Raw genomic sequence first — 41,463 nt, forward strand, 5'->3', positions numbered from 1 at the left:
CACCGGCCGCCTGCAGGCACAAAGCGGCCCGTCGTCGGCCGCGCAGCCGGCCTGAGGCCGGCAGGGGCCGCCGTCGGCGCGAGTCGCACCCGATTCGCGCCCGGCGCGCGGCACCGTGTTGCGTTCATCGCATGAAGCCCGCCCGGCCGGTCCGGCGGGCTTTTTATCGGGTGCCGCCGTCGCGCGAGCCGTTGTCCATTCCGTCCGCTCTTCATCATGTCCGCCACTTTCGAACGCAAGCTGATCACCCGTGATGCCCTCGTCGCGCTGCGCGCGTCGCTGCCGTCGCCCGTCGTGTTCACCAACGGCGTATTCGACATCCTGCACCGTGGCCACGTCACGTATCTCGCCGATGCGAAAGCGCTCGGCGCCTGTCTGATCGTCGGCGTGAACAGCGATGCGTCGGTGCGCATGCTCGGCAAGGGCGACGACCGGCCGATCAACCGCGAAGAGGATCGCGCGGCATTGCTGGCGGCGCTGGAAAGCGTCGACTGGGTCGTGACGTTCGCGGAAAAGACGCCGGTGTCGCTGATCGAGGCCGTCCGTCCGGACATCCTCGTGAAGGGCGGCGATTACGACATGGATGCGCTGCCGGAATCGGCGCTCGTGCGCGGCTGGGGCGGCCGTGCGCTGGCGATCCCGTTCGAGCACGATCGCTCGACCACCGCGTTGCTGAAGAAGGTGCGCGCGCAACAGCCCTGAGCGCGACGCGGCGTCGTCACGGGGCGGACGCCGCGAGCGGTGCGGTCGTGACGGCTGGCGCCGCGATCGGGCCGCCGACGACGGGCTGATCGGTCGCCCGCAGGAGCGGCGTCACATGCAGCGCGTCGGGCCGTACCTGCCGCGACAGCACGCCGGGTTCGCGCGGGCCGGCCGCCGGCAGCGGCCCGAACACGCCGCGCGCCACCACGAACGCGAGCATGTTGGCGAGAAAGAGAACAGCGATCAGCCAGCGCAGCATCGTCGAAACTCCTTGTCGTCATTGACGTGGTTTACGTCGTTCAGTCGAGCCGGCCGCAGGGCCGGCTTTTTTCATGGCTTTCGTGGATCGTCCGTGCGGGCCGCTGGCGCGGCACCGCGCGGATGGCATCGTCGGCGTGAAGCCGGCCCGTTTGGGCTTGCGTCGCCACGCGCCGACGCGATGCCGGCGCCTTTGCGTCAATCCGGCGCCGTTGCCGGGTCGGCCGCGTCCGCGGCGATCAGCGCGAGCCCGGACAGGATCAGCGTGTCGTGCCGGGTATGCGCGATCGTCAGCGCACGCGCGACGTCGTCCGCCGCGCCGCCTGCCAGCACGAGCCGCACGGGCGCCTGCCACGCCGCGACGAGATCGCGCCACGCGCGTTCGATCAGACCGGCTTGCGCGTACAGGCACCCGGCCGACAGCGAGCGCGGCGTATCGACCTGGAACGGTTCGGCCTGCGCGCCCGCGAGCAGGCCGCTGGCGATGTCGGTGGTCAGCGTCGGCAACTGCGCGGTGTGCGTGCCGAGCGCGCGCATCATCAGCGCCCAGCCCGGCGCGATCAGTCCGCCCGTGAAGCAGCCGTCCGCGCGCAGTGCCTCGAGCGTCGTCGCGGTGCCGAACGTCGCGATCAGCAGATGCTCGCCCGGAAACGCCGCGTGCGCGCCGATCAGGCCGGCCCACCGGTCGCTGCCGAGCTGCTCGGGTGTCGTATAGCCGTTCGTCACGCCGCATTGCGCGGGCCGCGAGCGGATCGTCGTGCGCGGCAGGCCCGGCCAGCGCGCGTCGAGCAGCGCATCGATCCGCGCGGCCACGTCGGCGCCCGCGACGTTCGAGATCCATGCGCCGCGCGGCCGCGGCAGGCGCGACCAATCGGGATCGGCGCCGCCGTCGCGCGTGTGGCCGAACGCGCCCGTGTCGACGAGCGTGCGCCGCGCGTCGGCGAGCGCCCACTTGATCCGGCTGTTGCCGGCGTCGATCAGCAGGTGCGGTTCGCTCATTGCGCTTCGCGCAGCGACACGTCGCCGGCCGCGATCGTCTGTACGCCGTTCGGCGTGTCGAGCAGCAACTGGCCGGTCGCGTCGATGCCCGTCGCGATGCCGCGCGCCCGTTCGACGCCCTGTTCGAGCAGCACGACTTCGCGGCCGGCGTACGCGTGCAGCGCGTGCCAGCGCGGCAGGAACGGCGCGAGGCCGTCGGTGCCGAACTGTGCGAGCGCGGGCGTGAGCGCGTTCAGCGACGCGGCGAGCGTATCGGTGAGGTTCGCCGACGCGCACGCGATCGACAGCGCGGCGGGCGGCAGCCCGCTCGCGAGCGTCGCTTCGCGCGCGCGCAGCGCGTCGACCTGCGCGGCCACGGCTTCCGCGCCGCGCACGTTGATGCCGAAGCCGATCACGACCGCGGTGGCGTCGGCGGTGGTCCAGACGGTTTCGATCAGGATCCCGGCGAGCTTGCCGACGATACGCGGCGTGCCGTCGTCGTCGGTCGTCAGCAGCAGGTCGTTCGGCCATTTGAGCGCGACCCGCATGCGGGCGTCGAGCGGCAGCGTGGCCAGCCCTTCGGCGAGCGCGACGCCGATCGCGATGCTGAGGCCGCCGAGCGCATCGATGGCGCGCGGCACGATGCAGCCGACCGAGCACAGCAGCGCATTGCCGGGCTGCGCGAACCACGGGCGGCCCTGCCGGCCGCGGCCGGCCGTCTGCTCGAACGCGACGCGCACGAGCGGCGCGGGCAACGCGCTCGCGGTGCGCGGCAGCGCCTTGAGCCGGGTCGCGACGTCGGCGTTGGTCGAGCCGGTGGCGGCGACGATGTCGAGCGGCCACGCGCGCGGCGTGGCGTCCAGGTGCGCCTCGAGCCGGTTGCGCGCGATGTGCGCGTCGCCGGATTCGGGCGTGTCGGAGGAGGTGGGGGCGTTCATGGCGCCTATTGTAGCGACAGGGGGCGTTGGCGCGCGCCGGACGGCGCACGCAACCTGCGGGACGACACGGCGTGGCTTGGCGCGGCATCGCTATCCGCTCCAGCGCCTCGATGCCCGCTTCCGACGTCATCTCGCAAGCGAGCAGCGTCTTGCCCTTCAGCGCCGGGCCTTGGCGGGTCGAAACGAGGATCGGTGCGCCGCCGACGCCGCGCGGCCGACGCATGCGAAGCAACCACCGTTCGGCCAGGTCACGCTCGCGCGTCCCCTGGCCGAACGGCCATCACGGCGCGACGACCGGGTGCTTCAGCGCATGCGCGGTCTCGATCCACTGCGCGTGGAACTCGTCCGCGTCGGGCCGAAGCCCGAGTTCGCCGTTGCGATAAGCCATCGCAAGCGTCTGCACGGCTTCGGGCAACTCGTGTTCGGCGGCCCGGCGATACAGCGCGAGCGCGCGCGCTTCGTCGCGCGGCACGCCGCTGCCGTCGCGGTACGCGTTCGCGAGCATGAAGTCGGCGGCCGGGATGTCCGCGCGCGACGCGATGTCGAACCAGTGCACGGCCTGGACGGGGTCGGCCGCGATGCCGTAGCCGCTGCGGTAGATCAGCCCGAGGTAATACGCGGCGGCCGGGTCGCCCTGTTCGGCGGCTGCGCCGAGCAGCGCGCGGGCGCGTGCATAGTCTTTCGGGAGGTCGCCGCTGCCGAGCAGCAACGCCTTGCCGAGCGCGAGCTGCGCGCGCCGCGCAGCCGGCGCGTCGGCCTTGCCGGCGGCCGCCGCGGCGGTTTCCAGCCAGCCGCGCCCCTCGTCGCGCAGCTCCGGCTCGTGCGCATCGACGAGCGCGATGCCGAGCGCCGCCTGCGCGGCGCCCGAGCCGCGGCGCGCGAGCGTGCGCAACTGGGCCAGCGCATGCGGCTCGTTCGCCTGCGTGACCATCGCCTGCCATTCGTCGAGCTGCGCGGCGCTCGGCGCGGGGCCGGCGCCGCGCGGGCCGGTCATCGTGACGACGGCCGCGACGGTCACGGCCGCCGCCGCGAGCAGCGCGGCGGGCGGGAGTTTCGCGCGCAGCACGCGCCGCGCGGCGGCGGCGAAGCCGGTTTCGGCGGGCCGCATCGTCCGGATCGGTTGCATCGCGTGTCTCATTGCGTGAGGTCGATCTCGTAGGTCGCGAGGTTCTTGCCCGAGCCGTCGTCGGCCGCGACCTGCGTGATGCCGGTCAGGCCGGCCGCCGCCGCATCGCCGAGGCGGTTCGGCGCGGACGCGAACTGCACGTGCGCGACCGAGCTCGCGAGTTTCGTGAAGCGCCAGCTGCGTTGCGCGCCGTCGGCCGCACGCGTGATCGCGCCGCGCTTCTTGATGAACGCGATCAGCACGTCGCGGTTCGCATCGGGCGACGCGAAGATCGTCTTGCTGCCGTCGAGGCCCGGGAAATTGCCGCCGCCGCTCGCGCGGTAGTTGTTGGTCGCGACGATGAACTGCGCGTTCGGGTCGATCGGCGCGCCCTTGTACGTCAGGTTCCTGATCCGGCTGCCGACCGGCTGCGTGACGTCGATTTCATACGCGAGGTCGGCCGACGTGAACATGTCGAAGTTGTAGCCGGGGAAGGTGCTGACGAGCGGCTGCACGGTCGCCTTGGTCGGGTCGATCCGGTTGAAGCGCTTGGCGGCCGTCTCCAGCCAGTTCTTCACGTCGGCGCCGCTCACCTTCACCGCGTACACGGTGTTCGGATACAGGTACAGGTCGGCCGCGTTGTTGATCGCGAGCGCGCCCGGCGCGACGTCGGTGTAGTCGGTACCGCCGCCGAAGCCGCTCTTGAACGGCGCGCTGACCGACAGCACCGGCAGCGACGCGTATTGCGGCAGGTTCGCCTGCACGTAGGTCTTCACGTAGTCGGCCTGCGCCTCGTTGACGATCTGGATCGCGCCCGGATCGCCGACGTCCGCGAAGTACGAGTTCATCCGGTAGTCGGTCGAGCCGATCGGCGTCTTCACGTAGTCGATCGTCGCCTGGTGCTCGGCCGCGATCGCGGCGGACACCGACGGGTCGGCCGCGACGTAGCTCTTGTCGGCGTTCTGGATCGGCCGTGCCTCGACGGTCGTCTGCGACTTGTCGACGATCCACGTCTTGCCGTCGAACTTCAGGCCGAGCTTGATCACGCCGAGATGCTTGCCCCAGTAGTTGGCCATCACGGTCGGCACGCCGTTGACGGTGCCCTTGACCTTGTCGACGCCCGGCAGGTTGAACTGCGACACGGTGCTGTTCGCGTCCGGGAACACCTGGTGCGAGTGGCCGATCAGCATCGCGTCGATGCCGGACACCTTCGACAGCCACCAGCTGCCGTTTTCCATCGTCGGCGAATACGCGGAATTGTCGAGGCCGCCGTGCGAGATCGCGACGACGAGATCGGCGCCCTTCGCGCGCATTTCCGGGATGTACTTCTCGGCCGCTTCCTTCAGCCCGGTCGTGTAGACCTTGCCGTCGAGCCAGCGCTTGTCCCAGTTCATGATCGCGGGCGGCGTGAAGCCGATGATGCCGATCTTCACGGGCGCGCTGACCGTCTTGCCGTCCGGCGTCGTGGCCGTCACCGTGCGCGTCAGGATCGTGTACGGCGTGAACAGCGGCGCGTTGGTCTTCGCGCTGATCACGTTCGCGAGCACCTGCGGGAAGTTCGGGCCCGCGCACTTCTTCTGCTGGGCGGGCGCGGGCAGCCCGTCGACCTCGAAGGTGTTGCCGGTCACCTGCGACAGGTACGGCAGCCCGTAGTTGAACTCGTGGTTGCCGATCCCGCCGCCGTCGAATTTCGCGGCGTTCATCACCTTGTAGATCGCGAGCGTCTGGTCGCAGCCGACCGGCTTCACGAGCGCCTGGTAGTCCGACAGCGCGGTGCCCTGGATCGTGTCGCCGTTGTCGAGCAGCAGCGTGTTCGGGTACTGCTTGCGCGCCTGCGCGATCAGCGTCGACACGCGCTCGAAGCCGAGCGAATTGTCGGCGGCGAGCTTGAAATAGTCGTACGACAGCACGTTGGTGTGCAGGTCGGTCGTCTCGAGCAGCGCGAGCGTGGCCGTCGTGCCGACGGGCGCCTGGGCCTCGGGCTGCGACGGCGGCGTGGCGGTGACGTCGTCGCCGCCGCAGCCGGCGAGGACGAAGGCGAGGCTGGCGAGCGCGGCGGCGGCCGGTACGTGGCGGCGGGAAAGCGGGGGGAGACGCATCGGTTGTCCTGTTCGGTGTTCTGTTTTATGAAACGCGAGATACGCACGAATGGCGGCGCGGCGCGCCGACGGCCTGATGTGCGGCGCGTGAGAGTATCGAAAGGAAACGTGACGGAACAATGAAAGGTCGCGATGCCGGCGGCGGGCAGGCTCGTGGCGGCTTCGGGCTGATCGGCCGGCGCCCCGGCCCGGCGCTCCCGACCACGCGCGCCGAGCGCGGCGGCCCCAGCTGCGCGCCCCCGCTCGCGCCCCGAGCTCGCCGCCCACACGGAAATCCTCACGTCGCGGCGCCGGGCGGTTCGCTACAATGGCCGCTGTCATCCTTTTGCAAACAACCTGCCCTTGGACTTCGAGACTCCTCCCGGCCTGTCGGTCGACGTCGGCGGCCAGGGCCAGACGGTGCGCCTGACCGGCCAGTGGACCGCGCTCGCGCTCGCGCGCAATCGCGGCGCCGTGGCGCGCCGCGTCGCGAGCATCGCCACCGGGCGCGTGAGCGAATGGGATCTGTCCGGCATCGAGCGGCTCGACCACGTCGGCGGCCAGGCGCTGTGGCGCGTATGGGGCCGCAAGCTGCCGGCCGGCGTCGCGCTGAGCGCCACGCAGCGCACGATCTTCGAGCGCATCGAGCGGCTCGACAGTGAACGCGAGGCGCCCGAGCGCGTGGTGCGCGTCGATCCCGTCACGCGGCTCGGCCAGGCGATCTTCTCGTTCGGCGAACACCTGCAGGGCGGCATCGCGATGTTCGGCCTCGTGATCCTCGATGCGCTGTCGGTGCTGCGCCGCCCGCAGACGATGCCGTGGAGGGAAACCTCGGCGAACATCTACAGCGCCGGCGCGCAGGCGCTGCCGATCACCGCGCTCGTCGCGTTCCTGATCGGCATCGTGCTGAGCTACCTGTCCGCGCAGCAGTTGCAGACGTTCGGTGCGAACCGCTACATCGTGAACATCCTCGGGCTGTCGGTGATTCGCGAGCTCGGCCCCGTGCTGTCGGCGATCCTCGTCGCGGGCCGCTCGGGCTCGGCGATCACCGCGCAGATCGGCGTGATGCGCGTGACCGAGGAACTCGACGCGATGCGCGTGATGGGCATCCCGCACGGGCTGCGGCTGGTCCTGCCGCGCGTGCTCGCGCTCGGCGTCGCGATGCCGCTGCTCGTGATGTGGACCAACATCATCGCGCTGACGGGCGGCGCGATCGCCGCGAAGTTCGTGCTCGGCATCGACGTCAATTACTTCGTGCGCTCGCTGCCGGGCGTCGTGCCGATCGCGAACCTGTACATCGGCCTCGGCAAGGGCGTCGTGTTCGGCATGCTGATCGCGCTGGTCGCGTGCCATTTCGGCTTCCGGATCAAGGCGAACTCGCAGAGCCTCGGCGAAGGCACGACCACGTCGGTGGTGTCGTCGATCACGGTCGTGATCCTCGCCGACGCGGTGTTCGCGATCCTGTTCCAGAACGTGGGGCTCGGATGAACGCATCGAACGAAACGACCGCGCATGCCGCGGCCATCGGCGCCGGGTCGGTCGGCGCCCGGCCCGACGTGGCCGACGATGCCGGCGACCTCGTGATCGAGGTGCGCAACCTGACCAAGCGCTACGGGCGCAACATCATTCACCAGAAGCTCGACTTCGACGTGCGGCGCGGCGAGATCGTGTCGATCGTCGGCGGCTCGGGCTCCGGCAAGACGACGCTCGTGCGCCAGATCCTCGGCCTGGAGCGGCCGACGTCGGGCACGATCAAGGTGTTCGGCGAGGATACGGCGACGATCGACGACGCCAGCGCGCGGATGATGCGCACGCGCTCGGGGATGCTGTTCCAGCAGGGCGCGCTGTTCTCGTCGATGACGGTGTTCGACAACGTCGCGCAGCCGCTGCGCGAGCTCGGCCGCGTGCCGCCGGACCTGCTGCACGACATCGTGATGCTGAAGCTCGAGATGGTCGGGCTGCCGTGCAAGCACGCGTCGAAGATGCCGGCCGCGCTGTCGGGCGGGATGGTCAAGCGGGTCGGCATCGCGCGCGCGATCGCGCTGGAGCCCGAACTGCTGTTCCTCGACGAGCCGACGGCCGGCCTCGATCCGCAGGCGTCCGACGAATTCGTCGAGCTGATCGCGACGCTGCACCGCACGCTCGGGCTGACCGTCGTGATGGTGACGCACGACCTCGACACGATGGTCGCGCTGTCGACGCGCGTCGCGGTGCTGGCCGACCGCAAGGTGCTGGTCGCCGCGCCCGTCGAGGAGGCCGCGAACGTCGACCATCCGTTCATCCACGAATATTTCCTGGGGCTGCGCGGGCGCCGCGCATTGCAGGCGCTGCCGCCCGAGCGGCGCGCGAAGCTGCCGAAGGCGGCCCTCGAACCGGCGCTGTCGAGCGTCGAGCTGTAGAAGCAAGGAACCCGCGAATGGAAAACAAATCACATGCGTTCTGGGCCGGCCTGTTCACGATCGCGCTGACGCTCGCGATCGCGGGCACCGTGTTCTGGTTCAACGTCGACCGCACCGTGCGCGTGCCGTACGACCTGCTCGCGCGCACCAACGTGACGGGGCTGTTCCCGGACGCGGCCGTGCGCTTTCGCGGCCTCGACGTCGGCAAGGTGCAGTCGATCGGCTTCGATCGCACGCATCCGGGTCAGATCCGGATCCGCATTCTCGTCGATCACGACGCGCCGATCACGCAGTCGACCTACGGCAGCCTCGGCTTCCAGGGCGTGACGGGCATCGCATTCGTGCAGTTGGAGGATACGGGGCGCGATCTGTCGCCGCTGCCGTCGTCGCCGAAGGCGATCGCGCAGATCCCGATGCGGCCGAGCCTGTTCGACCAGATCCAGGAGCGCGGCGACGTGCTGCTGCGGCAGCTCGAACTGGCCGCGAAGAGCGCGAACGCGCTGATGTCGCCCGAGATGCGCGAGCAGTTGCGCGCGACCGCCGAAAGCCTGCAGCACGCGGCCGACGGCGCCGCGACGCTGACGAAGCAGCTCGGCCCGGCGGTCACCGCGCTGCCGGAGACGATGCACGAGGTGAACCGCGCGATGGCGTCGGCGAACACGCTGATGCAGCCGAACGGGCCCCTCGTGTCGAACCTGAACAAGGCCGGCACGGCCGCCGAGCAGGTCGGCGTCGCGCTGAACGGCCTCAATGCGCGCGTGCAGTACGACACGCTGCCGCGCTTCAATGCGCTGGCCGACAGCGTCGGCGACGCGTCGCGGCAATTGAAGGACGTCGCCGGTGAACTCGGCCGCAACCCGCGCAGTCTGTTGTTCGGTTCGCCCGGCGCGGCGCCGGGGCCCGGCGAAGCAGGCTTCGTGTGGCCGGGTGCCACGGCCGAGAAGTGAAGCGCAAACCCATCGAGGGTCCAGCCGGAAACGGCCGGGTCATGACGCCCATCGAAACCGGAAACATCATGCAGGAATACGCCATGCCACGAATCCTTGACCGCGCGCTGCGCCCGGCCGCGGCCGCGCTGGCCGTGCTGACGCTCGCACTGGCGGCCGGCTGCGCCGGCAACGACGCGGTGCTGTCGAACATCCGCTACGACCTCGGGCCTGCGTCGTCGGTGACGACCACCGGTTCGGGCCCCGCGCTGAAGGTGCTCGACGTCGCCGCGCCCGACGCGCTCGACTCGGACAAGTTCGCGTACCGGCTCGCGTACGCGGATGCGCAGCACGTGGCCGTCTATCGCGACAGCCGCTGGACCGCGCCGCCCGCGCAACTGCTCACGCAGCGGCTGCGCGGCGCGCTGTCGTCGCGTGGCACGGTGCTCGAAGGCGCCGACGGCGTGCGTGCGCCGACCCTCAAGGTCGACCTCAGCGAATTCGAACAGGTCTTCGACGGCCAGTCGCAAAGCCACGGCGCGGTGACCGCGCGCGCGACGCTGATGCTCGACGGCAAGGTGCTCGGCCAGCGCACGTTCGTCGCGCGCGCGCCGTCGAGCACGCCCGACGCCGCCGGCGGTGCGCGCGCGCTCGCGGCGGCCAGCGACGAACTCGTGTCGCAGATCGCCGCGTGGGTCGGCGTGCAGGCGTACGCGGGCACGCCGTGACGCAGGCCGTGCAGCCGCGATGAACGTGCCGGGCCCGCATCGCGCGTCACCGCTCGCACGGCAGGCATTTGCCGCCTATGCGGCGCTGATCGTCTATGCGTCGCTGTATCCGTTCGAAGGCTGGGCGGCGCTCGGCATCGGCCCGTTCGATTACCTGTTCGCGCCGATGCAGCGCTACGTGACGACGTTCGACGTGGTCACGAACGTGCTCGGTTATCTGCCGTTCGGCGCGCTCGGCGTGCTCGCGCTGCATCCGCGCTGGCGCGGCGTGGCCGCGACGCTGATCGCGGGCGTGCTCGGCGTGCTGCTGTCGGGCGCGATGGAAGCGCTGCAGACCTATTTGCCGACGCGTGTCGCGTCGAACCTCGATCTCGGCGCCAACGCGTTCGGCGCGCTGCTGGGCGCGGCGCTCGCGGCGCCGGCCACCGGCGCGCTGCTCGACCGCGGCGTGTTGCGCCGGCTGCGCTTCGCGTGGCTGGAAGCCGATGGGTCGACGCCGCTGCTGCTCGCCGCGCTGTGGCCGTTCGCGATCGTGTTTCCGTCGCCGTTCCTGTTCGGCATCGGCGACTGGCCCGCCGCGCTATGGGAGCGCGCCGACGCGTCGATGCAGGATGCAGTGCTCGCGTGGCTGCCGGCCGCCTGGCGCGTCAGCGAATGGCCCGAGCGGGTCGACGGCTGGCTGTCCGATTCGGCGTGGGAAGCCATGCTCGGCGGGCTGATGCTGTTCGCCGCGCTGGCGATCGCGTCGCTCGCGATGCGCCCGCACGCGCCGCGCATCCGGCTGCTGGTCGCGCTGGTGGTCGCCACGCTCGTGCTGAAGGCCGCGGCGACCTTCATGCAGTCGGCCACCGGCCTCGTCGTCGTGTGGGCGACGCCCGGCGCGCGGCTCGGCATCGAGCTCGGCTTCGCGGCGGCGCTCGTCGCCTTGCGCGTGCCGGCGACGTGGCGCGCGCTGCTCGCGGCGCTCGCGCTGCTGGCCGGCGTCGCGCTCGTGAACCTGCTGCCGGTCAATCCGTTCTTCGACTTCACGCTGTCGGGCTGGCGGCAGGGGCGCTACGTGCACTTCAACAGCCTCGCGCGCTGGCTCGCGTGGATCTGGCCCTACGCGGCGCTGATCTGGCTCGGCCAGCGCGTCGAGCACGCGTGGCTGCCGGCCGCGCTGCGCCGCTGACGCCGCAGTCCGGGCCGTGCGGCGGCGGCCGTGCCGCGGGCAGCCGCGTGCGCCGGTCGCTATAATCGTCCGCATCCTCCGTTGCCGCCTCGCGCAACGGCAATCCATCGCCCCTCTTTCCGCACGGCCTCGTGCCGGGCCGCTCGTCACCATCATGGATTCCTACTACCAGCACCACGTCTTCTTCTGCCTGAACCAGCGCGACCCGGGCGCCGAACGTCCGAGCTGCGCGCAATGCGATGCACAGACCATGCAGGAATACGCGAAAAAGCGCGTGAAGGAACTTGGCCTCGCGGGGCCGGGCAAGGTCCGCATCAACAAGGCCGGCTGCCTCGACCGCTGCGAGGAAGGGCCGGTGATGGTCGTGTATCCGGAGGGGACGTGGTACACGTACGTCGATCAGGCCGACATCGACGAGATCGTCGAATCGCACCTGCGCGACGGCAAGGTCGTCGATCGCCTGAAGATCTGAGCGGGCCGGCCGAATGAACGTTCATACGCAGAAATCGCTGATCGCGGGCCCGATCGGCCAGATCGAAATCGCGGTCGACCTGCCCGACGCCGTGCGCGAAGGCGGCGCCGCGCCACGCGGCATCGCGCTCGTCGCGCATCCGCATCCGCTGTTCGGCGGCACGATGGACAACAAGGTCGCGCAGACGCTCGCGCGCACGCTCGTGCAGCTGAACTACGTCGTCTACCGGTCGAATTTCCGTGGCGTCGGCGCGACCGAGGGCGTGCACGACAACGGCACGGGCGAGGCCGACGATCTCCTCGCGGTGCTCGCGCACATGCGCGCGCAGCCCGCGTATGCGGACCTGCCGCTCGTGCTCGCGGGCTTCTCGTTCGGCACCTTCGTGCTGTCGCACGTCGCGAAGCGGTTGCGCGATGCGGGCGAGACGATCGAGCGGATGGTGTTCGTCGGCACGGCCGCGAGCCGCTGGCAAGTGGCCGACGTGCCCGAGAACACGCTCGTGATCCACGGCGAAACCGACGACACGGTGCCGATCGCATCGGTGTACGACTGGGCGCGGCCGCAGGAGCTGCCCGTCGTCGTGATCCCCGGCGCCGAGCATTTCCTCCATCGCAAGCTGCACGTGCTGAAGCGCATCATCGTCGACGCGTGGCGCTAGCCGCCATGCGGGCGTCGGCGTAGGCGCCGGCGGCCCGTACCGCGCATCGGCCCCGGCCGGACGATGCGCGACCCTTCCCGAAACTTCACGCGACAGCGCGCCGCACAGCGCGGTGCGCCGCCTACGGCATCGTGGCGCAACCCGACTTGCACACCGCCTGCGCATGCCTTTCGCGCGGCTTCGAGCGCACGTGCCCGCCGCGTCTCCACGCTATGCTCTCGCAGCCGGTATGCGGGCGTCCGCTGCCAGGTTCGCGAAAACGCCGTTCGCGGCCACGTATAATGGCCGCATTCCGCGTCGCCCGCGGCCCGGCTGGGCCCATGCCGCGCTCGTTTCGCCGCCTGTCCGCCCGCTCGCGACGGCCGCGAACCGAACGCGTCCGCACGAGTCCAACCGGCGCGTTTCGCGTCGCCCGACGGTGTCGGGCGAGTGCCCGACACGCCCGTCGCCTTGCCGTTCAACCCTGCGCGTTTCGCACCGCACTTTCTGCCATCAGCCTGAATCGATCATGCGTCTGTCTTCCCAAGGCCTCAAGTCCCTCGCTTCCTCCATCGCCTTCGGCACCGCCGCGCGCAACGTAGCGCTCGGCGTGATGCTGCCCGTCGCGCTCGCGTCGACGATCGTCGTCGCCGAGGCGAAGCCGGCCGCCAAGGCCAAGGCCGCGCATGCGGCGCCGGCCGCCGAGCAGTTCACCGGCGCGCCCGCGACCTACATGCCGGGCGCGGTGCCGCCGCCGGGCGTGAACGCGCGCTCGTGGGTGCTCGTCGACGCGACGAGCAACACGGTGCTCGCATCGGGCAATGCGGACGAACGCGTCGAGCCGGCATCGCTGACGAAGCTGATGACCGCGTACCTCGTGTTCGAGGCGCTCGACAAGAAGAAGATCTCGATGGAGCAGATCGTCACGCCGAGCGACGCGGTGCGCCGCGTCGGCCGCGACGAGTCGCGCATGTTCATCGAGGCGAACAAGCCGGTGTCCGTGCACGACCTCGTGTACGGGATGATCATCCAGTCGGGCAACGATGCCGCGATCGCGCTGGCCGAACTCGTCGGCGGCAGCGAAGGGCAGTTCGTCACGCTGATGAACGACGAGGCGGCGCGTCTCGGCATGAAGGGCACGCACTTCGCCGACGTGAACGGCATGCCCGACCCGAACCACTACACGACGGCCGGCGACCTCGCGAAGCTGTCCGCGCACCTGATCCGCGATTTTCCGCAGTACTACGGCATCTTCTCGGAGAAGGAATTCAAGTACAACAACATCCGCCAGGGCAACCGCAACCGGCTGCTGTGGCTCGACCCGACGGTCGACGGCCTGAAGACGGGCCATACGCAGGCGGCCGGCTTCTGCCTGATCGCATCGGCGAAGCGCGCGATCCCCGGTGTCGACGGCCAGCGCCGTCTCGTGTCGGTGATGATGGGCGAGCAGAAGGAAAACGACCGCACGCAGGACAGCATGAAGATGCTGAACTACGGCTACAGCGCGTTCGATTCGGTGCGCCTGTTCAAGGGCGGCCAGGCGATCTCGACGCCGCGCATCTACAAGGGCAAGGACAACACCGTGCAGGTCGGCGTGAAGGGCGACCAGTGGGCGACCGTGCCGCGCGGCCTCGGCGACAAGGTCAAGACCGAAGTCGACGTGAACGCGCCGCTGATCGCGCCGCTCGCGGAAGGCCAGCAGGTCGGCACCGTGAAGATCGTCGCCGACGGCAAGACGCTGTCCGAATTCCCGGTCGTCGCGCTGCAGGCCGTGCCGGAAGCGGGTATCTTCGGACGTATCTGGGACTCGATCCTGCTGATGTTCAGCAAGAAGAAGTAAGCACGACGGGCCTTTGTTTTCACGACTTCATCCCCATCTGTCATAGCCATGAGCCAAGCCGAATTCGAACCGATCGTCTACCTCAGCGTCTCGGCGCAGGAGGAACTGGTGCCGCTGTCCGAAGCCCGTGTGCCGGTGCTCGACCGCGGATTCATCTTCGGCGACGGCGTGTATGAAGTCGTCCCCGTTTATGCGCACGACGGCGCGCACGTGCCGTTCCGGATCGAACAGCATCTGGACCGGCTCGCGCGCAGCCTGAAGAAGATCGGCATCGACAACCCGCACGATGCGGCGGGCTGGCGCGCGTTGATCGAGCGGGTGGTCGCGGCGAATGCCGAAGGCCTCGGCGACGGCAACGCGCTCGTCTACCTGCAGGTGACGCGCGGCGTCGCGAAGCGCGGCCACGCGTTCCCGGCGAACGCGGTGCCGACGGTGTTCGCGATGACGAGCCCGCTGCGCCTGCCGTCGGAAGAGGAGCGCGCGAAGGGCGTGCGCTGCGTGACGGCCGAGGACCGTCGCTGGCTGCATTGCGACATCAAGTCGATCTCGCTGCTCGGCAACGTGTTGATGGCGCAGCATGCGGCCGAGCGCGATGCGTTCGAGACGATCCAGCTGCGCGACGAAAACGTGACGGAAGGCTCGTCGTCGAACGTGTGGATCGTGAAGAACGGCGAACTGTTCGCGCCGCCGCGCAGCAACAAGATCCTCGAAGGGATCCGCTACGCGCTGGTCGAGCAGCTGGCCGACGAATGCGGGATCCGGTTCGTCGCGCGCGAGATCAGCGAGGTCGAACTGCGCTCGGCCGACGAGATCATGCTGACGTCGGCCACGAAGGAAATCCTGCCTGTGACGTCGCTCGACGATCTGCCCGTGCAGGGCGGCAAGCCGGGCCCCGTGTTCGCGGCGCTGTATGACGCGTACCAGCGTGCGAAGGCACGCGAGTTTGAACAGTTTGACCTAACCCGGAGAAAATGATGAGCGAACCGACCAAAACCGTCGAGGTCACCGGCGCGATCGAGACCCGGAAGGAGTCGCTGCTGGAGTTTCCGTGCGATTTCCCGATCAAGATCATGGGCAAGGCGCACCCCGAGTTCAAGGACACGATCTTCAAGGTCGTGGCCGTTCACGACAACGAGATCGACGTCGAGAAGATCGAGGAGCGCGCGTCGAGCGGCGGTAATTACACGGGCCTCACGATCACCGTGCGCGCGACGAGCCAGGAACAGCTCGACAACATCTACCGCGCGCTGACCGGCCATCCGATGGTCAAGGTCGTGCTCTAAGGGGCCGTTCCGGTGGCCCGGGATCAGCGCAAACGGCCGCTGATCCCTTTCCATCCTCCCTCCAGCGCGCACTCGGCGGGGCATTTTCCCGCCGCGCGCCGCGCGTCCAGCTCGTCGCACAGCCGCTTGTATTCGGCGACCTCCTCGAACAACCAGGTCCGGAACGCCTGCACGCGCGGCGTGTTGAGCAGCGGCGGCGGACACACGAAAAAATAGTGCCACGGGCTCGGCCCGTCGATGTCGAACAGGCGCACGATGCGCCCGTCGAGCAGGTCGTGGACCGCGAGCGAGCGGCGCACCAGCGCGATGCCCTGGCCCTCGATCGCGGCCAGCAGCAGGTTCGACGAATCCTGGTACAGGATCCCCCGTTTCGGCTCGGTCAGCGTATCGAGCCCGGCCGCGTCGAACCACGGCCGCCACAGCTCGTCGTCCGAGCGCAGCAGCGGGTAGTGCACGAGATCGGCGGGCGTCTGCGGCAGCTTGCCGCCATTCAGCGTCGGCGCGCAGGCCGGAAAGAACACCTCCTCGAACAGCGGCTCCACGTGCAGCCCCGGATAGCTGCCGAAGCCGAAGCGGATCGCCAGATCGACGTCGTCGCGCGCGAAATCGGTGAGCGAGTTGGTCGACTGCAGTTCGACGTCGATTTCCGGATGCCGCTCGATGAACGTGCCGATGCGCGGCGTGATGAAGCGCGCGGCGAACGACGACAGCATCGACACCACCAGCCGCCGGTCGCGGTCGCTCGCGCGCACGTCGCGCGTCGCGTCGGCGATCACCATCAGCGCGGTGCGGATCTGCTGCGCGTACCGCATGCCGGCGTCGGTCAGGCACAGCCGCTTGCCGTTGCGCGTGAACAGCTGCACGCCGAGCTCTTCCTCGAGCGCGCGCACCTGGTGGCTGACCGCGCCGTGCGTGACGAACAGCTCGTCGGCGGCGCGCGAGAAGTTCTCGTGGCGCGCGGCGGCTTCGAACGCGCGAATCGCGTTCAGCGCGGGGAGCTGGCGGAGGTCCATTTGCTAATTTTCCTCACATCGACGTGAAAATTGGTCGTTTGGTCGGACGCCTTCGAGTGACTACGATTGTAGCCATCGGAGCACTTATTGGCGGAGTCGATCATGCAAGAAATCTCTTCAAGCATCACCTTCGAAATTCCCCCGGGCGAGACCGTGCCGATGAGGGTGCAACGCAGCACGCGGCTGGTCGTCCAGTGCGGGCCGGTCTGGGCGACGCGCAGCAACGACGTCGACGACTACTTCCTGGCCGACGGCGAGACGCTGAAGCTGCGCCGCGGCGAGCGGCTGTGGCTCAGCGCGGAAGGCCGCGAGGGCGCGTGCGTCGCGTTCTCGGTGTCGCGGCCGCCGCGGGAAGTCGCGCTCGGCGGGCTGACCCGGCTGCGCCAACGCGTGAGCGCGCTGTTCCATGACGGCTGGCGCACCGTCTGACCATCATTTCATCCGACGGATACCGGCGATCCGTCCCCCTCCCCAGGCCGGCGAGACCCACGGGTTTTCGGTAAACTACCGCCCATGTCCGTTTCGCCGGTTTCCATCGTGTCCACGCCTGTCGCCGTTTCCGCATCGCCCGCCGGAGCCCCGGATCAGCCGGTCCAGCCGGTCACCGTGCGCTGGCGGGGCAGCGAGGCGTACGAGGCGAGCTTCGACGCGATGCGCGCGTTCACCGATACGCGCACGGCCGACACCGGCGACGAGATCTGGGTGGTCGAGCATCCGCCCGTCTACACGCTCGGCCAGGCCGGGGACCCGGCGCACCTGCTGGTGGCCGACAGCGGCGTGCCGCTCGTGAAGGTCGACCGCGGCGGACAAATCACTTACCACGGCCCCGGCCAGATCGTCGCCTACCTGTTGCTGGACCTGCGCCGGCGCAAGCTGATGGTGCGCACGCTCGTGACGAAGATCGAGGAGGCCGTGATCGAAACCCTCGCGGCGTATAATCTCGCTTCGGTCCGCAAGGCGGGCGCGCCGGGGATCTACGTGGCATCCGGCGTGCACGAGGGCGCGAAAATCGCGGCCCTCGGCCTGAAGATCCGTAACGGCTGCAGCTATCACGGGCTGAGCCTGAACGTGAAGATGGATCTGCGCCCGTTTCTTGCGATCAACCCGTGCGGCTATGCCGGACTGGAAACCGTCGACATGGCGAGCCTCGAGGTTGCCGCCGACTGGAACGACGTCGCCCGCACGCTGGTGCGCCGTCTGATCGCCAACCTCGACGGCGCATCCGCGGCCGCCGACAAGCCGCACGCACTGGAACAATCGAATGACTGACGTTACCGCTTCTCCCGCACCGGCCGATACGGCCGCGACCCCTGCCTACGATCCGACCGCCAAGCAGAAGGCGCAGGCGAAGACGGCGCGCATCCCGATCAAGGTCATTCCGATCGAAAAGCTGAAGAAGCCCGAGTGGATTCGCGTGAAGGCGGCCACCGGCAGCTCGCGTTTCAACGAGATCAAGACGATCCTGCGCGAGCACAACCTGCACACCGTGTGCGAGGAGGCGAGCTGCCCGAACATCGGAGAATGCTTCGGCAAGGGCACCGCGACGTTCATGATCATGGGCGACAAGTGCACGCGCCGCTGCCCGTTCTGCGACGTCGGCCACGGTCGTCCCGATCCGCTCGACGCCGACGAACCGAAGAACCTCGCGCGCACGATCGCGGCGCTCAAGCTCAAGTACGTGGTGATCACGAGCGTCGACCGCGACGACCTGCGCGACGGCGGTGCGGCTCACTTCGTCGAGTGCATCCGCGAAGTGCGCGAGCAGTCGCCGGACACGCGCATCGAAATCCTGACGCCGGACTTCCGCGGCCGTCTCGACCGCGCGATCTCGATCCTGAACGCCGCGCCGCCGGACGTGATGAACCACAACCTCGAAACGGTGCCGCGCCTGTACAAGGAAGCGCGCCCGGGTTCGGACTATGCGCACTCGCTGAAGCTGCTGAAGGACTTCAAGGCGCAGCATCCGGACGTCGCGACGAAGTCGGGCCTGATGGTCGGCCTCGGCGAGACGGAAGAGGAAATCCTGCAGGTGATGCGCGACCTGCGCGCGCACGACGTCGACATGCTGACGATCGGCCAGTACCTGCAGCCGTCCGAGCACCACCTGCCGGTGCGCGCGTACGTGCATCCGGATACCTTCAAGATGTACGAGGAAGAGGCGTACAAGATGGGCTTTACGCACGCGGCCGTCGGTGCGATGGTGCGTTCGAGCTATCACGCCGATCTGCAGGCGCATGGGGCCGGGGTGGTCTGAGCATCGCACACGCCTCCATCTGCAGCAGTCCCGAGCAGTCGAAAAAAGCCCGCAGCGATGCGGGCTTTTTCGTTGGCGCGGCGGTTGCCCGCGCCCGCGCACGGCAATCGGCACCCGATCGGACGTGCAATCCGGTCGAGCGTGGAAAGCAAAGCTGAAACGGCATCGATAGCTTCGCAGGATAAGTTCGCTCCCGCCGCGCGCAAAGCTCGTAAAGTCGGCTCTCCCGCAGCAATGCCCGCATTCCGAAGGAGAGCCGCATGTCCCGTTTCAGCTTCATCCGCCGCGCCGTCGTCGCGCTGACCGCCTTTGCCGCGCTCGGCGCGGCGCACGCCGAATCGCGCGAAGTCGTGATCGCGTACCAGGACATGGTCGTGCCGTGGCGCTACGCGCAGGCGAGCGGTGAAGTCGAAAAGGCGACCGGCTACAAGGTCACGTTCCGCAAGCTCGACAGCGGCGCCGACGTGATCCGCGCGCTCGCGTCGGGCTCCGTGCAGCTCGGCGAGGCGGGGTCGAGCCCGATCGCGGCCGGCCTGTCGCAAGGGCTCGACATCTCGCTGTTCTGGGTACTCGACAACATCAACGACGCCGAGGCGCTCGTCGCGCGCAACGGCTCGGGCGTGACCAGCATCGCCGCGCTGAAGGGCAAGAAGATCGGCGTGCCGTTCGTGTCGACGTCGCACTTCCATACGCTCGTCGCGCTGCAGGCCGCGGGCGTCAATCCGAACGACGTGAAGATCGTCAACCTGCGTCCGCCCGAAGTCGCGGCGGCGTGGGCGCGCGGCGACATCGACGCGACCTATATCTGGGATCCGGTGCTCGCGAAGGTCAAGCAGTCGGGCACGGTGCTGACGACGTCCGGCCAGGTTGCGAAGGAAAGTGGCAAGGCGACCTTCGACGGCTTCGTCGTGAGCCGCAAGTTCGCGCGCGAGAACCCCGAGTTCGTCACGCGTTTCGTGAAGGTGCTCGCGGCGGCAGACGCCGACTACCGCGCGCATGCGGCGGCGTGGAAGGTCGGCTCGCCGCAGGTCGCGGCGGTGGCGAAGGTGTCCGGCGCGAACGCGCAGGACGTGCCGGCCAGCCTCGCGCTCTACGCATTCCCGACGGCGGCCGAGCAGGCATCGCCGACGTGGCTCGGCGGCGGCGCGCAATCGGGCGCCGCGAAGTCGCTCGCGGCCACGGCCACGTTCCTCAAATCGCAAGGCACGATCCAGACGGTGCTGTCCGACTATTCGGCCGGCGTCGATCCGCAGTTCGTGCAGAAGGCCGCGCGCTGAGCGCGGCCATTCAGCCCACTCATCGCGGAGCCCCGATCATGAGCACGCTGGAAGTCCGTCAGGTATCGGTCGCCTATCCGGGCGAACGCGGCAGGCCGACGACGCAGGCGCTCGCGCAGGTCGACCTGCGCATCGATGCCGGTGAATTCGTCGTCGCGCTCGGCGCGTCCGGGTGCGGCAAGACCACGCTGCTGAACTGCATGGCCGGCTTCGTCGCACCGACGACGGGCGATGTGCGGGTCGACGGCGTGCCGGTCACGGGCCCCGGCGCCGATCGCGGCGTCGTGTTCCAGAAATACGCGCTGCTGCCGTGGCTCGACGTGCTCGACAACGTCGCGCTCGGACTGCGCTTCGCGCGCGTGTCGAAGGCCGAACGCGATGCACGGGCGCGCGAGATGCTCACACTCGTCGGCCTCGAGCGTCATGCGCGTGCGCGCGTGTACGAGCTGTCGGGCGGGATGCAGCAACGCGTCGGCATCGCGCGTGCGCTCGCGAGCGACCCGCGCGTGCTGCTGATGGACGAGCCGATGGGCGCGCTCGACGCGATGACGCGCGGCACGATGCAGGCGCTCGTGCTCGACGTGTGGGCGCGCACCGGCAAGACGGTGTTCTTCATCACGCACGACGTCGAGGAGGCGTTGTTCCTCGCGACGCGTCTGATCGTGATGACGCCGGGCCCCGGTCGCGTTGCCGAAACCTTCGAGCTGCCGTTCGCGCGGCGCTACGTCGAATCGCGCGATGCGCGCGCGGTGAAGTCGTCGCCGGACTTCATCGCGTGGCGCGAGCGGTTGATCGCGTACCTGCATCGCGACGAGGCGGCGGCGGAGCCCGCGTGATGAGTGAACTCGCACGGCACGGGGTGGCCGTGGGGCGCGGCCGGAACAGCACTTTGCACAGGCAGGACAGCATGAGCACACAGGATTCTTGGACGGCCGATCGTGCGGCCGCCGATTTCGAACGGGACGATCGCACGCCGCGTCGGGCGGCGCAGCGCCGTGCGCCGTCGTCGCGCCGTTACCGGTTGCCGGGGCAGGGGAAGACGGCCGGGTTGAGCGCCGCGACGGTCGCGGCGCTGGCCGTGCTGTGGTGGGTCGCGACGCATCTGCAGTGGCTGCCGCCGCTGTTCCTGCCCGCGCCGGAAGCGGTGTGGACCGCGTTCGTCGATGCGTGGCACGGCCGCATCCAGGGCGGCCTGCCGTTGTCCGACCATCTGTTGTGGAGCGCGGCCCGCGTGTTCGGCGCGTTCGCGCTCGCGACCGCGATCGGCGTGCCGGCCGGCATCCTGATGGGCGTGAGCCGCATCGCACGCGGCGTGCTCGATCCGCTGCTGGAGTTCTACCGGCCGCTGCCGCCGCTCGCGTATCTGCCGCTCGTCGTGATCTGGTTCGGCATCGACGAGACGGCCAAGCTCGTCGTGATCTTTCTCGCGTGCTTCGCGCCGATCGCGATGGCCGCGCGCGCCGGCGTGCGTGCTGCAACCGTCGAGCAGATCAACGCCGCGTATTCGCTCGGCGGCAGCTTCGCGCAGATCGTGCGCCATGTCGTGCTGCCGGCCGCGCTGCCGGAAATCCTCACCGGGCTGCGGATCGCGATCGGGTTCGGCTGGACGACGCTCGTCGCGGCCGAGATGGTCGCCGCGACGGCCGGGCTCGGGCAGATGGTGCTCAACGCGTCGAGCTTCCTGCGCACCGACATCGTCGTGATGGGCATCCTGCTCATCGGCGCGATCGCGTGGCTGTTCGATCTCGCGATGCGGTGGGTCGAGCGGCGGGTGGTGCCGTGGAAGGGGAGAGGGTGACGTCACACTGACGGCACGGGCAACGGGCGCGTACGCGCCGCCCGCGCCTTTCACGCTCAATCGCCCATCGCGATCCCTTCGCGTCGCGGATCCGCGCCGCCGAACCACACCGTCTGCCCCTGCACGTTCAGCCGCTGGATTCCCTGCAGCCCCGAGTTCATCTCGACGATCTGCACGTCGTGCCCGCGTCCCTTCAACCCGTCCACGAGCGCGTCCGACACGCGGCCCCGTTCGAGCTGCGTCGGCCCGTTCATCGACCCGAAGTTCGGTAGCGCGATCGCCTGCTGCATCGTCATGCCCCAGTCGAGCACGCCGACCAGCGTCTTCGCGACGTGATTGATGATCGCCGGGCCGCCGGCCGAGCCGACGATCATCGTCACCTGCTTCGTCTTCTTGTCGAACACGAGCTCCGGCGACATCGCCGAGCGCGGCCGCTTGCCCGGCTGCACGCGGTTCGCGACCGGCCGGCCGTTGTCGTTCGACACGAACGAGAAATCGGTGAGCTGGTTGTTCAGCATGAAGCCGCGCACCATCAGCCGCGAGCCGAACGCGTCCTCGATGCTGGTCGTCATCGACAGCGCCTGGCCGTAGCGGTCGACGATCGCGATGTCGGAGGTCGACGGCCATTCGGGGCTGCGGTCATCGGCCATCGCGAGCGTCGCACCCTGCGGCGTGCCGGCCTGCGCGACGCCCATGCTGGTGTCGCCGATCAGCCGCGCGCGCTGTGCGAGATAGGTCTTGTCGGTGAGGCTCGCCCAGGTGCCGCCCGGCAGCGGCACGAAATCGGGATCGGCCACGTAGCGTGCACGGTCCGCATACGCGAGGCGCCCGGCTTCGCTGAACAGGTGCGCGGCGAACGGCGTCGGCTCGTAGCCGACGTCGTTGCGCACCGGCTTCTGCGCGCCGATCTGCTGCCAGTCGGGCATCGCTTCGAGCATGCCGAGCATCTGCGCGATCGCGAGGCCGCCCGACGACGGCGGCGGCATCCCGCACACGATCGAGCGCCGGTAGTCGGCGCACAGCGGCGCGCGGACCTTCGCCTTGTAGCGCGCGAGATCCTGCAGCGACAGCAGCCCCGGGTTGGTCGGGTGCTTGCGCACCTTCGTGACGATGTCGCGTGCGATCGAGCCGCTGTAGAACGCGTTCGCGCCGCGGTCGGCGACCTGGCGCAGCACGGTCGCGAGCGCCGGGTTCTTCAGCACCGTGCCGGCGGCCTTCGGGGTGCCGTCCGCGTTGTAGAAGTACGCGCGGGCCGCCGGGTCGTTCTTCAGGTACTTGTCGTTCGCGATCAGCATCGCGAGCCGCGGGCTGATCGTGAAGCCGCGCTCGGCGAGCCGGATGGCGGGCTGGAACAGCCGGCGCCACGGCAGCTTGCCGTGCGCGCGGTGCGCGGCGTCGAGCATGCGCAGCACGCCCGGCGTGCCGACCGAGCGCCCGCCGACGACACCTTCGTAGAAGCTCATCGGCTGGCCGGTCGGCCCGTAGAACAGCCGGTCGGTCGCGGCGGCCGGCGCGGTTTCGCGGCCGTCGTACGCCTGCGTTGCACGGCCGTCGAAGTACAGCATGAACGCGCCGCCGCCGATGCCCGACGATTGCGGCTCGACGAGCGCCAGCACCATCTGCGTCGCGATGGCCGCGTCGATCGCGGTGCCGCCGGCCTTCAGCATGTCGTAGCCGGCTTGCGTCGCGAGCGGGTTCGCGGCCGCGATCATGAAATGCTGCGAGGTCCAACCCGACTTGTCCGTCCAGCCGGACGACAGTTCGGGCGCGTGAACGCCCGGCAGCGGGACGGCCGCGCCCGATGCGGCGGTGACCGGGACGACGGCGCCCGATGGCGCGGACGGGGACGTGCAGCCGGCGTTGAACGCGACGAGCGCGACGGCGGCGAGCAGCGTCCAGGGACGCGAATACGGACGAATCCGGTCGAACATTGAACCCTCGGCAGCAGTGAATTCGAAGGAGACGGCGGCGTGGACGTCGGCGCGGGCGCAACGGCGCTGCCCGCCCCGGCGCGCTATTGTCGCCGCGCGCCCGGCGGCTTGTCATCCGACAGGAAACCCTGACGCATCCCGCCGGGCCCGCCCCGGCCGGTCTTTCCGGCCTGTTCGAGGATGAACTCTATGAACGTCGAGGTCGCGCGCGTGTGGTGGCGATTCGGCATGTACAGCATGTACATGTGGGTGCCGAAGATGCTGAGCCGGTACGCGTCGAGCGACGTGACGACGGCGCCGTGCCGCAGGTCGTCCTGCATCACGTAGTCGGGCACGATGCCGACGCCGATCCCCGCGAGGATCGCCTGGCGCAGGAACAGGAAGTTCTCCGAAATCAGCGTCGGTTCGAGCAGCACCTCGTGGCGTTCGTCGCCGAGATAGGCGGCGATGCGGAGCTGCCGGCCCATCACCGTCGCGGTGACGACCGGCGCGGCGGCCAGCGCGCCGAGGCTCGCCGGCATCCCGTGCGCGGCCGCGAACGCGGGCGACGCGCACGCGACGTAGCGCACCGCGCCCATGTCGCGCGCGACCAGGTTCTGCGGCGGCTCGGACATCACGCGGATCGCGATGTCGACTTCGTCGCGCATCAGGTCTTCCACGCGATTCTCGAACACCACGTCGAGCACGATGCCCGGATGCCGCCGCTTGAACGCGAGCAGCCATTCGGACATCACGATCTGCCCGTAGCCGCTCGGCACCGACAGCCGCACGCGGCCCTGCAGGTCCTGCCCGAGCGTCGTCACCGATTCCTGCGCGGCGAGCAGTTCGTTGCGGATGCGCCGGCCGTGTTCGTACAGCTTCAGCCCGATCTCGGTCGGCTCCATGCGCCGCGTCGTGCGCCGCACCAGTTGCTGGCCGATCGAGCGCTCGAGCTGGTTGAGCCGGTAACTGACGTTCGCCCGGCTCATCTTGAGCCGCTGCGCGGCCTTGCTGAGATTGCCGGCGTCGAGGATCTCGACGAGCAGCGTCAGCGCGTTCAGGTCCATGCCCGTGTTCTCCTGATCCGGCCCTTTTAACGGTCGGAAAGCATCCAGTGTCAAGTCAGACTTGACAGCTTGTAAAGGCGTGCGGGAATTGTCAATGAATCTCGATCAATCGAGAATCGGGTCATGCCTGCTGCATCGACAGCTTCGACAGGAGACGCCATGAATTCCCCCGCCACGCCCCCAACCGGCACCGTCACGCGCGAGCGGCGCGACAAGGTGCTCGTCGTCACGATCGACCATCCGCCCGTCAACGCGCTGTCCGCCGACGTGCGGCGCGGCCTCGCCGACGCGATCGACGCCGCGCAGGCCGACGACGCGATCCGCGCGGTGCTGATCGTCGGCGCCGGCCGCAACTTCATCGCGGGCGCCGACATCCGCGAATTCGGCAAGCCGCCGGTGCCGCCGTCGCTGCCCGACGTGTGCGAGCGGATCGAGTCCGGCACGAAGCCGGTCGTGGTCGCGCTGCACGGCGCGACGCTCGGCGGTGGCCTCGAAGTCGCGCTGGCCGCGCATTACCGGCTCGCGGTGCCCGGCGCGAAACTCGGGCTGCCCGAAGTGACGCTCGGCCTGCTGCCCGGCGCGGGCGGCACGCAGCGCGCGCCGCGCCTGATCGGCGCGAAGGCCGCGCTCGACCTGATGCTGACGGGCCGTCATGCGAGCGCGGAGGAAGCGCTCGCGCTCGGCCTCGTCGATCGCGTCGCGCACAGCGACGACACGCTCGCCGAAGGGCTCGCCTATGCGCAGGAACTCGTGTCGCTCGGCGCACCGGTGCGCCGCACGCGCGATGCGCAGGGCCTGGCGGACCGCACGGCCGCGCAGGCGGCGATCGACGCGGCCCGCGCCGAATTGCCGAAGAAGTCGCGCGGCCTGTTCTCGCCGGCGAAGATCGTCGACGCGGTCGAGGCCGCGCTCACGCAGTCGTTCGACGCGGGAATGAAGTTCGAACGCAGCCTGTTCCTGCAATGTCTGGACAGCCCGCAGCGCGCGGGCCTCGTGCATGCGTTCTTCGCGGAACGCGAGGCGGCGAAGGCGCCCGAGGCGCGACGCGCGAGCGCACGGCCGGTCGGGCGGATCGGCGTGGTCGGCGGCGGCACGATGGGCGCGGGCATCGCGGTCGCGGCGCTCGACGCCGGGCTGCCGGTGACGATGATCGAGCGCGACGAAGCCTCGCTCGCGCGCGGCCGGGCGCACGTCGAGAAGGTGTACGACGGCCTCGTCGCGAAAGGGCGGATGACGCCCGCCGCGCACGCGGCGCGCCTCGCGCGCTTCAAGGGCAGCACGTCGTACGACGCGCTCGCGCAGGTCGACGTCGTGATCGAAGCCGTATTCGAGGACATGGCCGTGAAGCAGGCCGTGTTCGCCGAACTCGCCCGCGTGTGCAAGCCGGGCGCGGTGCTCGCGACCAACACGTCGTATCTCGACATCGACGCGCTCGCCGCGAGCATCGACCGGCCGGCCGACGTGATCGGCCTGCATTTCTTCTCGCCGGCCAACGTGATGAAGCTGCTCGAGATCGTCGTGCCGGCGCGCGTGAGCCCGGACGTCGTCGCGACCGCGTTCGCGCTGGCCCGGCAGTTGAAGAAGACGCCGGTGCGCGCGGGCGTATGCGACGGCTTCATCGGCAACCGGATCCTCGCCGTCTACCGGACGGCGGCCGACTACCTGATGGAAGACGGCGCGTCGCCGTACCAGATCGATCGCGCGGTGCGCGAATTCGGCTTCCCGATGGGGCCGTTCCAGGTCGTCGACCTCGCGGGCGGCGACATCGGCTGGGCGACCCGCAAGCGCCGCGCGGCGACGCGCGATCCGAATGCGCGCTACGTGGAGATTTCCGACCGGCTGTGCGAGCGCGGCTGGTTCGGGCAGAAGACCGGCCGCGGCTACTACCTGTATCTGGACGGCGCGCGCGTCGGCACGCCCGACCCGGAAGTCGACGCGATCGTCGCGGAAGAACGCGCGAAGAAGGGCATCACGCCGCGCACGTTCACCGACGACGAGATCCTGCGCCGCTACCTCGCCGCGATGATCAACGAAGGCGCGAACGTCGTGCACGAGAAGATCGCGCTGCGCCCGCTCGACGTCGACGCGGTGTTCCTGCACGGCTACGGCTTCCCGCGCTATCGCGGCGGCCCGATGCACTACGCGGACACGCTCGGCCTCGCGAACGTGCTCGCCGACATCCGCACGTTCGCGAAGGACGATCCGCTGTTCTGGAAGCCGTCGCCGCTGCTCGTCGATCTCGTCGCGCGCGGCGCGGATTTCGCGAGCCTGAACCACATCGACTGAACGCCAACCGCATTTGCCACGGACCGAAGATGGACCTCGATTTCACTCCCGAAGAGGAAGCCTTTCGCGCTGAAGTGCAGCGCTTCCTCGCCGCCGAACTGCCGGCGTGCACCGCGCGCAAGGTGAAGGGCGGCCTGCACCTGACGCGCGACGACATGCGCGAATGGCACGCGATCCTCAACGCGCGCGGCTGGCTCGCGAGCCACTGGCCGCGCGAATACGGCGGCCCCGGCTGGAGCGTCGCGCAGAAATTCCTGTTCGACAACGAATGTGCGCTCGCCGGCGCGCCGCGCATCGTGCCGTTCGGCGTGAACATGCTCGGCCCGGTGCTGATCAAGTACGGCAACGACGCGCAGAAGCGCCACTGGCTGCCGCGCATCCTCGACGGCACCGACTGGTGGTGTCAGGGCTACTCGGAGCCGGGCGCCGGCTCCGATCTCGCGTCGGTGAAGACGAGCGCGGTGCGCCACGGCGATCACTACGTCGTGAACGGCCAGAAGACGTGGACCACGCTCGGCCACTACGCGAACATGATCTTCTGCCTCGTGCGCACCGCGACCGACGTGCGCAAGCAGGAAGGCATCAGCTTCCTGCTGATCGACATGAATACGCCGGGCGTCGACGTGCGTCCGATCATCACGCTCGACGGCGAGCACGAGGTGAACGAAGTGTTCTTCACCGACGTGCGCGTGCCGGTCGAGAACCTGGTCGGCGAAGAGAATCGCGGCTGGACCTGCGCGAAATACCTGCTCACGTACGAGCGCACCAACATCGCGGGGATCGGCTTCTCGACCGCCGCGCTCGACCGGCTGCGCGCGGTGGCCGCGAAGGTCACCAAGAACGGCCGGCCGCTCGCGGACGATCCGTTCTTCGCGGCGCGGCTCGCGCGCGTCGAGATCGAGCTGGAAAACATGCGCACGACCAACCTGCGCGTGCTGGCCGCGGTCGCGGGCGGCGGCGTGCCGGGCGCGGAAAGCTCGATGCTGAAGATTCGCGGCACGCAGATCCGCCAGGAGATCACCGCGCTGATGCGGCGCGCGATGGGGCCGTACGCGCAGCCGTTCGTCGACGACGCGCTCGACGCCGATTACGACGGCGAACCGGTCGGCCCGGAAGAAGCCGCGAGCGCCGCGCAGCAGTATTTCAACAACCGCAAGCTGTCGATCTTCGGCGGCTCGAACGAGATCCAGAAGAACATCATCGCGAAGATGATGCTCGGGCTGTAACGAGGGACGCGACGATGGATTTCCAGCACACAGAAGACCGCCGGATGCTGGCGGACACGTTGAACCGCTTCATCGCCGAACAGTACGCGTTCCCGGTGCGCGACCGCATCGCGCAGTCGGCCGAAGGCTTCGACCGCGCGATGTGGCAGCGCTTCGCCGAACTCGGCACGGTCGGCGCGCTGTTTGCCGAAGCCGACGGCGGCTTCGGCGGCGCGGGCTTCGACATCGCCGTGGTGTTCGAATGCCTCGGGCGCGGGCTCGTCGTCGAGCCGTTCCTCGGCGCGCTGCTCGCGGGCCGCGCGCTGTCGCTCGCCGGCGGCGATGCGCATCGCGACCGGCTCGCCGCATTGATCGACGGCAGCGCGAGCGCCGCGTTCGCGCACGACGAACCGGGCTCGCACTATGAACTGACGACCGTGCGCACGCGCGCCGAACGGTCCGGCGACGGCTGGGTGCTGACCGGCGCGAAAGGTGTCGTCGACCAGGCCGCGCAGGCGGCGTTCTTCGTCGTCAGCGCGCGCGTGTCCGGCAACGACGACGACGCGGCCGGCATCGGCCTGTTCGTCGTGCCGGCCGATGCGCCGGGCGTGTCGCTGCGCGACTACCGGAAGATCGACGGCGGCCGCGCGGCCGAAGTGCGCTTGGAGCGTGTCGCGCTGCCGGCCGACGCCGCGCTCGGCGCGCCGGAGGCGCTCGACGGCGAAGCGGGCGCCGAGCTGCTCGAACGCGTGCTCGGCTACGGGCTGCTCGCGCTGTCGGCGGAAGCGCTCGGCGCGATGGACGTCGCGAAGGAGCACACGCTCGACTACCTGCGCACGCGCAAGCAGTTCGGTTTGCCGATCGGCAGCTTCCAGGCGCTGCAGCACCGGATGGCCGACCTGCTGCTCGAAGTCGAGCAGGCGCGCTCGGCCGTGATCAACGCGGCCGCGCAGCTCGACGCGCCGCGCGCGGTGCGCGAGCGCGCGCTCGCGGCGGCGAAATACAGCATCGGCCGGATCGGCACGCTCGTCGCCGAGGAAAGCATCCAGCTGCACGGCGGGATCGGGATGACGTGGGAGTTGCCGCTGTCGCACTACGCGAAGCGGCTGGTGATGATCGATCACCAGCTCGGTGACGAGGATCATCATCTCGCGCGCTACATCGCGCTGTCGAAACAGTAACGGCGAAAACGCGAATGGAGGAGACAAGGATGACGAACGAACGGTGCGCGTTGCCGCTGGCGGGCGTGAAGGTGCTCGATTTCTCGCGCGTGCTGGCCGGCCCGTGGTGCGCGATGGTGCTGGCCGATTTCGGTGCGGAAGTGATCAAGGTCGAGCACCCGGCGCGCGGCGACGATACGCGCGACTGGGGGCTGCGGATCGGCGACACCGAAACCACGTATTTCAACAGCGTGAACCGCAGCAAGCGGTCGATCTGCGTCGACCTGCAGACGGAAGCCGGCCAGCGCATCGCGCGCGAGCTGGCCGCGCAGGCCGACGTGCTGATCCACAACTTCAAGTTCGGCGGCGCGGAGAAGCTCGGCCTCGGCTACGACGCGCTGGCCGAACTGAACCCGCGCCTCGTGCACTGCGCGATTTCGGGTTACGACCGGTCGGGCGCCGAGGCCGCGCGGCCCGGCTACGACCTCGTGGTGCAGGGCGAGGCCGGGCTGATGGCGCTGAACGGCGAGGCCGGCCAGCCGCCGCTGAAGTTCGGCGTCGCGGCGGTCGACCTGTTCACCGGCATGTATTCGGCGCAGGCGATCCTGGCCGCGTTGTACGAACGCCATGCGACCGGGCGCGGGCGGCGCATCGAGATGGCGCTGTTCGACTGCGGGCTGATGATCACCGCGTACTACGGGCTCGACGCGCTGCTGATGGGCGAGGACCCGCCGCGCTACGGCAACGCGCACCCGTCGATCGTGCCGTACGGCGTGTTCGACGCGGCCGACGGCCCGCTCGTGATCACGGTCGGCAACAACACGCAGTTCGCACGCTTTTGCGACGCGATCGAGCGTCCCGACCTGGCGGCGGACGAACGCTACGAGACCAACCTCGGCCGCTCGGAGAATCGTGCGGACCTGCTGCCCGAGATTCGTCGCGAACTGGCACGCCGGTCGCGCGCGACGCTGCTCGCCGCGCTCGCCGATGCGGGCATCCCGTGCGGCGAAGTGCTCGGGCTGCACGAAGCGCTGACGTCCGAACGTGCGACGAGTGCCGGGCTCGTCACGCGGCAGCCGCATCCGGTCGCGGGCGGCGTCGACGTGCTTGCGCCGCCGTACCGCTTCGACGGCGCGCGGCTGCCGGTGCGCGGTGCACCGCCGGTGCTCGGCGCCGATACCGAGGCGGTGCTCGGCGGCTGGCTCGGGATGTCGGCGGAGGACGTCGCGCGGCTGCGCGCGGATCGCGTCGTGTAATTCAATTTACCGCCGCGGCGCGGGCGGAACAGTCGACGCGCGCCGACCATTCCACAAAACACCGCTCGCCATGACGAGCTGGAAATGGAGACACCATGGAGCTTTCCGTCATCGAATCGGTCACGGCGCGCCGCGACTACCAGCAGCTCGTGCGGGCACGGCGCCGCTTCAGCTTCACGCTGACGGCGCTGATGATCGCCACCTACTACGGCTTCATCCTGCTCGTCGCGCTTGCGCCGCACGTGCTCGCCGCGCCGCTGTACCGCGGCGCGACGACGACGGTCGGGATCGCCGCGGGTGTCGCGATCATCCTGATCGCGATCGGCCTGACCGCGTGCTACGTGCTGCGCGCGAACCGTGCGTTCGACCGCCGCGTCGACGCGATCCTGCAACGTTCGTGACGGAGGCCCGCATGCGACGCATTGCGCGCGCGCTCGGCGCGCTGACCGTTCTCGTCTCCTCCACCGCCCATGCGACCGGTGTCGCCGGCCCGATGCCCGACAAGGTCGAGCTGAACCCGGTCGCGATCGCGATGTTCTTCGCGTTCGTGTTCGCGACGCTCGCGCTCACGCGCTGGGCCGCGCGCCGCACCCGCTCGACGCGCGACTTCTACACGGCCGGCGGCGGCATCACCGGGCTGCAGAACGGGCTCGCGATCGCCGGCGACTACATGTCGGCCGCGTCGTTCCTCGGGCTGTCGGGGATGGTGTTCATGTTCGGCTTCGACGGGCTGATCTATTCGATCGGCTTCCTGGTCGGCTGGCCGTTCGTGATGTTCCTGATCGCCGAACCGCTGCGCAACCTCGGCAAGTTCACGTTCGTCGACGTCGTCGCGTACCGCTTCGCGCAGCGGCCGATCCGGCTGCTGACGTCGGCGAACGCGCTGACCATCGTCGTGCTGTACCTCGTCGTGCAGATGGTCGGCGCGGGCAAGCTGATCCAGCTGCTGTTCGGGCTGTCGTACGGCACGGCCGAGCTGATCGTCGGCGTGCTGATGGTCGTCTACGTGTTCTTCGGCGGGATGACCGCGACCACCTGGGTGCAGGTGATCAAGGCCGTGCTGCTGCTGTGCGGCGCGACGCTGCTCGCGGTGCTCGCGCTCGGCGAGTTCGGCTTCAGCATCGACGCGATGTTCCGCCGCGCGGTGGCCGTGCATCCGGGCGCGCTGTCGATCATGGGGCCCGGCAAGCTGATCCGCGACCCGGCCAACGCGCTGTCGCTCGGCATCGCGCTGATGTTCGGCACGGCCGGCTTCCCGCACATCCTGATGCGCTTCTTCACGGTGCCGAACGCGAAGGAGGCGCGCAAGTCGGTGCTCTACGCGACGGGCTTCATCGGCTACTTCTACCTGCTGACCTTCGTGATCGGCTTCTCGGCGATCGTGCTGCTCGCGCAGCATCCGGAATTCTTCCGGCTCGGCGCGAACGGCACGTTCAACCTGACGCACGACCTGCTCGGCGGCTCCAACATGGTCGCGGTGAAGCTCGCGCAGGCAGTGGGCGGCAACTGGTTCTACGGGTTCATCGCGGCCGTCACGTTCGCGACGATCCTCGCGGTGGTCGCGGGCCTGACGCTCGCCGGCGCGACGACGATCTCGCACGACCTGTATGCGCAGATGTGGGCGCGCGGCAAGCCCGACGAACGGCTGGAGATGCGGATCTCGCGCGCGGCGACGATCGTGCTGTCGGCCGTCGCGATCGGGCTGTCGATCCTGTTCGAGCACGTGAACGTCGCGTTCATGGTCGGGCTCGTCGCGGCGGTGGCCGCGAGCGCCAATTTCCCGGTGCTCGCGATGTCGATCTTCTGGCGCGGGATGACCACGCGCGGCGCGGTGCTCGGCGGCGGCCTCGGCCTCGTGTCGGCGGTCGCGCTCACGGTGCTGTCGAAGTCGGTGTGGGTCGACGTGCTGCACCACGCGCATGCGCCGGTGTTCCTCGACAACCCTGCGCTCGTGTCGGTGCCGCTCGCGTTCGTCGGGATCGTCATCGGTTCGCTCGCGGATCGCGGCGAGCGCGCACGCCGCGAGCGCGACGCGTTCGCGCAGCAGGAGTTCTACGCGCAGACCGGCGTGCTGGCCAGCCAGGCCGTGCAGCACTGATTCGTCTGACGAAGCGACACATCCGTCCGGATCGCCGGACGGATATTTTCCGGAAATCCGGAATCCCGGATTTTCTTGCCTGCCGCATTATGAGAAATACAATGAAAACAACGGCTTGAGGGGTTCCGGAAACCTGGCATCGACCTTGCAATATAAAGCGCATGGCCGGCCCCCGGCCTGACTATTAAACCAAGGAGACAACCGATGACCACTGCCTTCCTCCCCCTCCGGATGTTCTGAGGCATCGCTTGTTGCGGCACGGCAGCCGCGCGGGCGAGTGACTTTCCCCTGAGACATTCGCCTGCGCGCGTGACGCCGTTTCCACCGGCTCATCATCTACTTCAGCAGGAACCATCGTGAAGAAGAAACCCTTCTACAAAGTGCTCTATGTGCAGGTGATCTTCGCCATCATCGTCGGCGTGATCCTCGGCCACTACTACCCGGCGCTCGCCACCGACATGAAGCCGCTCGGCGACGGGTTCATCAAGCTGATCAAGATGGTGATCGGTCCGATCATCTTCTGTACGGTCGTCACCGGCATCGCCGGCATGGAGGACATGAAGAAGGTCGGCCGCGTCGGCGGCAAGGCGCTGCTGTACTTCGAGATCGTGTCGACCTTCGCGCTGCTGCTCGGCCTCGCGGCCACGCACCTGCTGCGTCCGGGCGTCGGCTTCAACATCGATCCGGCGACGCTCGACGGCAAGGCCGTCGCGTCGTACGCGGCGAAGGCGCACGGGCAGTCGACGGTCGACTTCCTGATGCACATCATCCCGAACACGATGGTCGACGCGTTCGCGCAGGGTGAAATCCTGCAGATCCTGCTGATCGCGCTGCTGTTCGGCAGCGTGCTCGCGCACCTCGGCGAGCGCGGCCGTGTGGTCACCGACTTCATCGACGGCCTGACGCGGGTGCTGTTCGGCATCGTGCACATCGTCACGAAGCTGGCCCCGATCGGCGCGTTCGGCGCGATGGCGTTCACGATCGGCAAGTACGGCGTCGGCTCGCTGGTGCCGCTGCTCAAGCTGATCGGCACGTTCTACCTGACGTCGGTCGTGTTCGTGCTCGTCGTGCTCGGCGCGATCGCGCGCTTCACCGGCTTCTCGATCATCCGCTTCGTGTCGTACATCAAGGAAGAGCTGCTGATCGTGCTCGGCACGAGCTCGTCGGAAGCCGCGCTGCCGCAACTGATGGAAAAGCTCGAGAAGGCCGGCTGCTCGCGTTCGGTCGTCGGCCTCGTCGTGCCGACCGGCTATTCGTTCAACCTCGACGGCACCAACATCTACATGACGATGGCCGTGCTGTTCATCGCGCAGGCGACCAACATCGAGCTGACCTGGATGCAGCAGCTCACGCTGCTGGCCGTCGCGATGCTGACGTCGAAGGGCGCGAGCGGCGTAACCGGGGCGGGCTTCATCACGCTGGCCGCGACGCTGGCCGTCGTGCCGACGATCCCGCTGTCGGGCATGGTGCTGATCCTCGGCATCGACCGCTTCATGAGCGAATGCCGTGCGCTGACCAACATCGTCGGCAACGGCGTGGCGACGGTCGTCGTGTCGGCCTGGGAGAAGGAGCTCGACCGCAACAAGCTGCGCCAGGCGCTGAAGGGCGGCAGCGAAGTCGCGCCGACCGAGACGGCCGGCGTCTGACGCGATGAACGAGCAGGCGGCGGCGCCGCCCGCCGGCCGTGCGGCCCGCGGCGCCCGGGGCATCGAGGCGGAGGCCTATGACACAATAGGCGATCCGCATCGCCAGGAAGCCTCGACCGTGACGCGCCGCCTGCTCATCCTCGTCGTGCTTGCCGCCGCGCTCGTCGCGGCGTGCGCGCTCACGTGGACGGTCACCTGGCAGCGCGGCGTCGCCGAGCTGCAGCGCAATGCCGCGGTGCGCGTCGATCGCACCACCAACGCGCTCAAGAGCACGCTCGATCGCTACGAATCGCTGCCTTACCTGCTCGGCAGCCATCCGTACGTGCAGGATCTGCTCGCGGAGCCCAAGCGCGGCGACTACACCGCGCGCGTCAACCGCTATCTCGAAGACCTCAACGAACACGCGCACGCGACCGTCACCTACGTGATCGGCGCGGACGGCCTGTGCGTCGCCGCCAGCAACTGGCGCGCGCCCGACAGCTTCGTCGGAATCGAATACCGTTTCCGCCCGTATTTTCTCGACGCGATGAACGGCCAGGTCGGCCGTTTTTTCGGGATCGGCACGATCTCGCGCGACCCCGGTTACTACATCTCGCAGCCCGTGTGGCACGACGGCAAGATCGCGGGCGTCGTCGTCGTGAAGCTCAACCTCGAATGGTTCCAGGGCGCCGACGCGTCCGAGCCGCTCGTCGTCGTGGACGATCACGGCGTCGTGTTCCTGTCGTCGGTGCCCGCGTGGAAGTACCACACGCTGCGCCCGCTCACGGGGCCGGTCGCCGCGTCGATCTACGAAACGCGCCAGTACGCGCAGCAACCGGTCACGCCGCTGCCGTTGCGCGTCGAGCAGACGCTCGGCGCCGATGCGGAAATCGTGCGCCTCGGCGCCGGCCGGCGTGCGCCGCGCTTTCTCGCCAGCAAGCGGCGGATCGGCGAGCCCGACTGGCTGCTCGTCACGCTCGCGCCGATCGCGCCGATCGATGCCGATGCGCGCAACGCGACGATCGTCACCGGCTTCGGCTTCGTGTCGGTCGCGCTGCTGGCGTTCTACTGGCGGATGCGCCGCGCCCGCGTGCGCGAGATGATCCGCGGCCGCGCGCTGCTGCAGCAGGCGTACGCGGAGCTGAACCGGCGCGTCGAGGAGCGTACGGCCGATTTGTCGGAAGCGAACGAGCAATTGCAGAAGGAAGTCGGCGACCGGATCCGCGCGGAGCAGGAGCTGCGCGCCGCGCACGACGAACTGATCCAGGCGAGCAAGCTCGCCGCGCTCGGCCAGATGGCGGCCGGCATCACGCACGAACTGAACCAGCCGCTCGCGGCGCTGCGCAGCTTCTCGGACAACACGCGCGTGCTGCTCGATCGCGGCGAGCAGGCCGCCGCGCGCGAGAATCTCGAGGCGATCGCCGCGCTGACCGAGCGGATGGGCAAGATCACCAACCAGCTGAAGCTGTTCGTCGGCCGCGCGAAGCCGCGCAACGAGCAGGCCCTCGTCGTGCGCGCATTGCGCAGCGTGCTGTCGCTGCTCGACGAGCGCCTGCGCGGCGTCGCGCTCACGCTGACGCTGCAGGACGCGACCGTGTCGCCCGCGCGCGACGCGCCGCTCGACCTGGCGCGCGACTATCCGGAACTCGTCGCGCGCTGCGAGGATCTGCGCCTCGAACAGGTGCTGATCAACCTGCTCGGCAACGCGCTCGACGCGGTGGCCGGCGTCGCGGCGCCGGCGATCGAGGTGACGATCGCGGTGTCGGCCGCGACGCTCGCGGTCGAGGTGCGTGACAACGGCTCCGGGATCGCGCCCGATCTGCTGCCGCGCCTGTTCGAGCCGTTCTTCACGACCAAGGAAATGGGGCGCGGGCTCGGGCTCGGCCTCGCGATCTCGTCGTCGATCGCGAGCGACGCGGGCGGTGCGCTGACCGCGCGCAACGCCCCGTCGGGCGGCGCGCTGTTCGTCTTGACGCTGCGGCGCGCCCGCACGCATCATCCGGACTCCGTGTCCGAGCCGGCGGGTTCGCATTAGCGTGAACAGGCCCGGTCGGCGACCGACCGGCATCAATCGAGAGCCGCGTGCGAGCGCCGCGCGGCCTGTCAGGAGCAAGTGACCAAGATGGCCAACCGGCTGCAAGTGATCTATATCGAAGACGATGCGCTCGTGCGCCGGGCGAGCGTGCAGAGCCTTCAACTGGCGGGCTTCGACGTCGCCGGCTTCGAGTCGGCCGAAGCGGCCGAGAAGGCGATCGTCGCGGATACCGCCGGCGCGGTCGTCAGCGACATCCGGCTGCCCGGCGCGAGCGGGCTCGACGTGCTCGCGCAGTGCCGCGAGCGCGTGCCCGACGTGCCGGTGATCCTCGTCACCGGGCACGGCGACATCTCGATGGCCGTGCAGGCGATGCGCGACGGCGCGTACGACTTCATCGAAAAGCCGTTCGCGGCCGAGCGCCTGATCGAGACGGTGCGCCGCGCGCTCGAGCGCCGCGAGCTCGTGCTCGAGAACCACGCGCTGCGGCGCGAACTGGCCGGGCAGCACGTGGTCGCGCCGCGCATCATCGGCCGCAGCCCGGCGATCGAGCAGGTGCGCAAGCTGATCGCGAACGTCGCGCCGACCGACGCGTCGGTGCTGATCAACGGCGACACGGGCGCCGGCAAGGAACTGATCGCGCGCAGCCTGCACGAGCTGTCGCCGCGCCGCGACAAGCCGTTCATCGCGGTCAATTGCGGCGCGCTGCCCGAGCCGATGTTCGAATCGGAGATGTTCGGCTACGAGCCCGGCGCGTTCACCGGCGCGGCGAAGCGGCGCGTCGGCAAGCTCGAGTATGCGTCCGGCGGCACGCTGTTCCTCGACGAAATCGAAAGCATGCCGCTCGCGTTGCAGGTCAAGCTGCTGCGCGTGCTGCAGGACGGTGTGCTGGAGCGGCTCGGCTCGAACCAGCCGATCCGCGTGAACTGCCGCGTGGTCGCGGCCGCGAAGGGCGACATGAGCGAACTCGTCGCGGCCGGCACGTTCCGGCGCGACCTGCTGTACCGGCTCAACGTCGTGACGATCGCGCTGCCGCCGCTCGCCGAGCGCCGCGAGGACATCGTGCCGCTGTTCGAGCATTTCATGCTCGACGCGGCCGTGCGCTACGGGCGGCCCGCACCGGTGCTGACCGATCGGCAGCGCGCGAGCCTGATGCAGCGCGACTGGCCGGGCAACGTGCGCGAGCTGCGCAATGCGGCCGACCGCTTCGTGCTCGGCGTGGCCGACATGCCGCAGGAAACGGGCGCGGGCGACGACGCCGACAACGACCAGACGCTGAAGGAGCGCATCGAGCAGTTCGAGCGCGCGGTGATCGCCGAGGCGCTGAACCAGACGGGCGGCGCGGTCGCGGCAACGGCCGACCGGCTGCACGTCGGCAAGGCGACGCTGTACGAGAAGATGAAGCGCTACGGGCTGTCGGCGAAAGGCGACACCGAGCGCTGAAAAGCAAACGGACCGCGGAACCGGGTTGCCCGGTCATGCGGTCCGTTGTCTTGCCGGAAGGGCGCGGTGCGCGCGCCTGCGAGCCGGATCGGGCGGCGCTCAGGCCGCGTTGCCGTCGAGCGCCTTCTTGAGCAGTGCGTCGAGCTCCGCGAATTGCGGCGCGCCGACGTAGCGCTTCAGGATCTTGCCGTCCTTGTCGACGACGAAGGTCGTCGGCGTGAGCTGCACGTTGCCGAACTGCTTCGCGACGCTGCCGTCGTCGAGCGCGACCTTGAACGGCAACTGGCGCGTCTGCGCGTAGTTCGCGACGTACATCGGCGGATCGTAGTTCATCGCGACCGCGACGAATTCCAGCCCCTGACCCTTGAAGCGATTGTAGGTATCGACCATCTGCGGCATTTCCTGCATGCAGGTCGCGCAGCTCGTCGCCCAGAAATTCACGAGATAGACCTTGCCTTTCAGGTCGCCGGCGGTCGAGACCTTCTGGCCCGACAGCAGCGTGAAGGTCGCGTCCGGCACGCTGGACTTGCCGTTGAACGCGAAGAAGCCGGCGACGGCGATCGCCGCGACGACGGCGGCCGCGACGATATAGCGGACGGGGCCGGTACTGCGGCGGGCGGGGGGCGTGGTGTTCATCTGGTGCTCTCGGAGTCGATGACGCGGATCGATGCAAGGGACGTCGAAATTCGGCGCTCATTTTAGCGCGAATGCGGCGCGCGCACCGGCGGCGGCCCCGCATCCCGGTTGTCAGGTTCGGCGGATAATGGCCGTTTTGCCTGCCGCGATCCACGCCATGCCGAAGGAAGTCACCGATTCGTTGCGCCCCCTTTTTCGCCCGCTGCGACACTTCGCCGCGCTCGCCTGCCTGAGCGCCGCGCTGGCCGCGTGCTCGCCGTCGTACGACTGGCGCACGCTGCACAACGACGCCGGCTATACGATCGACCTGCCGGCGAAGCCGACCGTCGAGCAGCAGCCGGTGGCGCTCGGCGGCGCGTCGATGCCGATGCGGATGCAGGCCGCGCACGTCGACGGCGCGGTGTTCGCGGTCGGCACGCTGACGCTGCCCGACGACCGCGACGACACGCGCCGCGCGGCGCTCGACTTTCTGCGCGCCGGGTTGTCGCGCAACCTCGAGGGCGTGCCGCAGACGGCGTCGGTGCCCGTGCCGCTCGCGGCCGGCGGCGCGGTGAACGGGCTCGAGCTGCGCGTCACGGGCGCCGCCGCCGGCGGCGATCGCGCGCGCAAGACGATCGTCGCGCGGCTCGCCGCGCGCGGCCGGCATGCGTACCAGGCCGTCGTGATCGCCGACGGGCCGCTCGCGCAGGAGCAACTCGACCAGTTTTTCGGCTCGTTCAAACTCGATTGACGACGGCCGGCGCGGCGCCCGGACACACTGTGACAACTGAAAGTTCGTTCGCAGCTTTCGACGCTAATCGCCGGATTTTGCGAGGGTTTTTCGGCTATCCACAGCGCATGTGGATAACTTTGTTGAAAAGTCGCGCGCATTTCCCGCAGAGCCGCGCCGGACGGCCTTCCGGCCCGTTTGGCCGTCCGTACGCCCTTTGAGAAAAATCAATCAAAACAACGGGATACGAATTCCGTCCGGCAAAGGCCGCGGCGAGTCGCGAACCGGGGCCGGATTCGCGAAATTGTGCATAAGTCAAGTCTTGACAGCCTGATTTTGTCCTCCTGGGGCGCTCACAGCGCCGTCAGCGCGCGCCGGTAGCGGATCGCCTCGGCGATCTGCGCGGCCGTCGGCAGCGGGTCGCCGGCCAGGTCGGCGATCGTCCGCGCGACTTTCAGCACGCGGAAATACGCGCGCGCCGACCAGCCGAAGCGCTCGCCGGCCTCGCGCAGCAGCCGCTCGCCTTCGTCGGTCGGCCGGCACAGGTCGTCGGTTTCGCGGCCGCTCAGCATGTGATTCGTCTTGCCTTGCCGATCGAGCTGCAGCGCCCGCGCCTGTGCGACCCGGGCGGCCACCGCCGCGCTCGGCTCGCCGGGTGCCGTCGCGCGGGTCGCGAGTTCCGCCGGCGACAGCGCGGGCAGGTCGATCTGGATGTCGATGCGGTCGAGCAGCGGCCCCGACAGCTTGCGCAGATAGCGGGCGGCCACGTCCGGCGAGCAGCGGCAGCGCCCGGACGGATCGCCGTGCCAGCCGCACGGGCACGGGTTCATCGCGGCGATCAACTGGCACGCGGCGGGGAAGTCGGCCTGCTGGGCCGCGCGCGAGATCGTGATGCGGCCGGCTTCCAGCGGCTCGCGCAGCATTTCCAGCACGTGCCGGTCGAATTCCGGAAGTTCGTCGAGAAACAGCACGCCGAGGTGCGCGAGCGTGATTTCGCCCGGCTGCGGCGGATTGCGGCCGCCCACCAGCGCGGCGGCGCTCGACGAGTGATGCGGCGCGCGGAACGGCCGGCGGCGCCACTGCGCGGGCGAGAAGCCGAGCCGGCTCGCGGACAGCAGCGCGGCCGAGGTCAGCGCCTCGTCGTCGGTCAGCGGCGGCAGGAGCCCGGCCAGCCGCGCGGCCAGCATCGACTTGCCGGCGCCGGGCGGCCCGACCATCAGCATGTGATGGCCGCCCGCGGCCGCGACTTCCAGCGCGCGCCGGGCGCCGCGCTGGCCGACGACGTCCGCGAGGTCGGGCGCGGCGGGCGCCGGCAGGCCGTCGAGACAGGGCGCCGCGACCGGCGCGAGCCGCCCGTCCGGCGCATCCGCGAGGTGCGCGCACAGCGCGGGCAGGTCGCGCGCACCGAATACGGTCACGCCCGGCACGAGCGCGGCCTCGGCGGCGCTGTCGAGCGGCAGGTACAGCTCGGGCGGCCGCGAGGTCGCGACGGAATCGCGCGCGGCGCCGGAATCCGGGCCCGGGCCGCCGGCGAGGCCCGCGCCGGATTCCGCCGCACGCCAGTCCCGCGCGGCGCCGCACGCCATCGCGAACGCGCCGCGCATCGGCCGCAGTGCGCCCGTCAGCGACAGCTCCCCCGCGAATTCGCGGCCGGCCAGCGCGTCGGCCGGGATCTGGCCGTTCGCGGCGAGGATGCCGAGCGCGATCGGCAGGTCGAAGCGGCCCGATTCCTTCGGCAGGTCGGCCGGCGCGAGATTGACGGTGATGCGGCGTACCGGGAATTCGAATCCGCAGTTCTGCAGCGCGGCGCGCACGCGCTCGCGGCTTTCGCGGACTTCGAGATCGGGCAGCCCGACGATCGAGAACGACGGCAATCCGTTGGCGAGATGGACTTCGACGGTGACGTCCGGCGCGCGGCCGGAGGCGGGCGCGCGACTGCGCACCACGGCGAGCGACATGGCGAGGCTCCTGTGAACGGGCGGACGACGGCCGTTCGGGGCCGCATGCCGCGGGAATCGGAGGAATCGGGTGCGCGCTTGCCGGCGTGGCGCGGGGGAAAGAACGAGTGTTGCGGAACGACGTACTGCGAAGAGCGATGGACTGCGAAGAGCGATGGACTGCGAAGAGCGGAGGGTGCTGCGAAGAACGACGGACGACGAAGAGCGGGACCGGCTTCGGG

38 protein-coding genes (1 of these 38 running past the window's edge) are annotated in these 41,463 nt (G+C 69.5%); 28 read left to right on the forward strand and 10 right to left on the reverse strand.

Annotated features, from left to right (window positions below; translation table 11 throughout):
* Window positions 1-55 carry the final stretch of a diiron oxygenase gene (locus tag H0X91_RS07755; RefSeq protein ID WP_058901843.1) on the forward strand. The gene continues 824 nt to the left of window position 1, outside the view, so 55 of the gene's 879 nt are visible here — the last part of the coding sequence; the start codon falls outside the window, past its left edge; it ends in the stop codon at window positions 53-55.
* 161 nt (window positions 56-216) lie between these two features.
* Window positions 217-702, forward strand: coding sequence for a D-glycero-beta-D-manno-heptose 1-phosphate adenylyltransferase (gene rfaE2 / locus H0X91_RS07760; protein ID WP_006497810.1), 486 nt, complete (start codon window positions 217-219; stop codon window positions 700-702).
* A gap of 16 nt (window positions 703-718) precedes the next feature.
* On the opposite strand, the gene H0X91_RS07765 is transcribed toward rfaE2, so the two are convergent.
* From H0X91_RS07765 to H0X91_RS07785, 5 genes are all read right to left on the reverse strand, one after another.
* Entirely contained in the window at window positions 719-961 is a 243-nt protein-coding gene (locus H0X91_RS07765; protein WP_006482093.1) for a hypothetical protein, read from the reverse strand.
* A 197-nt stretch (window positions 962-1,158) separates the two neighbouring features.
* Complete coding sequence (locus H0X91_RS07770) at window positions 1,159-1,959, reverse strand: type III pantothenate kinase (RefSeq protein WP_006482096.1); 801 nt, start codon at window positions 1,957-1,959, stop codon at window positions 1,159-1,161.
* Window positions 1,956-2,876, reverse strand: a complete 921-nt coding sequence (locus tag H0X91_RS07775; protein WP_006482094.1) for a biotin--[acetyl-CoA-carboxylase] ligase — start codon at window positions 2,874-2,876, stop codon at window positions 1,956-1,958. The genes H0X91_RS07770 and H0X91_RS07775 overlap by 4 nt, the downstream gene beginning before the upstream one ends.
* Window positions 2,877-3,156: 280 nt before the next feature.
* The gene (locus H0X91_RS07780; protein WP_196432936.1) at window positions 3,157-4,002 is read right to left on the reverse strand and encodes a tetratricopeptide repeat protein; all 846 of its coding nucleotides are present in this window, start codon (window positions 4,000-4,002) and stop codon (window positions 3,157-3,159) included.
* 8 nt (window positions 4,003-4,010) lie between these two features.
* Window positions 4,011-6,080: a bifunctional 2',3'-cyclic-nucleotide 2'-phosphodiesterase/3'-nucleotidase gene (locus H0X91_RS07785; protein WP_058901841.1), complete on the reverse strand. Its 2,070-nt coding sequence runs from the start codon at window positions 6,078-6,080 to the stop codon at window positions 4,011-4,013.
* Between the two features lie 342 nt (window positions 6,081-6,422).
* On the opposite strand from H0X91_RS07785, the gene H0X91_RS07790 reads away from it, so the two are divergent.
* The 10 genes from H0X91_RS07790 (at window position 6,423) to H0X91_RS07835 (ending at window position 15,515) form a co-directional block, all read left to right on the forward strand.
* Window positions 6,423-7,547 (forward strand): MlaE family ABC transporter permease, encoded by a 1,125-nt coding sequence (locus H0X91_RS07790; protein ID WP_012492376.1) that lies wholly within the window; start codon window positions 6,423-6,425, stop codon window positions 7,545-7,547.
* Window positions 7,544-8,458 (forward strand): ABC transporter ATP-binding protein, encoded by a 915-nt coding sequence (locus H0X91_RS07795; protein WP_058901840.1) that lies wholly within the window; start codon window positions 7,544-7,546, stop codon window positions 8,456-8,458. Before H0X91_RS07790 ends, H0X91_RS07795 begins: the two co-directional genes overlap by 4 nt.
* A 17-nt stretch (window positions 8,459-8,475) precedes the next feature.
* On the forward strand, window positions 8,476-9,405 hold the full coding sequence (locus H0X91_RS07800; RefSeq protein ID WP_058901839.1) for an MlaD family protein: 930 nt from the start codon (window positions 8,476-8,478) through the stop codon (window positions 9,403-9,405).
* 83 nt (window positions 9,406-9,488) lie between these two features.
* Window positions 9,489-10,112 carry an ABC-type transport auxiliary lipoprotein family protein gene (locus tag H0X91_RS07805; protein ID WP_011546311.1) on the forward strand — a complete coding sequence of 208 codons (624 nt, stop codon included), beginning with the start codon at window positions 9,489-9,491 and terminating at the stop codon, window positions 10,110-10,112.
* A gap of 19 nt (window positions 10,113-10,131) precedes the next feature.
* Window positions 10,132-11,283, forward strand: coding sequence for a VanZ family protein (locus tag H0X91_RS07810; RefSeq protein ID WP_006499070.1), 1,152 nt, complete (start codon window positions 10,132-10,134; stop codon window positions 11,281-11,283).
* Between the two features lie 154 nt (window positions 11,284-11,437).
* Entirely contained in the window at window positions 11,438-11,755 is a 318-nt protein-coding gene (locus H0X91_RS07815; protein WP_006485233.1) for a (2Fe-2S) ferredoxin domain-containing protein, read from the forward strand.
* Window positions 11,756-11,768: 13 nt separating this feature from the next.
* Window positions 11,769-12,413 carry an alpha/beta hydrolase gene (locus tag H0X91_RS07820; RefSeq protein ID WP_006485236.1) on the forward strand — a complete coding sequence of 215 codons (645 nt, stop codon included), beginning with the start codon at window positions 11,769-11,771 and terminating at the stop codon, window positions 12,411-12,413.
* A gap of 508 nt (window positions 12,414-12,921) precedes the next feature.
* Window positions 12,922-14,232, forward strand: coding sequence for a D-alanyl-D-alanine carboxypeptidase family protein (locus H0X91_RS07825; RefSeq protein WP_006485243.1), 1,311 nt, complete (start codon window positions 12,922-12,924; stop codon window positions 14,230-14,232).
* 48 nt (window positions 14,233-14,280) lie between these two features.
* Window positions 14,281-15,207: a D-amino acid aminotransferase gene (locus H0X91_RS07830; protein ID WP_006485237.1), complete on the forward strand. Its 927-nt coding sequence runs from the start codon at window positions 14,281-14,283 to the stop codon at window positions 15,205-15,207.
* Complete coding sequence (locus tag H0X91_RS07835) at window positions 15,207-15,515, forward strand: HP0495 family protein (RefSeq protein WP_011546305.1); 309 nt, start codon at window positions 15,207-15,209, stop codon at window positions 15,513-15,515. The genes H0X91_RS07830 and H0X91_RS07835 overlap by 1 nt, the downstream gene beginning before the upstream one ends.
* Before the next feature lie 23 nt (window positions 15,516-15,538).
* Here the strand turns inward: H0X91_RS07835 and H0X91_RS07840 are convergent, their stop codons facing one another.
* Window positions 15,539-16,528, reverse strand: a complete 990-nt coding sequence (locus tag H0X91_RS07840; RefSeq protein WP_006485238.1) for a transcriptional regulator GcvA — start codon at window positions 16,526-16,528, stop codon at window positions 15,539-15,541.
* A 102-nt stretch (window positions 16,529-16,630) separates the two neighbouring features.
* Between H0X91_RS07840 and H0X91_RS07845 the strand changes: the two genes are divergently transcribed.
* The 6 genes from H0X91_RS07845 (at window position 16,631) to H0X91_RS07870 (ending at window position 21,857) form a co-directional block, all read left to right on the forward strand.
* Window positions 16,631-16,957 (forward strand): DUF2917 domain-containing protein, encoded by a 327-nt coding sequence (locus H0X91_RS07845; RefSeq protein WP_006485239.1) that lies wholly within the window; start codon window positions 16,631-16,633, stop codon window positions 16,955-16,957.
* A gap of 84 nt (window positions 16,958-17,041) precedes the next feature.
* Window positions 17,042-17,797 carry a lipoyl(octanoyl) transferase LipB gene (lipB, locus tag H0X91_RS07850; protein WP_080331297.1) on the forward strand — a complete coding sequence of 252 codons (756 nt, stop codon included), beginning with the start codon at window positions 17,042-17,044 and terminating at the stop codon, window positions 17,795-17,797.
* Window positions 17,790-18,782 carry a lipoyl synthase gene (gene lipA / locus H0X91_RS07855; RefSeq protein ID WP_006485242.1) on the forward strand — a complete coding sequence of 331 codons (993 nt, stop codon included), beginning with the start codon at window positions 17,790-17,792 and terminating at the stop codon, window positions 18,780-18,782. Before lipB ends, lipA begins: the two co-directional genes overlap by 8 nt.
* Before the next feature lie 260 nt (window positions 18,783-19,042).
* Window positions 19,043-20,059: a taurine ABC transporter substrate-binding protein gene (gene tauA, locus H0X91_RS07860; protein ID WP_006485234.1), complete on the forward strand. Its 1,017-nt coding sequence runs from the start codon at window positions 19,043-19,045 to the stop codon at window positions 20,057-20,059.
* A gap of 38 nt (window positions 20,060-20,097) precedes the next feature.
* Window positions 20,098-20,895 carry a taurine ABC transporter ATP-binding protein gene (locus tag H0X91_RS07865; RefSeq protein WP_062911159.1) on the forward strand — a complete coding sequence of 266 codons (798 nt, stop codon included), beginning with the start codon at window positions 20,098-20,100 and terminating at the stop codon, window positions 20,893-20,895.
* Complete coding sequence (locus tag H0X91_RS07870) at window positions 20,895-21,857, forward strand: ABC transporter permease subunit (protein ID WP_059723985.1); 963 nt, start codon at window positions 20,895-20,897, stop codon at window positions 21,855-21,857. The genes H0X91_RS07865 and H0X91_RS07870 overlap by 1 nt, the downstream gene beginning before the upstream one ends.
* A gap of 56 nt (window positions 21,858-21,913) precedes the next feature.
* Here the strand turns inward: H0X91_RS07870 and ggt are convergent, their stop codons facing one another.
* Together ggt and H0X91_RS07880 are read right to left on the reverse strand one after the other, a co-directional pair.
* Window positions 21,914-23,788 carry a gamma-glutamyltransferase gene (gene ggt, locus H0X91_RS07875; RefSeq protein ID WP_062911160.1) on the reverse strand — a complete coding sequence of 625 codons (1,875 nt, stop codon included), beginning with the start codon at window positions 23,786-23,788 and terminating at the stop codon, window positions 21,914-21,916.
* Between the two features lie 83 nt (window positions 23,789-23,871).
* The gene (locus H0X91_RS07880) at window positions 23,872-24,834 is read right to left on the reverse strand and encodes a LysR family transcriptional regulator (protein WP_006485246.1); all 963 of its coding nucleotides are present in this window, start codon (window positions 24,832-24,834) and stop codon (window positions 23,872-23,874) included.
* A 159-nt stretch (window positions 24,835-24,993) separates the two neighbouring features.
* Here H0X91_RS07880 and H0X91_RS07885 point away from each other — a divergent pair, with 159 nt between their 5' ends.
* From H0X91_RS07885 to H0X91_RS07925, 9 genes are all read left to right on the forward strand, one after another.
* Entirely contained in the window at window positions 24,994-27,120 is a 2,127-nt protein-coding gene (locus H0X91_RS07885; RefSeq protein ID WP_062911161.1) for a 3-hydroxyacyl-CoA dehydrogenase NAD-binding domain-containing protein, read from the forward strand.
* 29 nt (window positions 27,121-27,149) lie between these two features.
* On the forward strand, window positions 27,150-28,346 hold the full coding sequence (locus H0X91_RS07890; protein WP_062911162.1) for an acyl-CoA dehydrogenase family protein: 1,197 nt from the start codon (window positions 27,150-27,152) through the stop codon (window positions 28,344-28,346).
* Window positions 28,347-28,360: 14 nt separating this feature from the next.
* Window positions 28,361-29,506: an acyl-CoA dehydrogenase family protein gene (locus H0X91_RS07895; RefSeq protein ID WP_006499061.1), complete on the forward strand. Its 1,146-nt coding sequence runs from the start codon at window positions 28,361-28,363 to the stop codon at window positions 29,504-29,506.
* Window positions 29,507-29,535: 29 nt separating this feature from the next.
* Window positions 29,536-30,741, forward strand: a complete 1,206-nt coding sequence (locus H0X91_RS07900; protein WP_062911163.1) for a CaiB/BaiF CoA transferase family protein — start codon at window positions 29,536-29,538, stop codon at window positions 30,739-30,741.
* Window positions 30,742-30,836: 95 nt separating this feature from the next.
* Window positions 30,837-31,142: a DUF485 domain-containing protein gene (locus H0X91_RS07905; RefSeq protein WP_006477703.1), complete on the forward strand. Its 306-nt coding sequence runs from the start codon at window positions 30,837-30,839 to the stop codon at window positions 31,140-31,142.
* A gap of 11 nt (window positions 31,143-31,153) precedes the next feature.
* Entirely contained in the window at window positions 31,154-32,839 is a 1,686-nt protein-coding gene (locus H0X91_RS07910) for a cation acetate symporter (protein ID WP_006499059.1), read from the forward strand.
* 356 nt (window positions 32,840-33,195) lie between these two features.
* On the forward strand, window positions 33,196-34,485 hold the full coding sequence (locus H0X91_RS07915; protein WP_006490818.1) for a dicarboxylate/amino acid:cation symporter: 1,290 nt from the start codon (window positions 33,196-33,198) through the stop codon (window positions 34,483-34,485).
* A 4-nt stretch (window positions 34,486-34,489) separates the two neighbouring features.
* Window positions 34,490-36,499 carry a sensor histidine kinase gene (locus H0X91_RS07920; RefSeq protein ID WP_006499058.1) on the forward strand — a complete coding sequence of 670 codons (2,010 nt, stop codon included), beginning with the start codon at window positions 34,490-34,492 and terminating at the stop codon, window positions 36,497-36,499.
* Window positions 36,500-36,586: 87 nt separating this feature from the next.
* The gene (locus H0X91_RS07925; RefSeq protein ID WP_006499057.1) at window positions 36,587-37,939 is read left to right on the forward strand and encodes a sigma-54-dependent transcriptional regulator; all 1,353 of its coding nucleotides are present in this window, start codon (window positions 36,587-36,589) and stop codon (window positions 37,937-37,939) included.
* 99 nt (window positions 37,940-38,038) lie between these two features.
* Here the strand turns inward: H0X91_RS07925 and H0X91_RS07930 are convergent, their stop codons facing one another.
* Window positions 38,039-38,575 (reverse strand): peroxiredoxin family protein, encoded by a 537-nt coding sequence (locus tag H0X91_RS07930; RefSeq protein WP_006490813.1) that lies wholly within the window; start codon window positions 38,573-38,575, stop codon window positions 38,039-38,041.
* Window positions 38,576-38,732: 157 nt separating this feature from the next.
* On the opposite strand from H0X91_RS07930, the gene H0X91_RS07935 reads away from it, so the two are divergent.
* Complete coding sequence (locus tag H0X91_RS07935) at window positions 38,733-39,305, forward strand: hypothetical protein (RefSeq protein WP_006499056.1); 573 nt, start codon at window positions 38,733-38,735, stop codon at window positions 39,303-39,305.
* A 332-nt stretch (window positions 39,306-39,637) separates the two neighbouring features.
* Here the strand turns inward: H0X91_RS07935 and H0X91_RS07940 are convergent, their stop codons facing one another.
* Window positions 39,638-41,242, reverse strand: coding sequence for a YifB family Mg chelatase-like AAA ATPase (locus H0X91_RS07940; protein ID WP_062884304.1), 1,605 nt, complete (start codon window positions 41,240-41,242; stop codon window positions 39,638-39,640).
* Window positions 41,243-41,463 lie beyond the last annotated feature (221 nt).

Origin of the sequence: Burkholderia sp. 9777_1386, assembly GCF_015712265.1 — a bacterium.
In the GTDB taxonomy this organism is placed as follows: domain Bacteria; phylum Pseudomonadota; class Gammaproteobacteria; order Burkholderiales; family Burkholderiaceae; genus Burkholderia; species Burkholderia cenocepacia.

What these genes read in the sequence shown, in the direction of transcription:
- H0X91_RS07800 (WP_058901839.1), top strand. Translation starts at nt 8,476, where the DNA reads ATGGAAAACAAATCACATGCGTTCTGGGCCGGCCTGTTCACGATCGCG.
- H0X91_RS07835 (WP_011546305.1), top strand. Translation starts at nt 15,207, where the DNA reads ATGAGCGAACCGACCAAAACCGTCGAGGTCACCGGCGCGATCGAGACC.
- H0X91_RS07780 (WP_196432936.1), bottom strand. Translation starts at nt 4,002, where the DNA reads ATGCAACCGATCCGGACGATGCGGCCCGCCGAAACCGGCTTCGCCGCC.
- H0X91_RS07825 (WP_006485243.1), top strand. Translation starts at nt 12,922, where the DNA reads ATGCGTCTGTCTTCCCAAGGCCTCAAGTCCCTCGCTTCCTCCATCGCC.
- H0X91_RS07830 (WP_006485237.1), top strand. Translation starts at nt 14,281, where the DNA reads ATGAGCCAAGCCGAATTCGAACCGATCGTCTACCTCAGCGTCTCGGCG.
- H0X91_RS07770 (WP_006482096.1), bottom strand. Translation starts at nt 1,959, where the DNA reads ATGAGCGAACCGCACCTGCTGATCGACGCCGGCAACAGCCGGATCAAG.
- lipB (WP_080331297.1), top strand. Translation starts at nt 17,042, where the DNA reads ATGTCCGTTTCGCCGGTTTCCATCGTGTCCACGCCTGTCGCCGTTTCC.
- H0X91_RS07865 (WP_062911159.1), top strand. Translation starts at nt 20,098, where the DNA reads ATGAGCACGCTGGAAGTCCGTCAGGTATCGGTCGCCTATCCGGGCGAA.
- H0X91_RS07815 (WP_006485233.1), top strand. Translation starts at nt 11,438, where the DNA reads ATGGATTCCTACTACCAGCACCACGTCTTCTTCTGCCTGAACCAGCGC.
- H0X91_RS07925 (WP_006499057.1), top strand. Translation starts at nt 36,587, where the DNA reads ATGGCCAACCGGCTGCAAGTGATCTATATCGAAGACGATGCGCTCGTG.
- H0X91_RS07845 (WP_006485239.1), top strand. Translation starts at nt 16,631, where the DNA reads ATGCAAGAAATCTCTTCAAGCATCACCTTCGAAATTCCCCCGGGCGAG.
- H0X91_RS07890 (WP_062911162.1), top strand. Translation starts at nt 27,150, where the DNA reads ATGGACCTCGATTTCACTCCCGAAGAGGAAGCCTTTCGCGCTGAAGTG.
- H0X91_RS07885 (WP_062911161.1), top strand. Translation starts at nt 24,994, where the DNA reads ATGAATTCCCCCGCCACGCCCCCAACCGGCACCGTCACGCGCGAGCGG.
- rfaE2 (WP_006497810.1), top strand. Translation starts at nt 217, where the DNA reads ATGTCCGCCACTTTCGAACGCAAGCTGATCACCCGTGATGCCCTCGTC.
- lipA (WP_006485242.1), top strand. Translation starts at nt 17,790, where the DNA reads ATGACTGACGTTACCGCTTCTCCCGCACCGGCCGATACGGCCGCGACC.
- tauA (WP_006485234.1), top strand. Translation starts at nt 19,043, where the DNA reads ATGTCCCGTTTCAGCTTCATCCGCCGCGCCGTCGTCGCGCTGACCGCC.
- H0X91_RS07805 (WP_011546311.1), top strand. Translation starts at nt 9,489, where the DNA reads ATGCCACGAATCCTTGACCGCGCGCTGCGCCCGGCCGCGGCCGCGCTG.
- H0X91_RS07895 (WP_006499061.1), top strand. Translation starts at nt 28,361, where the DNA reads ATGGATTTCCAGCACACAGAAGACCGCCGGATGCTGGCGGACACGTTG.
- H0X91_RS07795 (WP_058901840.1), top strand. Translation starts at nt 7,544, where the DNA reads ATGAACGCATCGAACGAAACGACCGCGCATGCCGCGGCCATCGGCGCC.
- H0X91_RS07905 (WP_006477703.1), top strand. Translation starts at nt 30,837, where the DNA reads ATGGAGCTTTCCGTCATCGAATCGGTCACGGCGCGCCGCGACTACCAG.
- H0X91_RS07775 (WP_006482094.1), bottom strand. Translation starts at nt 2,876, where the DNA reads ATGAACGCCCCCACCTCCTCCGACACGCCCGAATCCGGCGACGCGCAC.
- H0X91_RS07810 (WP_006499070.1), top strand. Translation starts at nt 10,132, where the DNA reads ATGAACGTGCCGGGCCCGCATCGCGCGTCACCGCTCGCACGGCAGGCA.
- H0X91_RS07785 (WP_058901841.1), bottom strand. Translation starts at nt 6,080, where the DNA reads ATGCGTCTCCCCCCGCTTTCCCGCCGCCACGTACCGGCCGCCGCCGCG.
- H0X91_RS07910 (WP_006499059.1), top strand. Translation starts at nt 31,154, where the DNA reads ATGCGACGCATTGCGCGCGCGCTCGGCGCGCTGACCGTTCTCGTCTCC.
- H0X91_RS07900 (WP_062911163.1), top strand. Translation starts at nt 29,536, where the DNA reads ATGACGAACGAACGGTGCGCGTTGCCGCTGGCGGGCGTGAAGGTGCTC.
- ggt (WP_062911160.1), bottom strand. Translation starts at nt 23,788, where the DNA reads ATGTTCGACCGGATTCGTCCGTATTCGCGTCCCTGGACGCTGCTCGCC.
- H0X91_RS07930 (WP_006490813.1), bottom strand. Translation starts at nt 38,575, where the DNA reads ATGAACACCACGCCCCCCGCCCGCCGCAGTACCGGCCCCGTCCGCTAT.
- H0X91_RS07920 (WP_006499058.1), top strand. Translation starts at nt 34,490, where the DNA reads ATGAACGAGCAGGCGGCGGCGCCGCCCGCCGGCCGTGCGGCCCGCGGC.
- H0X91_RS07820 (WP_006485236.1), top strand. Translation starts at nt 11,769, where the DNA reads ATGAACGTTCATACGCAGAAATCGCTGATCGCGGGCCCGATCGGCCAG.
- H0X91_RS07870 (WP_059723985.1), top strand. Translation starts at nt 20,895, where the DNA reads ATGAGTGAACTCGCACGGCACGGGGTGGCCGTGGGGCGCGGCCGGAAC.
- H0X91_RS07880 (WP_006485246.1), bottom strand. Translation starts at nt 24,834, where the DNA reads ATGGACCTGAACGCGCTGACGCTGCTCGTCGAGATCCTCGACGCCGGC.
- H0X91_RS07935 (WP_006499056.1), top strand. Translation starts at nt 38,733, where the DNA reads ATGCCGAAGGAAGTCACCGATTCGTTGCGCCCCCTTTTTCGCCCGCTG.
- H0X91_RS07840 (WP_006485238.1), bottom strand. Translation starts at nt 16,528, where the DNA reads ATGGACCTCCGCCAGCTCCCCGCGCTGAACGCGATTCGCGCGTTCGAA.
- H0X91_RS07940 (WP_062884304.1), bottom strand. Translation starts at nt 41,242, where the DNA reads ATGTCGCTCGCCGTGGTGCGCAGTCGCGCGCCCGCCTCCGGCCGCGCG.
- H0X91_RS07765 (WP_006482093.1), bottom strand. Translation starts at nt 961, where the DNA reads ATGCTGCGCTGGCTGATCGCTGTTCTCTTTCTCGCCAACATGCTCGCG.